Source organism: Streptomyces sp. NPDC017448, assembly GCF_044330565.1.
Classification (GTDB): Bacteria; Actinomycetota; Actinomycetes; order Streptomycetales; family Streptomycetaceae; genus Streptomyces.
Genome location: NZ_JBIRLM010000004.1, coordinates 168,311 through 225,273, shown reverse-complemented (window position 1 = coordinate 225,273; position 56,963 = coordinate 168,311). Strand labels below are relative to the sequence as shown.

Below are 56,963 nucleotides of genomic sequence, written 5' to 3'. Positions count from 1 at the left end.
TGGCCCGGGGGCGCCGTCGTGCCCGGCCGCGGTCTCGTCCGCCGTCTTCTTCGCCACCATGGCCGCGGCCCCTTCACATATGGTGATCTTGCTCGCGAATCGTGCTGGGACGATAAATCGACTCCAGCGCCGCGGCAACGGGGCACGCCGCCCGCTCCCCCTCCCCCCGCGTCCGGTCGTGGCGCACCTCCCACCGTTGTGCCCAGCTCACCGCCGGGTAATCCGGTCCGCGCCTCCCGTCGGCGGACCCGCGCGCCCCGTCCCGCCACACGGGTCACGCCCGCGCGCCCCCGATAACCGGTCGGCCCTCGCCCGTACGGGCCCGTACACTGGCCCCAGCGAGAGGCAGGGACGGGACGAGTAGCGCCGTACGCAGCCAGGAGCGACCCGGGGACGGTGGGAGCCCGGGGGCGAGCGCGTCGTGAAGATCACCCCGGAGCCGCCGGAAGAACACCCTGGACCGTGGGTTCCACGGCACGGGGCCACTAGACCCGGCATCGCACCCCAATGAGGGGGTCGCGGGCGCACGCCCGGGGCCAAGGAGGGTGGTACCGCGGGAGCCGACGCGCTCTCGTCCCTCCGACGGAAGTGGAAGACGTCCGCCGGAGGAAGCCGCACATGACATCGCCGCAGTACCGCCAGGTGCCCGCCCAGGTCGACCTGCCCGCGCTGGAGCACGCCGTGCTCGACTTCTGGCGCGAGAGCAAGGTCTTCGCCAAGAGCCTGGAGCAGTCCGAGGGCCGCCCCGAGTGGGTCTTCTACGAGGGCCCGCCCACCGCCAACGGCATGCCGGGCGCCCACCACATCGAGGCCCGCGTCTTCAAGGACGTCTTCCCCCGCTTCCGCACCATGCAGGGCTACCACGTGGGCCGCAAGGCCGGCTGGGACTGCCACGGGCTGCCGGTCGAGCTGGCGGTCGAGAAGGAGCTGGGCTTCAACGGCAAGAAGGACATCGAGGCGTACGGCATCGCCGAGTTCAACGCCAAGTGCCGCGAGTCGGTGACCCGGCACACCGACGCCTTCGCCGAGCTGACGACCCGCATGGGGTACTGGGTCGACCTGGACGACGCGTACCGCACCATGGACCCGGAGTACGTGGACTCCGTGTGGTGGTCGCTGAAGGAGATCTTCAAGAAGGACCTGCTGGTCCAGGACCACCGGGTCGCCCCCTGGTGCCCCCGCTGCGGCACCGGCCTGTCCGACCACGAGCTGGCCCAGGGGTACGAGACGGTCGTCGACCCCTCGGTCTTCGTCCGCTTCCCCCTGACGTCGGGCCCGCTGGCCGGCGAGGCGTCGCTGCTGGTCTGGACGACCACCCCCTGGACGCTGGTCTCCAACACGGCGGTCGCCGCCCACCCCGAGGTCCGCTACGTCGTCGCGACGGACGGCGAGGAGAAGCTCGTCGTCGCCGAACCGCTGCTGGAGAAGGCGCTCGGCGAGGGCTGGGAGACGACCGGCCCGTCGTTCACCGGCGCGGAGATGGAGCGCTGGAGCTACGAGCGCCCCTTCGCCCTGGTCGACTTCCCGGCCGAGGCCCACTACGTGGTGAACGCCGAGTACGTCACGACGGAGGACGGTACGGGTCTGGTCCACCAGTCCCCCGCCTTCGGCGCCGACGACCTCGTGGTCTGCCGCTCCTACGGCCTCCCCGTGGTCAACCCGGTCCGCCCCGACGGCACCTTCGAGGAGGACCTGCCGCTGGTCGGCGGCGTCTTCTTCAAGAAGGCCGACGAGACGCTCGCCGCGGACCTGGACGCGCGCGGCAAGCTCTTCCGCCACGTCCCGTACGAGCACAGCTACCCGCACTGCTGGCGCTGCCACACGGCGCTGCTCTACTACGCGCAGCCGTCCTGGTACATCCGCACGACGGCCGTCAAGGACCGGCTCCTCCAGGAGAACGAGAAGACCAACTGGTTCCCGGACTCGGTCAAGAACGGCCGTTTCGGCGACTGGCTGAACAACAACGTCGACTGGGCCCTCTCCCGCAACCGCTACTGGGGCACGCCGCTGCCGGTCTGGCGCTGCGAGGACGGCCACCTGACGTGCGTGGGCTCGCGCGCGGAGCTGACGGAGCTGACGGGGCGGGACCAGTCCTCCCTCGACCCCCACCGCCCGTTCATCGACGAGATCACCTTCACCTGCACGCACGAGAACTGCCAGCTGGAGGCGTACCGCGTCCCGGAGGTCATCGACGCCTGGTACGACTCGGGTTCGATGCCGTTCGCGCAGTGGGGCTACCCGTACAAGAACAAGGAAGTCTTCGAGAGCCGCTACCCGGCGCAGTTCATCTCGGAGGCCATCGACCAGACCCGCGGCTGGTTCTACACGCTGATGGCGGTCGGCACCCTGGTCTTCGACAAGTCGTCGTACGAGAACGTGGTCTGCCTGGGCCACATCCTCGCCGAGGACGGCCGCAAGATGTCCAAGCACCTGGGCAACATCCTCCAGCCGATCCCGCTGATGGACCAGCACGGGGCGGACGCGGTGCGGTGGTTCATGGCGGCGGGCGGCTCCCCGTGGGCGGCGCGCCGGGTGGGCCACGGCACGATCCAGGAGGTCGTCCGCAAGACGCTCCTGACGTACTGGAACACCGTCGCCTTCCAGGCCCTGTACGCGCGCACCTCCGGCTGGGCCCCCTCGGAGGCCGACCCGGCCCCGGCGGACCGCACGGTCCTGGACCGCTGGCTGCTGAGCGAACTCAACGCGCTGGTGGACCAGATGACGGTGGCGCTGGAGAGCTACGACACCCAGCGCGCCGGCAAGCTGCTCTCGGCGTTCGTCGACGACCTCTCCAACTGGTACGTACGCCGCTCGCGCCGCCGCTTCTGGCAGGGCGACAAGGCGGCCCTGCGCACGCTGCACGAGGTGGTCGAGACGGTCACGCGGCTGATGGCCCCGCTGGTCCCGTTCATCACCGAGCGGGTCTGGCAGGACCTGGTCGTCCCGGTCACCCCGGGCGCCCCGGAGTCGGTCCACCTCTCGTCGTGGCCCACGGCGGACGCCTCGGCCCTCGACCCGGCGCTCTCCTCGCAGATGGCGCTGGTACGCCGCCTGGTGGAGCTGGGCCGGGCCACCCGCGCCGAGTCGGGCGTGAAGACCCGCCAGCCGCTGTCCCGCGCCCTGGTGGCGGCGAGCGGCTTCGAAACGCTCTCCCCGGAGCTGCGCGCCCAGATCACGGAGGAGTTGAACGTCACGTCCCTGGCCTCGCTCTCCGAGGTGGGCGGTTCGCTGGTCGACACGACGGCGAAGGCCAACTTCCGCGCCCTGGGCAAGCGGTTCGGCAAGGGCGTCCAGGCGGTGGCCAGGGCCGTGGCGGACGCGGACGCGGCGGCGCTCTCGCTGGCCCTGCGCGAGGGTACGGCGTCGGTGGAGGTGGAGGGCGAGCGGATCGCCCTCGCCCCCGACGAAGTCATCATCACGGAGACCCCGCGCGAGGGCTGGTCGGTGGCGTCGGACTCGGGCGCGACGGTCGCCCTGGACCTGGAGATCACCCCGGAGCTGCGCCGCGCGGGCCTGGCCCGTGACGCGATCCGGCTGATCCAGGAGGCGCGCAAGAACAGCGGTCTGGACGTGGCGGACCGCATCGCCGTCCGCTGGACCTCGACGTCCCCGGCGACGGTCGAGGCCCTCACCGAGCACGCCCCCCTCATCTCCGAGGAGGTGCTCGCCCCGGATTACGCGGAGGGCGAGGGGGACGAGACGTACGGCGAGACCTTCGAGGACGAGGGCCTGGCGCTCGCGTTCCGCCTGCGCAAGCGGTAGGGGCGACCCGCACGGTTCTGAAGGGGCCCGCCGGAACGAATTCCGGCGGGCCCCTTCCGTGTGCTCCCTCGGGGGCTCCGCCCCCGACCCCCCGCGCCTCCGACCGGCGGGGGTGGAACATCCAGCCCCGCCGGTGCTTGAGGAGCGGGGTCCGGGGCTGCGCTCCGGTTTCGGGGAGGGGCGGGCAGGGGAACGGCCTTCCGCAGGCGCCCCGCCCCCAGGCTCCGCCCCGCCCTCGCCCGCCATCTCCACCCACGGCAAAGGGCCGGGCCCCGGGGAAACCCCGGGGCCCGGCCCTTCAGCCTGCCGACGGCTACGCGCTCAGCGAGCGCGTTCCGCTCAGTTGTCGTCCTCGTCGATCAGGAAACCGCGCATCGGCGACGGCGCCTGCTGCATCGGCTGCGGCGCCTGCGGCCGCACCGGCGCCATCGGCTGCGTCATCGCGGGCGACATCTGCTGCTGCCCGCCGTAGGACGGCGCGCCGCCCATGGACTGGCCGCCACCCATCTGCGGACCGCTGTGGCCACCGTGGCCGGAGCTGCCCATGGAGTGACCCATCGCACCCGCACCGGCCGGGGCCAGCGAGGGGGACGGCGGCAGCGAAGCCGTCGCCGGGGTCCGCGGCGGCGCGAGCGAGTCGTCCGCCTGGGTCTCCAGCTGACGCAGCTGGCTCTCCAGGTAGGACTTCAGCCGCGTGCGGTACTCGCGCTCGAAGCCGCGCAGGTCCTCGACCTTGCGCTCCAGCGTCGCGCGGGCCGACTCCAGCGAGCCCATCGCCACGCGGTGCTTCTCCTGCGCGTCCCGCTCCAGGGCGTCGGCCTTGGCACGGGCGTCCCGCTCCAGCCCCTCGGCGCGGCTGCGCGCCTCACCGACGATCTTGTTGGCCTCGGAACGGGCTTCCGCGATCGCCTGGTCGGCGGTCTGCTGCGCGAGCGAGAGGACACGGGCGGCGCTGTCGCCGCCGGGGCCCTGCCCCTGCTGCTGCATCTGCGGCGGCTGCATCTGCTGCTGCATCTGCTGCTGGGGGTGCTGACCCATGGGGCCGCCCATCGGGCCGCCCATGGGACCGCCCTGCATCGGGCCGGGGCCGTGCGGGCCCTGCGGACCGGGGCCGTGGCCGCCCTGGGGGCCGTGGCCACTGGGACCTGCGGGCAGCTGCGGCGCGCCGCCGGGCAGCTGGGGCGGACCCATCTGCGGCTGCTGCTGCTGCGGCGGTCCCGATATGGCGGCGGGCACGGGGGCCCCCGGCCGGTCCTGCGGCTCCGGAGCCTTGCGCATACCCTGCTGCTGTTGCTGCTGCTGGTTCTGCGCGGCGGCACGCGTCGCGGCGGCCAGCTTGGCGCGCAGGTCCTCGTTCTCCCGGAGCAGACGGGTCAGCTCCGATTCGACCTCGTCGAGAAAGGCATCGACCTCGTCCTCGTCATAGCCTTCTCGGAGGCGGACGGTCGTGAACTGCTTGTTCCGCACGTCCTCGGGGGTCAACGGCATCTCTTCTTCACCTCTACGTAGTCGTCGGCAGTCGGCAAGACCGTATCGCTCACAACCTGACCACAACGCTGATCAGGATGTAGACGATGATCATCAGAACGAAGAAGGACAGGTCGAGTGCCACGCCCCCGAGACGCAGCGGCGGGATGAACCGCCGCAGAAGCTTGAGCGGTGGATCGGTGACCGTGTAGGTGGCCTCAAGGACGACCACCATCGCCTTGCCGGGCTGCCATGAACGTGCGAACTGGAAGACGTAGTCCATGACCAGCCGGAAGATCAGCACGATGAGGAAACACATCAGCGCGATATAGACCACATCCAGTGCGACGCCCATGTCTCGCGCTTCCCTCTCCCCTGGCTCTCGTCAGCTCCGGCCTCGCGGCCGGCACCGGCCTCGCGGCCGGGTCGTTCCCGGTGTCGTGTTCTCAGCTCTGGTTGAAGAATCCGCCCTCTGCGATGCGGGCCTTGTCCTCCGCCGTGACATCGACGTTAGCAGGCGACAACAGGAACACCTTCTGCGTCACGCGCTCAATGCTGCCATGGAGACCGAAGACGAGTCCCGCGGCAAAGTCGACAAGTCGCTTCGCGTCCGTATCGTCCATCTCCGTGAGATTCATGATCACCGGAGTGCCCTCACGGAAGTGTTCCCCGATGGTACGGGCCTCGTTGTAGGTCCTGGGATGCAGCGTGGTGATGCGGTACGGCTCCCGCTCGGACACGACCTTGGGCATGATCACCGGTGCGTTCTTCTCCATGTTCGGACGTTCGGGTGTGATGGATGCCACGGGCGCGATCCGGGCGGGTCGCACGCTTTCCGCGGGGAGCTGAACCGGCTCGCGCTGGGCGGGGGGTTGCACTACTCGTACCGGTTCGTCCCTTTCGCGCTCCCGCTCGCGTTCGCGCTCCCTTTCCCGCTCCACCTGATGCGGGGGCTGGTGCCGACGCCGGTCGCGCTCGGGCTCCGGCTCGGGTTCGAATTCGTCGTCGGGGTCGAACCCCGGGCCGTCGTACCCATCGTCCTCCACGAGGCCGAGGTAGACCGCCATCTTGCGCATCGCGCCGGCCATGCTCCGAGTCCTCCGCTCTGTGGTGGATCGGCATTCGTCACCAAGTGCCCGCCATCCACGGTGGCCTGCCCGCCATAAGCGGGAATGACCATATTTTCTGCTGTGGTCCGACCTGCTTCGCGACGTTACCCGAGCCGGGGTCGGACTCCGAGTACCGCCGTACCGACGCGAACATGTGTCGCTCCGGCCGCCACCGCGTCCTCCAGGTCCCCGCTCATACCCGCGGAGACCATGTTCGCAGCCGGACGACCGGCGCGCAGGCGGGACGAGATTTCCATCAGCCGCTCGAAAGCGGCCCGTTGCCGCCCGGCGTACTCACCGGCCAGCGGCGCCACGGTCATCAGACCGCCGAGCCGGAGCCCGGGCGCCGCGTCGATCGCGGCCGCCAACTCCTCGACCCCGTCCGGAGCGACGCCGCCGCGCTCACCGCGCTCGCCGCTCTCCGCGTCCAGGGCGACCTGGATCAGGCAGCCGAGTTCACGCTGGCCGCGCTCCGCGGCGGCGGAGAGCGCGGTGACCAGCTTGACGCGGTCCACCGACTGCACGATATCGGCATAACTGGTCACAGAACGAACCTTGTTCGTCTGCAGCTGTCCGACAAAGTGCCATGTCAGCGAAAGATCCGCACAAGCGGTGGCTTTGGGAGCGGCGTCCTGGTCACGATTCTCCGCGACATGGCGCACACCGAGTTCGTACAGGATCCGCACATCGCTCGCCGGGTAGGTCTTGGTGACCACGACGAGGGTCACTTCCTCGCGCCCGCGGCCGGCCGCGGCGCAGGCGGAGGCGATCCTCTCCTCCACCTGTGCCAGGTTCGCGGTGAGTTGAGCCTTACGGTCCGTCATGACCTATCAGTCCAACCAGACATATCCGGCGAGCCGCCCGGTGGTGCGGTCGCGTCGGTACGAAAAGTGGTCGCCCGATTCGAGAGTGCAGTACGGCGAGGTGTGCCGGTCCGCCACCCCGAGGGCGGCGAGCTGGGCGTGGACCCCGCCGGTGACGTCGACCGCCGGGGTGCCCCAGCTCGTCTCGGACCAGGTGCCGGGGACCGCCGCGGCGACCTCGGCGCGCATCGCCTCCGGGACCTCGTAGCACCGTCCGCAGACGGCCGGCCCGGTGCGGGCGGTGATCCGGGAGGGTTGCGCGCCGAGCGCGACCATGGCCTCGACCGCCGCCGGCACGACTCCGGCGACCAGCCCCGGCCGCCCGGCGTGCGCCGCCCCGACGACGCCGGCGACCGGGTCGGCGAGGAGGACGGGGGTGCAGTCGGCGGTGAGGACCGCGAGCGGCAGCCCGCGCCGGGCGGTCACCACCGCGTCCACGGCCGGAATCTCCGCGTCCGCGCCCCAGGGCCCGTCCACCACGGCGACGTCGCGGCCGTGCACCTGGTTCATCCAGACGACGAGCGCCGGGTCGATGCCGAGGTCGCGGGCGGCGCGCTCCCGGTTCGCGCCGACGGCGGCGGGGTCGTCTCCGACCGCGCCGCCGAGGTTGAGCTCACCGTACGGAGCGGCGCTCACTCCGCCCCACCGGTCGGTGAAGGCGAAGTGAGCGCTGCCCGTGACGGCTACCGCCCGGTGCTGCCCTATCACTTCAAGAAGTCCGGTACGTCCAGCTCTTCGGCCTGGGTGTCCTGGTAGGGACGGGCCGTCGGGACGTGCGGCGGGGAGACGGGGGGCAGCGTGCTCTCGCTCGAAACCGGCGCGGGAGCGGGCTGCTCGGCCGGGGCCGGGCTCTCCTCGCGCGGAGGCACGGAGCCGAGTCCGCCCACCGCTCGCACGGGTTCGGGGGTGGAGGGCCTGACCGGAACGGCCGGCTCCTCCCGCTTGGCGCTGTTGGCGCCGAGCACGTTCTCGCGGCGGGCCGGCGGCTGGCCGCCGTCGAAGCCCGCGGCGATCACGGTGACCCGCACCTCGTCGCCCAGGGCGTCGTCGATGACGGCGCCGAAGATGATGTTGGCCTCGGGGTGGGCCGCCTCGCTCACCAGTTGGGCGGCCTCGTTGATCTCGAAGAGACCGAGGTCGCTGCCGCCGGAGATGGAGAGCAGGACCCCGCGGGCGCCGTCGATGGAGGCTTCCAGGAGCGGCGAGGAGATCGCCATCTCGGCCGCCGCCACCGCGCGGTCGTCGCCGCGCGCCGACCCGATGCCCATGAGCGCCGATCCGGCCTCGGACATGACCGACTTGACGTCGGCGAAGTCGAGGTTGATCAGGCCCGGGGTGGTGATGAGGTCGGTGATGCCCTGGACGCCCGAGAGCAGCACCTGGTCGGCCGACTTGAACGCGTCGAGCACGCTGACCTGGCGGTCCGAGATGGACAGCAGCCGGTCGTTGGGGATGACGATGAGGGTGTCGACCTCTTCGCGGAGTTCGGCGATGCCGTCCTCCGCCTGGTTCGCGCGTCGCCGGCCCTCGAAGGTGAACGGGCGGGTGACCACACCGATCGTCAGGGCGCCGAGCGAGCGTGCGATGTTGGCGACGACGGGCGCGCCGCCGGTGCCGGTGCCGCCGCCTTCTCCGGCGGTGACGAAGACCATGTCGGCCCCCTTGAGGACCTCCTCGATCTCCTCACGGTGGTCCTCTGCCGCCTTGCGACCGACGGCCGGGTTCGCCCCGGCGCCGAGGCCCCGGGTGAGTTCACGGCCGACGTCGAGCTTGACGTCGGCGTCGCTCATCAACAACGCCTGTGCGTCGGTGTTGATCGCGATGAACTCGACGCCCTTGAGACCGACCTCGATCATTCGGTTGATGGCATTGACACCACCGCCGCCGACACCGATGACCTTGATGACTGCGAGGTAGTTCTGCGGTGCTGCCACGTCGAAGGCCTCTCGCCTCGAGTTACGTGTCGTCGCTCTGCGGTGGCCCCGCGGCGACGACTGATGTCGATGGGGACGGTCCGAACGCCGACCCAAACCCTAACCTTCAAGTTTAGGGTTAACAGTGTGTCTGCTTCCTGGACTCTTCCGAACAGGACACTAAGTCGACAAGTGGCGCACGTTCAACGAACACGCCGAACCTCCCGTTTTTCTTTTCACCCTATGTGATCACCCGTAGCGCTGACCAACCAGGGTGCTGGCCAGCACAAATACCCGTCAACTCGCCGAAACCGCCGGGGCGGTGGGGGCGCTTACATCGAAGTGCCCCGCTTTGGGCGCCGCCTTCATCAGCGCGGCCAGGACGCGCCCCTTCACCGCTCCGCCCTCGCCGCTCCCCCAGGTCACCACACGGTCCCCGGTGAGCCGCAGGGAGATGTCGTCGTACGAGACGACACGCACCGCCTCGGCGTCCGCCGCCACGTCCTCGGGGAGGTCGCCGGCCACCCGGACCGCTTCACGCACCAGGCGGTCCTCGCCGAAACGGCGGAGGCTCGCGGACGGCTCGGGCTTCAACTCCAGCAGGGGCACGCCCTCGGGGGCCTTGTCCACGGTCGCGAAGCGCACGCCCTCGGCGTCCACCTCCACGAACTTCCCGCCCTTTTCGACCAGCAGGACCGGCTTCCGCTCGGCCACCTTGAGGTCGATGCCGTCCGGCCATGACCGAACGACGTCGACGGTGTCGATCCGCGGCAGCTTCCGGCGCAACCGGTGCTCCATGCCATCGGTGTCCACGGAGACCAGCGGGGCCCCGACCGGAGTGGCGGCAACCGCTTCCACCTCTTCACGGGTCAGCACCTCGACACCGCTCGTACGGACCTTCTCGACGCGGAACCACGAGGATCCGTAGAGCGCCCAGACCACGAACGCCGTGAGCAGGGCGGCCGCCACGCCGATCAGGACCAGCAGCAGGCGGCGGCTGATCCCGGACCTCTCGGGGCCGATGTGCGGCGGGCGGGCGGAGGTGTCCGTCCGCCCGGGCGCGCCGCGCTGGGCGGTCGTCGGTCCGGCCACGCTCGCTCCTTCGCCGGACCCGGGACGCGCGCCCCGGGTCCGCACCGCCTCGCGCCGCACGCCTAACGGCGCGAGGCGATCGCTTCGTACACCATGCCGACGAGCAGGTCGTCGGCGTCGCGCCGGCCGAACTCGGCGGCGGCGCGGGACATTTCGTACAGCCGGTGCGGATCCGACAGTACCGGCAGGACGTTGCCCTGCACCCATTCCGGGGTGAGCGCCGCGTCGTCCACCAGCAGGCCGCCGCCCGCGTTGACCACCGGCTGGGCGTTGAGCCGCTGTTCGCCGTTGCCGATGGGCAGCGGGACGTAGGCGGCGGGGAGCCCGACGGCGGAGAGTTCGGCGACGGTCATCGCGCCCGCGCGGCAGAGCATCATGTCGGCCGCGGCGTACGCGAGGTCCATCCGGTCCACATACGGTACCGGGATGTAGGGCGGCATTCCGGGCATGTTGTCGACCCGCGGCAATTCGTTCTTCGGGCCGACCACATGGAGGATCTGGATGCCGGAGCGCTGGAGCAGCGGCGCGACCCGCTGGACGACCTCGTTGAGGTGGCGCGCGCCCTGCGAGCCGCCGGAGACCAGCAGCGTGGGCAGGTTGGGGTCGAGGTGGAAGGAGGCGCGGGCCTCCGGACGGACCCGGGCGCGGTCCAGGGTGGCGATGGTGCGGCGCAGCGGGATGCCGATGTAGCGGGCGCCGCGCAGCTTGCTGTCCGGGGTGGAGACGGCGACCCCGTGCGCGTACCGCGAACCGATCTTGTTGGCCAGGCCCGGGCGGGCGTTGGCCTCGTGGACCACGATCGGCACTCCGGCGCGCTTGGCGGCCAGATAGCCGGGCAGGGCGACGTAGCCGCCGAAGCCCACCACGCAGTCCGCCTTGGTGCGCTCCAGGACCTGCTCGGCCGCCTTGATGGTGCCGCGCAGCCGGCCCGGGACGGTGATCAGCTCGGGCGTGGGTTTACGGGGCAGCGGGACGGCGGGGATGAGCGCCAGCTCGTACCCCCGCTCGGGCACGAGCCTGGTCTCCAGTCCGCGTTCCGTGCCGAGGGCAGTGATTCCCACGGTCGGGTCCTGCCTGCGCAGGGCGTCTGCGAGGGCAAGCGCGGGCTCGATGTGTCCGGCGGTCCCCCCGCCGGCGAGTACGACATGCACCGAAATTCACCGCTCTCCGGACGGGCGCTTCTTGCCGCGCCGTCTCATCGTCTTCCATCTCACCCCGGGCTTCCGCATGGCCAGGGCCATCTTCGCGGCGGGGTCCTCCCGTGCGAAGGCGATCATCAGCCCGACCGCGAACATCGTCGGCAGCAGGGCCGACCCCCCGTAGGAGAACAGCGGGAGCGGGACACCGGCGATCGGCAACAGGCCGAGCACCGCACCGATGTTGATCACGGCCTGGGCCATGATCCAGGTGATCACGCCTCCCGCGGCATACCTGACGAAGGGGTCCTCCGTGCGTCCGGCCACGCGGATACCCGCATAGCCTAGAGCCGCGAACAGGGCGAGCACGGACAGCGTCCCCGCCAGGCCCAGTTCCTCACCGGTGATCGCGAAGATGAAGTCGGTGTGGGGTTCCGGGAGTTGGCCCCATTTTTCCACACTCGCCCCCAGCCCGGAACCGAACCATCCGCCGGAGGCCAGCGCGTAGATTCCGTGGGCGGCCTGCCAGCAGCCCGCCTCCGGATCGGGTTCGCCGACGATGCCCATGCAGGAGAGCCGGGACATCCGGTTGGGGCTGGTCCAGATCAGCAGGAACGCCATGACGGCCGCGAATCCGAGCACCCCGGCGAAGAGCCGGGTGGGGGCGCCGGCCAGCCAGAGCAGGCCGAACAGGACCGCTGTGAGAATGATCGCGGTCCCCATGTCGCCGCCGAGCATGATCAGTCCGAGCAGCATGAAGGCGACCGGGACGAGCGGCACGAGCATGTGCTTCCACTGCGTCAGCAACCGCTTGTCCTGCTTGCGGGCCAGCAGGTCCGCCCCCCACAGGATGAGGGCGAGCTTGCCGAACTCGCTGGGCTGCAGCTGGAACGGGCCGCCGAGGTAGATCCAGTTCTGGTTGCCGTTGACCGACATCCCTATCCCGGGCACCTGGACCAGGACCATCAGGAAGACGGTGGCCATCAGTATCGGGTAGGCCAGCCCCCGGTGCAGTTTCACCGGCATGCGGGCGGCGACCGCCATCAGCACGCCCCCGATGACGGCGGCGACGAACTGCTTGCCGAAGAAGTACGTGGCGGGCTTGCTGATGTTCAACGCCTGGATCACCGAGGCGGAGTAGACCATCACCAGGCCCAGCACGGTGATCAGGAGGCTGGAGCCGAGGATCACGTAGTAGGCGGTCAGCGGCCGGTCCCAGGCCCGCCGTGCCCGCTCGTAGGCCCGGCGCGGTCCGCCGCCGCGCCCGGGGCGGGGGGCGCGGGCGCCCGCCCCGGCGCGTCCGGCGCCGCGGGGCGTCCCGGGCCGCCGGACCCCGGCGGCGAGCCGTCCGCGCAGGGCGGGACCGGGAGGCAGGGGCACGCCGGCGGGGGCGGGCGCCGCGGCGAGGAGGCGGGACGCCGGGGCCCGTGCGCTTCCCCGCCGTACGGCGGAACTCTCGTCGGCCGGCATTGTCGCTGTCCCCTCCACTGGTCGTGCCCGGGGCCCGTGACCCCGGGCGCGGAGGCCCGGTCGGTCAGGCGGTCTCGTCGGCGCGGGCGCGGACCGCGTCCGCGAACGCCTCGCCCCGCTTGTTGTAGTTGGTGAACATGTCCATCGAGGCACAGGCCGGGGCCAGCAGTACCGTATCGCCCGGCCGGGCGAGCTCGGCGGCCCGCGCGACCGCTTCGGACATCGCCCCAGTGTCGGTCCGGTCGAGGTCGACCACCGGGACGTCGGGGGCGTGTCGCGTCAGGGCTTCGTGGATCAGGGCCCGGTCGGCGCCCATCAGCACGACCCCGCGCAGCCGCTTCGCCGCGCCGGTGACCAACGCGTCGAAGGTGGCGCCCTTGGCCAGTCCGCCGGCGATCCAGACGATGGAGTCGTAGGCGGCCAGGGACGCCTCGGCGGCGTGGGTGTTGGTGGCCTTGGAGTCGTCCACGTAGGCGACTTCGCCGACGTCCGCGACGTGCTCGATGCGGTGGGCGTCGGGCCGGAAGGCGCGCAGCCCGTCGCGGACGGCGGCCGGCTCCACGCCGAAGGCGCGGGCCAGGGCGGCGGCCGCGAGGGCGTTGGCGATGTTGTGCGGGGCGGGCGGGTTCACGTCGGTGACCTCGGCCAGCTCCTGCGCCTGCTTCTGGCGGTCGGCGACGAACGCCCGGTCGACGAGGAGGCCCTCGACCACGCCGAGCTGCGAGGGGCCGGGGGTGCCGAGGGTGAAGCCGATGGCCCGGCAGCCCTCCTCCACGTCGGCCTCGCGGACGAGGTCCTCGGTGGCCGGGTCGGCCGCGTTGTAGACGCAGGCGACCGTGTTGCCCTCGTAGACGCGGCCCTTGTCGGCGGCGTACGCCTCCATCGAGCCGTGCCAGTCGAGGTGGTCCGGGGCGAGGTTGAGGACGGCGGCGGAGTGGGCGCGCAGGGAGGGCGCCCAGTGCAGCTGGTAGCTGGAGAGTTCGACGGCGAGCACGTCGTACTCCTGCTCGCCGAGGACCGCGTCCAGCAGCGATACGCCGATGTTGCCGACGGCCGCGGTGCGCAGCCCGGCCGCCTGAAGGATCGAGGCCAGCATCCGTACGGTGGTGGTCTTGCCGTTGGTGCCGGTGACCGCGAGCCAGGGGGCGGCCTTCCTGCCGTTGGTCCCCCGCAGCCGCCAGGCCAGTTCGACGTCGCCCCAGACCGGGACGCCCGCCTCGGCGGCAGCCAGGAAGAGCGGCTTGTCCGGCTGCCAGCCGGGGGCGGTGACGACGAGTTCCGTGGACGGCGGCAGGGTCGCGCCGTCGCCGAGGCGCACGGTGACGCCGAGCGCCTCCAGTTCGGCCGCCTGCGCGCGGGCGCGTTGGTCGTCGCCGTCGTTGACGACGGTGACGAGCGCGCCGCGCTCGTGCAGGGCTCGGGCGGCGGGGATTCCGCTGACGCCGAGCCCGGCGACGGTGACGTGCTTGCCCTGCCAGTCCACGGTGCTCACTTCTTGGCTGCCCATCCCGCGTAGAAGAGGCCGAGTCCGACGATGACGCACATGCCCTGGATGATCCAGAACCGGACCACGACGAGGACTTCGGACCAGCCCTTGAGTTCGAAGTGGTGCTGGAGCGGCGCCATCCGGAAGACCCGCTTGCCGGTCATCTTGAACGAACCGACCTGGATGACCACGGACATGGTGATCATCACGAAGAGGCCGCCGAGGATGGCGAGCAGCAGCTCGGTGCGGGAGAGGATCGCGAGCCCCGCGAGGGCGCCGCCGAGGGCGAGCGAGCCGGTGTCGCCCATGAAGATCTTGGCGGGCGAGGTGTTCCACCACAGGAAGCCGAAGCAGGCGCCCATCAGGGCGGCGGCGACGACGGCGAGGTCGAGCGGGTCGCGCACCTCGAAGCAGGCGTTGGGGTTGGTCAGGTTGTCCGCGTTGGCGCAGGACTCCTGGAACTGCCAGAGGCCGATGAAGGTGTAGGCGCCGAAGACCATCACCGAGGCGCCGGTGGCCAGTCCGTCGAGGCCGTCGGTCAGGTTCACGCCGTTGGACATGGCGAGGATCATGAACAGGGCCCAGACGCAGAAGAGCACCGGGCCGATCGACCAGCCGAAGTCCTCGACGAAGGAGATCCGGGTGGAGGCCGGGGTGTAGTCCATGGAGTTGGGGAACTGGAGCGAGAGCACCGCGAACGCGATGCCGACGATCAGCTGTCCGGCCATCTTCGCCTTGGCCCGCAGACCGAGCGAGCGCTGCTTGACGATCTTGATGTAGTCGTCGAGGAAGCCGACGAGTCCCATGCCCGCCATCAGGAAGAGCACGAGGAACCCGGAGTAGCGGATGTCCTCACCCGTGATGACCTTCGCGAGGAGGTACGCGATGATCGTCGCCAGGATGAAGGCGATCCCGCCCATCGTGGGCGTGCCCTTCTTGCTGCCGTGGGTGCGCGGGCCGTCGTCCCGGATGAACTGCCCGTACCCCTTGCGGGCCAGCAGCTTGATCAGCAGCGGGGTGCCGACCAGGGTCAGGAAGAGCCCGATGGCCCCCGCGAAGAGGATCTGCCTCATCGGCCGGCGACCTCGCCCTCGGTCGAGTTCTCCAGCAGTGCCTGGGCGACCTTCTCCAGGCCGACCGACCGGGACGCCTTCACCAGCACGACGTCTCCCGGGCGCAGTTCACTGCGCAACAGGTCGACGGCCGCCTGTGCGTCGGACACGTGCACCGACTCCTCACCCCACGAACCCTCGTTATATGCGCCCAGTTGCAGCCAGGAGGCTTCTCTCCCCCCGACAGCGACGAGCTTGCTGACGTTGAGCCGGACGGCGAGCCGCCCGACCGCGTCGTGCTCGGCGAGCGACGCGTCACCGAGCTCGGCCATCTGACCGAGCACCGCCCAGGTGCGTCCCCCGTCGGCCCCTCGGGCCTGGCCCATGGCAGCCAGCGCGCGCAGTGCGGCTCTCATGGATTCGGGGTTCGCGTTGTAGGCGTCGTTGACGACGGTCACACCGTCCGGACGCTCGGTGACCTCCATGCGCCAGCGGGAGAGGGAGCCCGCCTCCGAGAGCGCCTCGGCGATCTCGGTCACGGACATGCCCAACTCATGGGCGACGGCGGCCGCGGCGAGCGCGTTCGACACGTGGTGCTCACCGTACAGGCGCATGGTCACGTCGCTGCACCCGGTGGGTGTGTGGAGCTCGAAGGAGGGCCGCCCGTCGGGGGTCATCCGGACCTTCTCGCCCCGTACGTCCGCTTCGGGCGCTTCCCCGAAGAGCAGGACGCGAGCCTCGGTGCGCGAGGCCATCGCGCGGACGAGCGGGTCGTCGGCGTTGAGCACCGCGCAGCCGTCCTCGGGGAGGCCCTCGACCATCTCGCCCTTGGCCTGGGCGATGGCCTCCCGGCTGCCGAACTCGCCGAGGTGCGCGGAGCCGACGTTGAGGACCAGGCCGATGCGGGGCGGGGTCAGCTCGGTGAGGTACCGGATGTGGCCGATGCCCCGGGCGCCCATCTCCAGGACCAGGTGCTCGGTCTCGGGGGTGGCGGTCAGGGCGGTGAGCGGCAGTCCGATCTCGTTGTTGAGGGAGCCGGGCGTCCAGACGGTCGGGCCCTTGCGCTGGAGGAGCTGCGCGATCAGGTCCTTGGTGGACGTCTTGCCCGCGGAGCCGGTGAGGGCGACGACGGTGGTGCCGAGGCGTTCCACGGCGGCCCGGGCGAGGGCTCCGAGCGCGCCGACGACATCGTCCACGACGATCGCCGGAACGCCGACGGGACGGGCCGCCAGGACGGCTGCCGCGCCCGCCTCGACGGCGCGCTGGGCGTAGTCGTGGCCGTCCACCCGCTCGCCGGCGAAGGCGGCGAACAGGCTGCCGGGCGCGACCTCGCGGGAGTCGATGACGACGGGCCCGGTCACGGTGACCGCCGGGTCCGGTATGTCGTGCGTCTGCCCGCCGACGATTGCGGCGATCTCGGCGAGGGAAAGGGTGATCACTTGGTCATCCCTGACTGTTGTTCTCGTGGTGAGGGGCACGGTCGGCGCCGGGGTGCGCCAGGGACCGCTCGATGGCTGCGTGCAGGACCTCGCGGTCGTCGAAGGCCCGGATCACGCCGTGGATGTCCTGGCCCTGCTCGTGGCCCTTGCCCGCCACCAGGACGGTGTCGCCGGGCTCGGCGCGGGCGACGGCGGCGGCGATCGCGGCGGCCCGGTCGGCGTCGACCAGGACGTCGCCGCGCTCGTGGACGGGCACCTCGGCGGCGCCGGAGAGCATCGCGGAGAGGATCGCGAGGGGATCCTCGGAGCGGGGGTTGTCGGAGGTCAGTACGGCGGTGTCGGCGAGACGGGCCGCCGCGGCGCCCATCGGTCCGCGCTTGGTGGTGTCGCGGTCGCCGCCGCAGCCGAGGACGATGTGCACCTTGCCCTCGGTGACCTTGCGCAGGGAGCGCAGCACGGATTCGACGGCGTCGGTCTTGTGCGCGTAGTCGACGACGGCGAGGTAGGGCTGTCCGGCGTCCACCCGCTCCAGCCGGCCTGGGACGCCGGGGACGGCGGCGACGCCGTCCGCGGCGGTCTGCGGGTCGACGCCCGCCACGGCCAGCGTGACGATCGCGGCGAGGGTGTTGGCGACGTTGAACGGGCCGGGCAGCGGGGCCCGGGCGGCGATCCGCTCGCCCTGGGGGCCGACGGCGGTGAAGGTGCTGTCCTGGGGTCCGACCTCGACGTCCTCGGCATGCCAGTCGGCGTCCGGGTGGCCCTCGGCGGAGAAGGTGGTGACGGGGACGCCGGACTGGGTGACGAGCCTGCGGCCGTACTCGTCGTCGAAGTTGACGACACCGCGGTGGCTGCGCTCGGGGGTGAACAGCTGGGCCTTGGCCTGGAAGTAGTCCTCCATGCCGGAGTGGAACTCCATGTGCTCCGGGCTGAGGTTGTTGAAGACGGCGACGTCGAAGACGCAGCCGTCGACCCGGCCGAGCACCAGGGCGTGGCTGGAGACCTCCATGGCGACGGCCTCGACGCCGCGTTCGCGCATGACGGCGAAGAGGGCCTGGAGGTCGGTGGCTTCGGGGGTGGTGCGCTCGGACTTGATGCGCTCGTCGCCGATCCGCATCTCGACGGTGCCGATCAGCCCGGTGGGGCGTCCGGCGGCGCGCAGTCCGCCCTCGACGAGGTACGCGGTGGTGGTCTTGCCGGAGGTTCCGGTGATGCCGATCTGGAGGAGGCCGATGCCGGGCCGCCCGTAGATGTCGGCGGCCAGCTCGCCCATCACGGCGCGCGGATCCTCGGTGACCAGGACCGGCAGACCGGTGGCGGCGGCGCGTTCGGCGCCGGTGGGATCGGTGAGGACGGCGACGGCGCCGAGGCCCGCGGCCTGGGCCGCGAAGTCGGCGCCGTGGAGGCGTGCGCCGGGCAGGGCCGCGTACACGTCGCCCGGACGCACGGCCCGCGAGTCGTGCGTGATGCCGGTGACTTCGCCGTCCCCGGCCGCTTCGACGCCGAGCCGTCCGGCCAGCTCGCCGAGGGGGGTGGGCCGGAGCCGGTCCGGTCGGGGCGCTCCCGGGTAGGTCACAGGCGCGTCCTTCTGAGAGGTTTGGGACTGATCAGCGTGGGGCACGGCGGTGAGCGTACCGGGCCGGTGCGGGCTCTCGCGAAGCGAGGCTCCCCGGTTCCGGTGGTTCGCGTTCCGGTTCCCGGGGTCGGGGGTGATGGTTGTCACTGAGGGTTCCCTTGGAGGAGATGCTCGCGCATCTCCCTGTTCACTCGCCGGGTTCGAAGGACACCGGCAGCCGGGGCGGCTTGCTGCCGGACGGGGGGATCTGGAGCGACTTGAGCGCGAACTCCATGACCTGCTTGTAGATCGGGCCGCAGATCTGGCCGCCGAAGTAGCTTCCCTCGGTGGGGTTCTGGATCGCGCAGTAGACGGTGATCTGCGGGTCGTCGGCGGGGGCGAAGCCGGCGAAGGAGGCGGTGTAGCCCTTGTAGACGCCGCGGACGGGGTCGACCCGGTTGGCCGTGCCGGTCTTGCCCGCGACCCGGTAGCCGGGGATGGCGGCCTTGGTGCCGGTCCCCTCCCGGTCGTCCACGACGGACTCCAGCATGGCCGCCAGGGTCTTGGCGGTCTTCTCGCTGACCACCCGGGTCTCCTCGGGGGCTTCGGCCGGGGTGAAGCGGCCGTCGGAGCCCTTGGTGCCGCGGACGAGGGTGGGGGCGACCCGTACGCCGCCGTTGGCGACCGTGGAGTAGACCGAGGCGGCCTGGACGGCGTTGATGGAGAGGCCCTGGCCGAAGGGGATCGTGTACTGCTGCGAGGTCGACCAGTCCTTCGGATGGGCCAGCAGGCCGGGCGACTCGCCGGGGTAGCCGAGCCCGGTCTTCCGCCCGAGGCCGAACTTGCGCAGGTAGTCGTAGAGGACCTTGTTCGACTCCGCCTGGGTCTTGCCGAGCTGACCGGTCGCCAGGATGGTGCCGATGTTGCTGGACTTGGCGAGCACCCCGTTGAGCGTGAGGTACCAGGTGGGGTGATCGACGTCGTCCTTGAAGAGGCGGTCGCCCCGGTGCAGCCGGTTGGGGACGGTCACATGGGTGCCGGGAGCCGCGGCCCCCTCCTCCAGTACGGCGGCGATCGACATGACCTTGCTGGTGGAGCCGGGCTCGTACACGTCCTGGAGGGCCGCGTTGCCGAGTGAGGCGGAGGTGGCCTGCGAGAGGTCGTTGGGGTCGTAGCCGGGGGCGTTGGCCATGGCCAGCAGCTCACCGGTCCTGGTGTTCTGGACGATGACGTAACCGCGGTCGGCCTTGGACTTCTCGACCTGGTCGCTGATGGCCTTCTGCGCGGCCCACTGGATGTCGCGGTCGATGGTCAGCTCGATGTCGGAGCCGGGGACGGCCGGGACCTCGCTGCTGCCCGCGGTGGGCACCCGCCGGCCGCCGGCCTGGGCGTAGCGGATCTTGCCGTCCTCGCCCGCGAGCTCCTTGTCCAGCTGGGATTCGAGACCGCCCCCGCCCTTGCCGTCGGCGTTCACGAACCCCAGTATCCCGGCGGCCAGGCCCCCGTTGGGGTAGACGCGCCTGGTGGTCGGTTCCTGGAGGACGCCGGCCAGGACGTTGGCCCCGGGTCCGCCCTTCAGCCGGTCCTCGGACGCCTTCTCGGCGAAGGCGGCCTTGAGGTCCTTGATCTGCTTCCAGACCTGGGGGGTCTGCCGGTAGGCGAGGACGGTGTAGCGGCTCTTGGCCGAGAGCTGTTCGGTCAGCTTCCCGACGTCCTTGCCGAGGATCGGGGCGAGCAGGGCGGCGGCCTGCTGCGGGGCGTCGGGCGCCTTGCTCTCCTCGGGCGTGAAGAGCTTGGGGTCGGCCGTGATGTTGTGCGCGTCGACGCTGGTGGCGAGGGCGACGCCGTTGCGGTCGGTGATCTCGCCGCGCTCGGCGGCGACCGTGTACTCCAGGTAGCGGTTCTTCTCGGCCTTGGCCGCGTACGCGTGGGCGTCGACGGCCTGGACCTGGAGAAGCCGCGCCACGAAGGCGAGCATGACCAGCGTCAGCCCGAGGCCGACGAGCCGCAGCCGGGGGCGCGGGCTGCCCAGCCGCAGGGAGCGCGGCGCCTTCCCGCGCCGGGTGGCGCCGCCCGCCGGGGGCCGGGGGCGGCGGGTCTGCGGGCGCGCGCCGGAGCGGCCGGCCGAGCTGCGGGGGCGGGCCGGGCCGGGTACACGGCGGCGCGGCGGGTCCTTGGGCGGCACTGCGTCACCTGCCGGGGCTCGTCGGGGTCGGGCTGTTCTCCGCCGAGGGGGCGGCTGCGGGGTCGGGCGCCGGTGCGGAGCCGGGGGGCCCGGCGGACGCGCCGGCGGCCGAGGGGCCGGGGGCGGGCGCGTCGGGGTCCGCGGTGGCGTCGGCCGAGGCGCTGGGGCTCGGGGTGGGGCTCGGAGGCGGGGCGGTGGCCCTGGCGGGCTTGCCCCGGACCGTGCCGTCGGGGTTCAGGAAGGCGGGGCTGCCGCCGGGGACCATGCCCAGCTCCCGGGCGCGGCGTTCCAGGGCGTCGGGCTGGGAGCGGCTGTCGACGTCGCGCTGGAGGGCCTGCTGCTCGTCGGTCAGCTCGGTGGTCTCCCGCTTGAGTTCGCTCAGCCGGAACGAGCCCTCGTTGAGGGCGGAGTTCAGCAGGAGCAGGGTGATGAGGCCGCCGCCCAGGAGCAGGACGACCAGGAGGACGAAGGGGGTGCGGGCCGCGGTGCTGGGTCCGGTGGACGGCATCAGCCGGGCGAGCCGTGCGGCCCGCCCCTTCAGCGGTGCGGTGGGCCTGCTCACCGCACGGCCCCCGTGGCGCCGGGTGCCGAGCGACGCCCGGGCCGGGGGCTCATCGCTCCTCCTCGCGGATGCGCTGGGCGCCGCGCAGCCGGGCGGGGGCGGCGCGCCGGTTCTCGGCGATCTCTTCCTCGGTGGGCAGTTCGGCGCCCCGGGTGAGCTGCTTCAGGCGGGGCTGGTAGCGCTCGGGGACGACGGGCAGCCCGGGGGGCGCGGTGTTGGCGGAGCCGGCCGCGAAGACCTGCTTGACCAGCCGGTCCTCCAGCGAGTGGTACGAGAGCACGGCGATGCGCCCGCCGACGGCGAGGCTGTCGACGGCGGCGGGGACGGCCCGCTCCAGGACGCTCAACTCGCCGTTGACCTCGATGCGCAGGGCCTGGAAGGTCCGCTTGGCGGGGTTGCCGCCGGTGCGCTTGGCGGCCTGCGGCAGCGCGTCGCGGATCAGCTCGACGAGCCGGGCGCTGTTGCTGAAGGGCTCCTTCTCGCGCTCGCGCACGATGGCGGAGACGATCCGCTTGGCCTGCTTCTCCTCGCCGTACGCGCGCAGGATGCGGACCAGTTCGCCGGGCGGGTAGGTGTTGAGGACCTCGGCGGCGCCCATGCCGGTGGACTGGTCCATGCGCATGTCGAGCGGAGCGTCCTGGGCGTAGGCGAACCCGCGGTCGGCCTCGTCCAGCTGCATGGAGGAGACGCCGAGGTCGAACAGCACGCCCTGGACCTTGGGGACGCCGAGCCGGTCGAGGACCTCGGGGAGCTCGTCGTAGACGGCGTGGACGAGGGTGGCACGGTCGCCGTAGGGGGCGAGCCGCTCCCCGGAGAGGCGGAGCGCTTCCTTGTCGCGGTCCAGGGCGATCAGCCGGGCGGTGGGGAAGGCCGCGAGCAGGGCCTCGCTGTGGCCGCCGAGGCCGAGGGTGCAGTCGACGACCACGGGCTCCGGGTGGGCGGGGTCCTGGAGAGCCGGGGCCAGCAGGTCCAGGCACCTCTGGAGCATCACCGGGACGTGTCGGGTCTGGCTCAATGCGCCCTCTTTAGGGTCTGTCCCGCTCGGCCGGCACGTACGTCCTGGTCCCCGCCCGCTCCGAAGGGGAGGTCCGCCGGCGCCGGGGAAGTGGCGTCGGCCGACCGGGAGCGGGAGAGGGCCGGGCCGCACGTACGCCGCACATCACGGGGGGAAAACGGAAGATAACGGAATATGCAGGAGGTGCAGATGGTGCGGGTGGTGCGATGGGCGTGCGTACGGGGGTTGATGGTGACTTCGCGTTACTTTAGTCCACCCTGCCATTCGATCGATGCGCGATCAACGAACCGCGCAGCGCGTCGCGCCACCCGTACGGATGCGGCGACCCCACCCGAACGGGTGCGTCCGGATGCCCTGTGGGTTACCTCACAACAAGCCGCGTTGACGTTCTTTGTCCGCTCTCACAGCCCCTCGCGCCAGGTGGGAAGGCTACCGTCGTAGCCATGTCGACTTCCGCTCACTCCCCTGCCGAGTCCGTGACGTCCTCCGCTCCGGCGGTCCGCGAGGGAGGCCAGGTCACCGACCGCCTCGTCGCGTTGAACTCCGCGTACGCCAAGGACTTCCGCGACCCGGGCATGGACGCCCGCCCCGTCCTCCAGGTCGCCGTGGTCGCCTGCATGGACGCCCGCCTCGACCTGCACGCCGCGCTCGGCCTCGAACTCGGCGACTGCCACACCATCCGCAACGCGGGCGGGGTGGTGACCGAGGACGTGATCCGCTCGCTGACCATCAGCCAGCGGGCGCTCGGCACCCGCAGCGTGGTCCTCATCCACCACACCAACTGCGGCCTGGAGTCCCTCACCGAGGAGTTCCGCAACGACCTGGAACGCGAGGTGGGCCAGCGGCCGGCCTGGGCGGTGGAGGCGTACAAGGACGCCGACCAGGACGTGCGCCAGTCGATGCAGCGGGTGCGGACCTCGCCCTTCCTGCTGCACACCGACGACGTGCGCGGGTTCGTCTTCGACGTGACCACCGGTCTGCTCCGGGAGATCGACTCCGTTTCCTGAACGGGCCCCTCCCGCGGCCCGGTCCTCAGCCGCACCTCACCCGCGCGCCGCCGCGCCCCGCAGCGCCGGAATCATGACAGACACCGCCTTTTCCCCCCCACTTGTCCACGGGCGAGTGACACGAAGCGGTGACGCCAACAAGAATGCGGGGATGGCGTTCCCCGGGTCTTCCGGCGGAGTGTCCGTTTCTTCGGGGTGGGCCGCGCGGGTACGCGCGGCGGCCCCTGCGCAAAAGGGCCGAGGAGGGCCGGGTGACCACCTATGACGATCGAGCGAGCCTCACTGATCTGACCACCACCGCTGAGCGGGTGCGCAGGTCGGTGGAGAGTGTGATCGAGGGCAAGCCCGAGGTCGTGCGGCTGTCGCTGACGGTGCTGCTCGCCGAGGGGCACCTCCTCATCGAGGACGTCCCCGGCGTCGGCAAGACCATGCTGGCCAAGGCGCTGGCGCGGTCCATCGACTGTTCGGTGCGACGCATCCAGTTCACGCCGGACCTGCTGCCCTCCGACATCACCGGTGTGTCGATCTTCGACCAGCAGCGGCGGGACTTCGAGTTCAAGCCGGGCGCGATCTTCGCCCAGATCGTGATCGGCGACGAGATCAACCGCGCCTCGCCGAAGACGCAGTCGGCGCTCCTGGAGTCGATGGAGGAGCGCCAGGTCACCATCGACGGGCACACCTACGAACTGCCCGACCCGTTCATGGTGGTGGCCACCCAGAACCCGGTGGAGATGGAGGGCACCTACCCGCTGCCCGAGGCCCAGCGCGACCGTTTCATGGCCCGGGTCTCCATCGGCTACCCCGGCCCGGAGGCCGAGCTCCGGATGCTCGACGTGCACGGGAGCCTCTCCCCGCTGGACGACCTCCAGCCGGTGGCCCACGCCCACGACATCGTGAAGCTGATCGACGCCGTCCGCACGGTGCACGTCGCCGACCCCGTGCGGCGCTACGCGGTGGAGCTGGTGGCCGCCACCCGCAGCCACCCCGACCTCCGGCTCGGCGCCTCCCCGCGGGCGACGCTGCACCTGCTGCGCGCCGCGAAGGCGTCCGCCGCGCTCAGCGGCCGCGACTACGTCCTGCCGGACGACGTCCAGGCGCTGGCCGCCCCGGTGCTGGCGCACCGGCTGCTGCCCACCGCCCAGGCCCAGCTGAACCGCCGCACGGCGGAGCAGGTGGTGGCGGAGATCGTCCAGCGCACCCCCGTGCCGACCTCGGCGGGCGGCGCCGCGCCGCCCGGGCAGCAGGGCCGCGCGCTGTACCACCAGCAGCCCGGTCCCCGGCGGCTGTGATGGTGGCCGGCGAGCCCGGCGCCGTCGAGGACGGCGACCGCAAGGGCGGCCTGCGCACGGCGCTGGGCGGGCTGACCACCCGGGGACGCTCGTTCCTGGCCGCCGGTCTGGCCGCTTCCGCCTGCGCGTACGTCCTGGGCCAGGGCGATCTGCTGCGGGTGGGGCTGCTGCTCTCCGTGCTGCCCCTGGTCTGCGTGACCGTGCTCCACCGCACCCGCTACCGGGTCACGGGAACCAGGCGGCTCTCCCCCTCCCGGGTACCGGCGGGCGCGGAGGCCCGGGTGCACCTGCGGATGGAGAACGTCTCCCGGCTGCCCACCGGGCTGCTGATGCTCCAGGACCGGGTGCCCTACGTACTGGGTCCGCGCCCGCGCTTCGTCCTGGACCGGGTGGAGGCGGGGGGCCGCCGCGAGGTCTCCTACCGGGTCCGCTCCGACCTGCGGGGCCGCTATCCGCTCGGTCCGTTGCAGCTGCGGCTCGGCGATCCGTTCGGGATGTGCGAGCTGACCCGCTCCTTCAGCGCGTACGACACCCTCGTCGTCATCCCGCGCACGGCGCCGCTGCCCGCGTTGCGGCTGGCGGGCGAGGCGTCCGGGTACGGCGACGGGCGCCAGCGTTCGCTCGCGCTCGCCGGTGAGGACGACATCATCCCGCGCGGCTACCGGCACGGCGACGACCTGCGCCGGGTCCACTGGCGCTCCACCGCACGCCACGGGGAGCTGATGGTGCGCCGTGAGGAGCAGCCGCAGCGGGCCAGATGCACGGTCCTGCTGGACACCCGGCGGATCGGCTACCGGGGCGCCGGGCCGGACTCGGCGTTCGAGTGGGCGGTCTCGGGTGCGGCTTCCGCCCTGGTGCACATGGTGGAGCGCGGCTTCGCCGTCCGGTTGCTCACCGACGACGGGAACGCGGTCCCCGGCGAGGGGACCAGTGGTTTCGCGGGCTCGACCCAGGAGTCGGCGGACTCGGCGGGGCTGATGCTCGACACGCTCGCGGTGGTCGGCCATTCCGACGGCGGGGGCCTCTCCCGCGCCCACGGCGTGCTGCGCGGCGGCGACGAGGGGCTGCTCATCGCCTTCTTCGGCGATCTGGACGAGGAGCAGGCCGCGGTGGCGGCCCGGATGCGGCAGCGCGCCGGTGCGGGGGTGGCCTTCGTGCTGGACAGCGCCGTCTGGGCCGGTGAGGCGGGCGCGGCGGGACGGGCCGAGGAGCGGCTGCGGCGGTTGCGCGAGTCCGGTTGGACCGCGGTGCCGGTGGAGCCGGGCGACGAGCTGCCCGACGTGTGGCAGGCGGCGGGCGGGATGCGCCCGGACACGCCGACCGCCCCGAGCGGCGGCGCGACGGGATTGACGGGAGGACGGTCATGAGCGGGCGGGCCAGGCTGGCGCTGTGCGCCTACGCGGCGACACTGCTGGCGGCGGGGGCGCTGATCCCGCTGGTGGAGCAGGCCGGTTGGCTGGTGCAGGCGGCCGTGCTGCTCGGCGTCCAGAGCGGGGTGGGCGCGCTCATGCGCCGGGCGCCGCTGGCCAGGACGCCGGTCGTCGCCGTCCAGGCCCTGGTCACCCTGGTGCTGCTGACGCTGGTGTTCGCCCGGGACCGGGCCCTGTTCGGCGTGGTGCCGGGGCCCGACGCCCTCATGCGGCTCGGCGAGCTGCTGGTGGCCGGCGGGGAGGACGTCGGCACGTACGCGATTCCGGCCCCGCTGACCGACGGCATCGAGCTGATGGTGGTCGGTGGTGTCCTCCTGATCGGTCTCGCGGTGGACGCGGTGGCGGTGACCTTCCGCAGCGCGGCCCCGGCCGGGCTGCCGCTCCTGGCCCTGTACTCGGTCGCGGCCGGTCTCTCGGACGGCGGTGCGAGCCCGCTGTGGTTCGTGCTGGCGGCCTCCGGTTATCTGCTGCTCCTCCTGGCGGAGGGCCGGGACCGGCTCTCCCAGTGGGGCCGCGTCTTCGGCGGCGCCTCGCGGAGCAAGGGCGGTCTGAGCGAAGGACTGTCGGGGGCGGGCGGCAGGTCCTCCCCGGTCCGCACCGGGCGGCGGATCGGGGCGGTGGCGCTCGGCGTGGCCCTGGTCGCCCCGCTGGCCCTGCCCGCCCTGGACGAGGGGCTGCTGGGCGGCAGCGGTCCGGGGAACGGCCGGGGCAGCGGCGGCGGCACCATCTCCGCCGTCAACCCGCTGGTCTCGCTGCAGAACAACCTCAACCAGCCGGAGAACCGGGAGGTGATGACGTACCGCAGCAACATCGAGAACCCGCAGGACCTCTATCTCCGCATCCTGGCCCTGGACGAGTTCAACGGCAGCGAGTGGCGCTCCTCCACCCGCCGGCTGACGGACGTCCCGGACCGGCTCCCCCAGCCCGAGGGGCTGGGCGGGGACGTCTCCGTCACCGAGGTCCGGACGAACATCTCCGCCTCGTCCTCCTACCAGCAGACGTATCTGCCGCTCCCCTACCCGGCGAGCGAGGTCCGCATCGGCGGCCGCTGGCGGTACGAGCCCGAGGGCCGCACCCTGGTCGGGGACGACGGGCAGACCACGCGCGGCGCGCGGTACGAGGTCGGCAGCCTGGTCGTCGAGCCCACGGCCGGACAGCTCGCGGCCGCGGGCGCGCCGCCGGAGAAGTTCCTCAGCGAGTACACGCGGGTTCCCGGCTCGCTGCCGGACGTGGTGGCCGAGACCGCCGAGCGGGTCACCAGGGGCTCGGCCAACGCCTACGAGCGGGCGGTGAAGCTCCAGGACTGGTTCGCCTCGGAGGGCGGTTTCACGTACGACACGTCGGTCGCCTCGGGGACCGGAACGTCCGCCATCGCGCGGTTCCTCCGGGACAAGGAGGGCTTCTGCATCCACTTCTCGTTCTCGATGGCGGCGATGGCCCGGACGCTGGACATCCCGGCCCGGGTCGCGGTGGGCTTCACGCCGGGCACCATGCAGTCGAACGGGGCGATCTCGGTCGGACTGCGTGACGCGCACGCCTGGCCCGAACTGTATTTCGAGGGCGTCGGGTGGACCCGTTTCGAGCCCACCCCGAGCCGGGGCAGCGCCCCGTCGTGGACCCGGCCCGAAGTGCCCACGGACCGTGCGAGCGACGCGGCCGAGCCCTCGGCCGCGGCCTCCACCGAGCCGTCCGCCGCCCCCTCCACCGACAGCAGCTGCCCGCCGCAGTTGCGCCAGGAGGCCGGGTGCGGCCCCTCGCCGGAGCCGGGGGCCGCGCTGCCGACCGACCGGGGCGTCTCGGGCTGGAAGGTGCTGCTGGTGGCCCTCGCGCCGGTCGTGGTGCTGCTGGTGGTGCTGGCACCGCTGCTGTGGCGGAACCGGGCGCGGAACGGCCGGCTCGGCACCGGGGGGTGGGCGTCCGCGGACGCCGCCGCCGCGTGGACGCTGGGCGCCTGGCGAGAGGTCACCGACACGGCCTGGGACCACGGCATCGCGCCGGACGAGTCGCTGACGCCCCGGAAGGCGGCGGCCAGGATCGTGCGGCTGGGCCGGCTCGACACCGGGGCGGCCGAGGCCGTGCACCGGGTCGCGGGCTCGGTGGAGCAGGTGCTGTACGCCCCCGAGCCGCGCCCCGCGGCCGGACTGGCCGCCGATGTCCGCGCGGTACGGGCGGGGCTGGAGGCGTCGGCGGGCCGGGGCGGCCGGCTGCGCGCGATGTTCCTCCCCCGATCGTCCGTCCGGGTGGTGTGGGCCCTCACGGAACGCCGGGCGGCGCTCTCGGAGCGGTGGGCGGGCCGTCCGGGGGCCGAGCGCTGGTCGGCCCGGCTGCTCCGCCTCTCACGCCGGCACGGCTGAGGCGGGCGGGGCGGGGCGGGGCGGGGCCTTCGCCGCACGCCGCTGCGGCCGAGGCCCCGCCCTACGACGGGTGAGGGGCGGCCACGTTTCCGTGGCCGCCCCTCACCCGTCGTCCCGTACCTGACTCCACCGCCCGGCCCTGTCGGGAAGGGCGGGGCCGTGGCGTCCTACTGGCCCTGCTCGTCGCGGCGGCGCTGCCACCGCTGCTCGATGCGGTTCATCATCGACCGGCGTTGTCTCGGTCGGCGGCTCGCACCGCTGTCCCCGCCGCCCGCGGCGGCCGGCTGCTGTTCACCGGGCTTGGGCGCCTTGCGCCATCCGGTGACCGCGAGCACGGCACAGCCGAGCATGACGAGGAACCCCACCACGCTGATCCAGATCTGCTGGGCGACCATTCCGGCCATGAGGAGCGCGATACCCACCAGGAAGCCTGCGACCGCCTGGTAGACCCTTCGTCGGGTGTACGTACGCAGTCCGCTTCCCTCGAGCGCTGTCGCGAACTTGGGATCTTCGGCGTACAGCGCTCGCTCCATCTGCTCGAGCATGCGCTGCTCGTGCTCCGAGAGCGGCACGGGATCCTCCTCGTCGTCGGCCGCGGGGGCGACCGGTATGCGGCCCTTCCAGGATAGGCAGGGATTCGCCCCCGTGAAACCCGCCCTCTAGCCTTCAGCCAGTCCGGACCGCTATGTCGGCTCGGCTGCTGAGGCGTAGATTCCCCGACGACCGTTCCGCCATGCCGGATGGTGTCACCCGATCATACGGGGCGCGCGCCCCGTACGGGGGTCCTGAGTCCGACTCCGTCCGATGCTGCGTTGCTGATCAGCGGCGCTTCTCGCCCAGGACGTGGAGCTGGGCCGCGACGGAGTGGAAGGCGGGCTGCTCGGCCACGGCCGCTTCGAGCGTGAGAAGGGCCTCCAGGGCGCCGGGCTCGGTGTCCACCAAGGCGCCCGGCACGAGGTCGGCGAAGACCCGCACGCCGTGCACGGCCGCGATCTCCAGACCGGCGTCGGAGACCAGGCCGGAGAGCTGTCCGGCGGTGAACCGGCGGGGCACCGGGTCGCCCTCGCCCCAGCGGCCGGCCGGGTCGGTGAGCGCCTGGCGGGCCTCGGTGAAGTGTCCGGCGAGCGCGCGGGAGAGGACGGCCCCGCCCAGTCCGGCGGCGAGCAGGCTGAGGGCGCCGGAGGGGCGCAGCGCCGCGACCGCGTTGCGCACGCCCTCGGCCGGGTCGTCGACGTACTCCAGGACGCCGTGGCAGAGCACCGCGTCGAAGCCGTCGCGGTCGACGACGTCGAACAGGCCGAGGATGTCGCCCTGGACGCCCCGGACCCGGTCGGCCACCCCTGCCTCGGCGGCGCGGCGCTCCAGCGCGAAGAGCGCGTTGGGGCTGGGGTCGACGACGGTGACCCGGTGGCCGAGCCGGGCCGCGGGCACGGCGAAGTTGCCCGTGCCGCCCCCGGTGTCCAGGACGTCCAGGGCATCCCTGCCGACCGCCTGGGCCTGACGGTCCAGAGCGTCCTTGAGGACCTCCCAGACCACGGCGGTACGAAGGGAGGCGCGGGGGCGCGGCTGGTCCGACACGGCAGATGACTCCTCGACACGGTGCCGCCGGGGACGGCGGAGCGTGGACAGTGCGGTGGTGATGTGAGCGGTCACCACCCTATGGCCTCGCACCGCCGTCGAGGGCGCGGCGTTCGCCCGCCGCCGCCGACCGGGGGGCGGCGGGCGGCGGCGGGCCCCGGTCACCCGCCCTCGGGCCGCTCCGCACGCGGTTGCGGTAGGGCCGGCTGGAGCACCAGGAGCCGTTCCACCAGGCGCAGGAACATGGCGGCGTCGCGCAGCACGTCGTCGGCGTCGCGCCCGCTGGCGGCTCCCGGCATGCCGGCCTCCGCGCGGGCCCTGCGGTCGGCCCCCGCGGCGAAGAGGGCGCTCCACTCGGTCAGCTCCGGCGCTATCTCCGGAAGGACCTCCCAAGCGCTGCGGATGCGCTCGCGGCGGCGCTTGGTCGTCTCGGGGCGGCCCCGGGCGGCCAGCACGGCCGCGGCGGTGCGCAGGGCGGCGAGGTGGGCGGTGGCGTACCGCTCGTTGGGTTCGTGGAGCACGGCGGCCTCGTCGAGGCCGGAGCGGGCCTTGGCGAGCAGGTCGAGGGCGGCGGGCGGCGCCGTGGCGCGGCGCAGGACGGGGTGGACATCGCTTGCCGGACCGGTCAGTGAGGGGGCAGGGCTGCCTGCGCGGCGCCGCGGGACGGCGGCTGCGGACGAGCTGGCCATGACGAACCTCCTGTCGTCGTGTGACGGCTTCGTGGCCGTCTGTGTCCATGGTGGCAACCACCACTGACAATCGGTTCTCCTACCCTGCTGACCTGCCACTTTGCCTCGGGCGCACGTTCGGGCTAGTTTTTGCACTGACTAGTCAGTTCATAAAGGGGAGGGTCTGTGGAGAGCCCGCACGGTGCGGCGGTCGCCGCCGAGAGCTTGGGAGTGAAGGGGCCGCGGGGCTGGGCCTTCCGGGACGTGACGTTCAGCGCCGCACCGGGGACGCTGGTGGCCATCGAAGGACCGTCCGGTTCGGGCCGCACCTGCCTGCTGCTCGCACTGACCGGCCGTATGCGCCCCACCGAGGGCCGCGCCGAGACCGGTGGCCTGCGGCTGCCCAAGCAGGCCGCCGCCGTCCGCGCGATCGCCGCGCTGGGACCGGTGCCGATGGTCAGCGAGCTGGACCCGGCCTTCACGGTCGCCGAGCACCTCCGCGAACGCGCCCTGCTGCAGAACCGCTACGGCGCCTCCCTGCGCGGCCTGCTGCGCCCGCGCGCCGAGCGCCGGGCCGCGGCGCGGGCGCGGATCGACGAGGCGCTGGAGGCCGCCGGTCTCGACGTCACGGCGCTCCCCAAGGCGGAGCGCACCTCCGTACGGGATCTGGAGCGGTTGGAGGCGCTGCGGCTGTCCGTGGCGCTGGCGCTGATCTCCACGCCGCGCCTGCTCGCCGTGGACGACGCCGACCTCAAGCTGTCGGACGCCGAACGCGAGCGGGCGTGGGCGCTGCTGCGCTCGGTGGCGGACTCCGGGACGACCGTGCTCGCCGTGTGCAGCGAGGCCCCCGAAGACGCCCTCACCGTCCGCACCGCCCACGCGACCGGCGCCCCGGCCCCGGCCGGGGGGAAGACGGCCGCACCCACCGACGACCCGACCACCGACGAGGAGACGGCCGATGCGTTCGCCGAAGCTGGCCGCGCTTGAGCTGAAGCGGTTCGGCAGGGGGAAGCTGCCGGCCGCCGCGCTGGTGGCCCTGCTGCTCCTGCCGCTGCTCTACGGCGCCCTGTACCTGTGCTCGTTCTGGGATCCCTACGGGAAGCTCGACAAGCTGCCCGTCGCCCTGGTCAACGACGACAAGGGGGCCACCAGCGACGGCGAGCGCCTGGCGGCCGGGGACGAGATCAGCGAGAAGCTGCTCGACTCCAAGGTGTTCGACTGGCACGAGGTCGGCTCCGCCGAGGCCGAGAAGGGCGTCGAGGAGGGCACGTACTACCTCTCGTTGACGATGCCGGCGGACTTCAGCGAGAAGATCGCCTCCAGCGGCGGGGACTCCCCCGAGACCGGCGCGCTCCAGGTGCGGACGAACGACGCCAACAACTACATCGTCGGCCAGATCTCCCGGACCGTCTTCGGCGAGGTCCGCAACGCCGCCTCCACGAACGCCTCCCGCTCCTTCCTGGACCGCATCTTCATCAACTTCTCCGACCTGCACGACAAGACCGCCGAGGCGGCCAAGGGCGCCGACGACCTCAAGGGCGGCATATCGAAGGCCAAGAAGGGCTCCAAGGACCTCGCGGACGGCCTCAAGGACTCCAAGGCGGGCAGCAAGAAGCTCTCGGACGGCATCGTCAAGCTGAACCAGGGCTCGCGCGAACTCGCCACGGGCTCCGGCCAGGTCGCCGGGGGCACCCAGCTCCTGGCCGACAAGGTCAACGGCATCGCCGGTGACATACGCCCGTTCTTCAAGGACAACGGGAAGTCCATCCGCTCCACGGCCGTGCTGGTCGCCGACGCCTCCGCGGCCGTGCGGCACAACCTCGACCTGCTGGTGAAGAGCGCGCCCACCGCCGCCTCCGGTGCGCAGAAGGCGGCCGACGAGCTGACCGGGATCCACCGCACGCAGTGCGAGGAGGCCGAGGAGCCCGACGCCACGGCCTGCCCGGCGCTGGAGCGCGCCAAGGCCGCCGCCGTCGACGCGGCGAAGGTCGCCGCCGACGTGAACACCCTGGTCACCCACCAGAACGGCGACCTGAAGAAGCTGAGCACCCAGCTCGCCGCCTTCCAGAAGCAGGCCGAGGACCTCGCGAAGCGCGCGCCGACGCTGGACGACGACCTGGCGGCGGCCGTGAGCAAGGTCAACGAGCTCAACACCGGCGCCCACAAGGTCGCCAAGGGCGCCCGGGCGCTGCACACCGGACTCGGTGGGGCCCAGACCGGTTCCAGCGAACTGGACACCGGAGTCGGCAAGTTGAAGACCGGTGCGGAGAACCTGGACGGCGGGCTGTTCCGGCTCGGCGACGGTTCGGCCGAGCTGGCCCAGGGGCTCAACGACGGCGTGGGCAAGATCCCCGACTACGACAAGAAGGACCGCGACGCCCGGACCGACGTCATGGCCGACCCGGTCAAGCTGGCCTCCCAGTCGCTGCACGCGGCCCCGAACTACGGCACCGGCTTCGCCCCGTACTTCATCCCGCTGTCCCTGTGGGTCGGCGCGATGGTGGCGTACATGCTGATCCAGCCGCTCAACCGGCGGGCGCTCGCCTCCGGGGCGTCCTCCTGGCGGATCGCGCTCGCCGGGTGGCTCCCGGTCGCCGCGATCGGCACCCTCCAGGTCGGCGCCCTGATGGCCGTCCTGCACTGGGGCCTCGGCCTCCAGATGACCCACGCCGCCGGGACGATCGGCTTCCTGGCCCTGGTGACCTGCTGCTTCGCCGCGATCGTGCAGTGGCTGAACGCCTGCTTCGGGGCGGCCGGACGCATCCTGGTGCTGGTGGTGCTGATGCTCCAGCTGACCTCGGCCGGGGGTACGTACCCCGTCCAGACCAGCCCCGGCTTCTTCGGCGCGATCCACCCCTACCTGCCCATGACGTACGTCGTCGAGGGGCTGCGCAGGCTGATCACGGGCGGACCGCTCACCCCGGTCTGGCTGGGCTGCGCGGTACTGGCGGCCTTCACCGTCGGCGCGCTCGCCCTGACCGCCTTCACCGCCCGCCGCAAGCAGGTGTGGAGCCTGAGCCGGCTGCACCCGGAGCTGAGCCTGTGAGCGCGCCCGCGGTCGAGCCGCCGGGCGCCCCGGCGCCTGGGAGAATCCCCTCCATGGAAAGCAGTGGCACCACCCGCCGCCAGGCCACCCGGCAGAAGCTCTACGAGGCGGCGGTGACGCTCATCGCCGAGAAGGGCTTCTCGACCACCACCGTCGACGAGATCGCCGAGCGGGCCGGGGTCGCCAAGGGCACGGTCTATTACAACTTCAAGAGCAAGACCGAGCTGTTCGAGGAGTTGCTCCGGCACGGCGTGGGGCTGCTCACCGCCTCGCTGCGGGCCGCCGCCGAGGAGTCCGAGGAGCGCGGCGGCACCCGGGTCGAGGCGCTGGACGCGATGATCCGCGCCGGGCTCGCCTTCATCGACCGCTACCCGGCCTTCACCCAGCTGTACGTGGCCGAGCTGTGGCGCACCAACCGCGCCTGGCAGTCCACGCTGCTGGTGGTGCGCCAGGAAGCCGTCGCGGTGGTCGAGGGCGTGCTGCGGGACGGCGTGGGCAACGGCGAGCTGAGCGAGGAGATCGACATCCCGCTGACGGCCGCCGCGCTGGTGGGGATGGTGCTGGTGGCGGCGCTGGACTGGCAGGCGTTCCAGCCGGAGCGCTCGATCGACGAGGTGCACTCGGCGCTGTCCCTGCTGCTGCACGGGCGGGTCAGCGGCCGCTGAGGTCCCCGCCTCCGGCGCGCGGCCCCGCCCGGGAACCCGCCGGACGCCCTGCCGGGGCCCGGAGCACGTACGGCGACGTCGAAGACGCCGGCCGCCGGAGTCCGCGTCCCCCGTGGACTCCACCGCGCCGGCGTCTTCCGTACCTCCGGAAACCCGTTCCCCGTGACCCCGTATGCGTCCCCCGTGGTCCCCGGGCCCCCGTCGTGCACCCCCGTTGCGTCAGGGGGGCCGCCCCGTCCCGCCGCCCCGTGCCGGCGGTGTCGGCGCGGCGCCCCTTCCGTGGTCACCACTCTGCCGTCCGCGCCGGTCGGGCCCATCCGCGCGGGTACTCATCCGTGGTGCTAGGTACGGGTACTCAGAGCACCGCGCCGCACCCCGGCCGGGGCCCGGGGGCCGTTACGATCGACCGCGTGTCGGTCATACCCCTGGTGTTCACAAGCGGCTGGGCGAGCGGGATCAACGCGTACGCGGTGGTCCTGCTGCTCGGCCTGTTCGGCGCGACCGGCGTCTCCGACGAGGTGCCCGCGGCCCTCCAGCGCACCGACGTGCTGATCGTGGCCGGCGTGCTGTTCCTCTGCGAGGCGATCGCGGACAAGGTCCCCTACCTGGACTCCGTGTGGGACACGGCGCACACCGTGATCCGGCCGGTGGCCGGGGCGGTGGTGGCCGCGCTGCTGGCCGGGGAGAGCGGTTCCCTGCCCGAGGTGGCGGCCGGTGCGATCGGCGGGTCCACGGCGCTGGTGAGCCATCTGGTGAAGGCCGGGACGCGGATGGCCGTCAACACCTCCCCGGAACCGTTCAGCAACATCGGGATGAGCGTCGTCGAGGACCTCGGGGTCGCCGGGGTGATCACCTTCGCGGTCTTCAACCCCGTGGCGGCCGCCGTGATCGCGGCCGTGCTGCTGGTGCTCGGCATCGTCACCGTGCTCTTCCTCGCCTCCCGGATCCGCCGCTTCCTGCGCCGCCGGGCCGAGCGCCGGGAGGAGAGGCGCCCGGCCGGGTCGGGCGGGCCCCGGCCTCCCGGCTGAGCCGTCGCCGCCGGTCGGTAAAGTCACCGGCATGGCACGCATTGCGGTGATCGGCGCCGGTACGGGCGCCATGGCGGCGGCAGCCCGGCTCGCCGTCGCGGGCGAGAAGGTGACGGTCTACGAGCGGTCCGCGAGCTACGGCGGTTCGGTCGGCCGCCATGAGCACGAGGGCTTCGTCTTCGACACCGGGCCCGGACTCCTGCACCTCCCCGCCGTCCAGCGCGACCTCTTCGTGAAGACCGGCAAGGAGTCCCTGGAGCAGTGCGTGACGCTGGTCCAGGTCGATCCGGCGAGCCGCCACCTCTTCGCGGACGGCACGGACCTCTCCCTGCCCAACGCCTCCCGGGCCGGGGTGGCCGCCGCCCTGGACGGGGCGCTGGGCGCGGGCTCCGGGGCGCGGTGGAGCGACTTCATGGACCGGGCCCGGGACGCCTGGGACCGCTCGCGACGGCCGCTCCTGGAGGAGCCCCTGCGCCCCGACCACCGGGTGCTGGGGCGCGATCCGTACCCGGCCGTCCGGCAGCGCCGGCTGCTGCGCCCGGCCCGGCAGGCGGCCACGGTCGCGGAGATCGGCGCGTGGGAGCTGGCGGACGCCCGGCTGGCCGCCCTGCTCGACGGGTACGCCCTCGCCCACGGCCTGGACCCGCGCACCGCCCCCGCGAGCGCGGCGCTGCTGCCGTACATGGAGCAGACCTTCGGCAGCTGGTACGTCCTGGGCGGGATGCGTGAGCTGGCCCGCGCGGTGTACGAGCGGTGCGTGGCCCGCCGGGTGCGGTTCGTCTTCGGGGCCGAGGTGGTCCGGATCGTCGAGAAGGACGGCCGGGCGGCGGGCGTGGAGCTGGCGGACGGCGAGGTGGCCGAGGCCGAGCGGGTGGTGCTCGGGGTCCGGCCGCGCCCGGGGCTGGTGCCGGAGCGGCAGGTGTGGGGCGCGGACGACGTGACGGTCCGCCCGGGTGCGAGCGCGGGCGCGGCGGGCCGGTTCACGGTGCTGCTGTCGCTGCGCGGCGGCCGGGAGCCGGACGCGGTGCACCGGACCGTGGTGCACAGCGCCGAGGGGGCGGCGGAGCAGGAGGCCGTGTTCGGGGGCCGGGTCGCCGCGCACCCCACGGTGACGGTGCTGCGGCCCGACGATCCGGCGACCCGGCCCGACGCGGAGCACGAGGCGGTGACGCTCACCGCGACGGTGGCCCCGCAGGGCCCGGTGGACTGGCGGGACGCGGAGGTCCGGCGGGGGTTCGCGGACGTCCTGGTGGAGAGGGCGGCGGCGGTCGTTCCCGGGCTGCGGGAGCGGATCCTGCACACGGAGGTCCGCACCCCCGTGCACACCGAGGCGGAGACGGGGGCGGAGGGCGGTGCGGTGCCGCCGCCCGCGCTGGCCGGGGCGGCGGGGGCGTATCTGCACCCGGGCAACCCGACCCGGCTGCCGGGGCTGTACCTCGCGGGCGGCTGGGCGCACCCGGGCGGCGGGCTCGCGCACGCCGGGATGTCGGGGACGCTGGTGGCCGGGCTCGTGGTGGAGGGCGACGGCTTCCGGGGCTCCCGCTGAGCTCCCCGGGCCGCCGGGGGCCCGGGCGCTCTCGCCGCGCCGGACGCACACACCGCGCCGTCGGCCGGGGTCGTCCCCGGCCGGCGGCGCGTTTCGTTCAGTAGCGGTACTGCTCGTTCTGGCCGGTGTCGTAGCCGTTGCCGTACGGGGTGGGCCCGGCGGGCTGTTCCGGCGGCATCGGGGGGTACTGCTCGGCGTCGCGCTGCTGCGGAACCCAGACACCGCCGGGCGGGGTGTCCGCGGCGTACTGCTCCGATCCGTACTCCTGGCCGTAGGGGTCGGCGTGGTCCTGCCGGGCGCCCTGGCCGTCGTCGCCGTAACCGTCGTAACCGCCGTAGGAGGGGGTTCCGTTGGTGGGGCCGATGTACGGGTCGGAGTAGGCGGCGTAGCTCTGGCGGTCGGCGCCGTAGCCGTACGTTCCGGCGTAGGGGTCCTGGGCCGGCTGCTGTGCGTAGCCGCCGTAGGGGTCGTACGCGGCGTGCTGCGGCGGGGCCGGGAAGGCGGAGTCCTGGTCGTCGGCGCCGCCGGCGCCGTAGTCGGCGGTCCCGTGGACGCCGTACCGGCCGGTGTCGTCGGGCAGCGCCTGCGTCTCGTGGAGGGGCGGGGCGGTCGGAAACGCGTCGTGCCCGGCGGGCTCCCCGTCCGAGACCTCCAGGCCGGAGACCTCCAGGGTGGGCTCCTTCGTCGCGGCGCCCTTGCCGCCCGCCCTGCGCCGGCGGCTCTCCCCCGGATTGCCGCCCAGGGCCCACCCGGTGGAGAAGCCGCGCCGGAAGGACAGCGTCACGAAGGTCTGGCCGGCGGCGAAGGCGAGCGTCCCGATGACGATGACCGGGACCGAGGAGAGCAGCACCCCGGCCACCACACCGAGGAACCCGGCGAAGGCGAGGAGCCGCCAGCGCAGTCGCGCCTTGTACTGCAGAAGCACCTCGCCCAGCAGCCACAGGGCCACCAGACCGAATGCGATGTAGAGGACCGTCCAGCCCACGCCCGCCCCCTCCTGCGGCCGTAGCCGCGTCGGCGGCGGGTACGACCGGTCACGACTGCTTGTGCAGTCCGAGTTTCTCGTAGATTTCGAGCGTAGCCGTCGAGTTGTTGAGCGTGATGAAGTGCAGTCCGGGCACACCCTCGGACAGCAGCTCCGCGCAGAACTCCGTTGCGAACTCGATGCCAATGGAGCGTACAGCGGCCGGATCGTCCTTGGCGGCGAGGATGCGCTCTTTCAGCGGCTCGGGCACGGTCGCGTTGCTGAGCTGGGAGAACTTTTCCAATTGCTTGACGCTGGTGAGGGGCATGACCTCGGGGATCACCGGCGTTTCGCAACCCGCCGCGACCACGCGGTCACGCATGCGGAGGTAGTCCTGCGGGCGGAAGAACATCTGGGTGATCGCGTAGTCCGCGCCCGCCCGGCACTTGTCGACGAAATGTCCGATGTCCGTCTCCCAGTCGGTGGACCGGGGATGCATTTCGGGAAAGGCCGCGACGCCGACGCAGAAGTCGCCCGCCTCCTTGATGAGCCGCACCAGGTCGGCCGCGTACTTCACGCCCTGCGGGTGCTCGACCCACTCGCCCATCGGGTCGCCCGGCGGGTCGCCGCGGACCGCGAGGATGTTCCTGATGCCCGCGTCCGCGTACTGGCCGACCATGTTGCGCAGTTCGGCGATCGAGTGGTCGACCGCGGTGAGGTGGGCGACGGGGGTGAGCGTGGAGTCCGCCGCGATCTCCTGGGTGGCCTTGACCGTCCCGGCGCGGGTGGAGCCCCCGGCGCCGTAGGTCACGGAGACGAAGCTCGGCCGGACCGCCTCGACCCGGCGCAGCGCGTTCCAGAGGTTCCGCTCGCCCTTCTCCGTCTTGGGCGCCCAGAACTCGAAGGAGTACGACGTCTTGCCGGTCGCTAGCAGGTCACGCACGGTGCGCGCGTGGTCCGTCCTGGTGGAAGGTGTGCCGAGGGCCATGAGGGGAGGTTAACCAGCGCGTGGACGCTCCCCCAACCAGAGCGGGAAACTTTGTCTCGTTTTGCCGGACTGTTGTCCATCCCTCGGACAGCACTCCGGGACGCCCGCCGCCGGGGCGGGCCTCAGAGCGACCGCGCCCGGATGCGGCGGGCCAGCTCGGCGGTGGCGGCGGCCGGGTCGGCGGCCTCGGTGACGGCCCGGACGACGACGACGCGGCGGGCTCCGGCGTCCAGCACCTGGTCCAGGTTGCCCGCGTCGATCCCGCCGATCGCGAACCAGGGGCGCGGCTGGTCGAGCGAGGCCGCGTAGCGCACGAGGCCGAGGCCGGGGGCGTGGCGGCCGGGCTTGGTGGGGGTGGGCCAGCAGGGACCGGTGCAGAAGTAGTCCACGCCGTCCTGGGCGACGGCCGCGTCGACCTCGGCCTCGGCGTGCGTGGAGCGGCCGATCAGCCGCTCGGCGCCGATGACGGCGCGGGCGGCGGGGACGGGCAGGTCGCCCTGGCCGAGGTGGAGGACGTCGGCGCCGATGGCGTGGGCGACGTCGGCGCGGTCGTTCACCGCGAGGAGCTTGCCGTGCCGGCGGCAGGCGTCGGCGAAGACCGCGAGGTGCTCCAGCTCCTCGGCGGCCTCCATGCCCTTGTCCCGGAGCTGGACGATGTCGACGCCGGAGGCGAGCACCGCGTCCAGGAAGGCGGGCAGGTCGCCCCGGTCCTTGCGGGCGTCCGTGCAGAGGTAGAGCCGGGCGTCGGACAGCTGCTCGCGGGTCGTGGACATCGGTGGCGCTCCCCCGTGGTCGTGACGGTGCGCGGGCCGCTTCGGACGGCCCGCGCACCGCTTCCTGTCGGATCGGTCAGACGGCGAGCGCCTGGGCGCGGCGCTTCACCTCCGTCCCGCGATTCTCGCTCAGCGCCTGCGCGGGGGTGCCGGGCAGGGTCGGGTCGGGGGTGAAGAGCCACTCCAGCATCTCTTCGTCGGAGAAGCCGTCGTCCCTCAGGAGGGTCAGGGTGCCGGAGAGGCCCTTGACCACCTTGTCGCCGTCGATGAAGGCGGCGGGCACCTGGAGCGTCCGGTTCTCCCCACGGCGCACGGCGATGAGCTGGCCCTCCTTGACCAGCTGGCGCACGCGCGTCACCTCGATGTCGAGCATCTCGGCGATGTCGGGGAGGTGGAGCCAGGCAGGTACGAGAGCATCGGTCTTTGCGTCAATCTCGGTCACGAGGACAAGCGTGCCATCCAGGACCGACAGCCGGTAGCCGGGCCGACCGTACGGGGGCGGGGCCGCGGCGGGCCGGGGCCGCCCGGCGGGGCGGACTCCCTCAGAGGGCGGCGGACTTCAGGGGTACGGCCGGGTCGGCGGCCCTCTCCGGATCGAGGGCGGCCCCCGACTCGATGAGCCTGCGCCCCTGGGCGAGATCGCGCGGGCGGCCCACGGCCAGCACGGCGACCAGCGCGCCCCCGCGCAGCCAGCACACCGACCAGGCCGCGTCCGCGCCGTCGCCGCGCCACAGCAGGGTGTCGGCGTCCGCGTGGTGGCCGGCGTACTGGACGAAGCGCCCGAACTGCTCGGACCAGAAGTACGGGACGGGGTCGTGGACGGGCAGCGGCGCGCCGGTCCCGGCGGCCATGATCGAGGCGGCGGCGGTCCGCGGCCCCTGGAGGGCGTTGTCCCAGTGGTGGACCAGCAGGCGGGTTCCGTAGCGGGCGGAGGGGAAGGAGGCGCAGTCCCCGACCGCGTAGACGTCGGGCAGCGAGGTGCGCAGCGCGCTGTCGGCGGTGACCGAGCCGTCCGGGCCGAGCGCGACGCCGGAGCCGGCCAGCCAGCCGGTGGCGGGGCGCGCGCCGATGCCGACGACCACGGCCCCGGCGGGCAGCACCCGGCCGTCCGCGAGGACCACGGCCCCCTCCTCGACGCGGTCGACCCGGGCCCCGGTGAGGAGTTCGGCGCCGCTCTCGGCGTACCAGGCGGCCATCGGGGCGGTCACCTCGGCGGGCAGGGTTCCGGCGAGCGGGCGGGCGGCGGCCTCGACGACGGTGACCGCGCAGCCCGCGGCGCGGGCGGCGGTGGCGAACTCCGCGCCGATCCAGCCCGCCCCGACGACGACCACGTCGTGCTGCCGCGCCAGGACGGGCCGCAGCCGTGCGGCGTCGTCGAGCGTGCGCAGCAGATGGACGCCGGGCACGCCCTCGGCTCCGGGCAGGGCGACGGGCTCCGCGCCGGTCGCGATGATCAGGGCGTCGTAGGGGACGGGTCCGTCGACGGTGTCGAGCACGTGGTCGGCGGCGCGCAGGGCGGTGACGTCCAGGCCGAGGCGCAGGGTGACGCCCAGCGCCTCGAAGTCGACGTCGAACGCGGAGTCCTCGGCCTTGCCCAGCAGCACGGCCTTGGACAGCGGCGGCCGGTCGTAGGGCTGGTGGGGCTCGGCGCCGATCAGGGTGACGGGCCCGGTGAAGCCCGCCTCCCGCAGGGCGACCGCGCTCTGCACGCCGGCCATGCCCGCTCCGACGATCACGGCGTTCCGGGCGGGGCTCTTCTCCGTCTGCTGCTCGCTCACCTGTCCACCCTAACCACCTGACGAAGCGTCAGGGGGAGGGCCGCCGGAAGCGGCGGCGCCGGGACGCGGGCGGGCCGCAGCCGGGACGCCGCCCGTCAGGAAGGCAGCTCCTCCACCACGCTGGTCCCGTCGCCCTCCTGGGACTCCCACGCCCACCGCTCCTCCAGCCGCACCCGGCCGTCGGGAAGGCCGACGACGGTGGAGAGGCAGTGTCCGCAGGAGGTGGTTCCGTCCTGCCTGAGCTGGACGTAGCGGAAGTCGAGCGCGTCCCCGTCCCGGGTGCCGACGAGATGGCCGCGGACGACGTCGCCGCCCGCGTACTCGGCCCAGATCCGGCCGTCCTCCTCGTGGTACGCGAACCGGGTGCGGGTTCCGACCTGGCCGGGGGCCTGGTCGGCGACGGGCGCGAGGACGAGTCCGTCGAGCGAACGGGCCATGGCGGCTGCTCCCCTACTGGGCGGCGGGCGGCGGGGTTTAGGGTGGCCACGGTAGAACACTCGCGGGAGCCCGGACGCACCGGGCTGAGAGGGAGGCTGGCCGGCCTCCGACCGTACGAACCTGATCCGGATCATGCCGGCGAAGGGAGGGGCTGGACACCCATGCGCGTCTCGGGAAACACCCCCGGGGCCCCGGAAGGGGCCCTCGGGCCGAAAGGATCCGACGTCCTCGTCGTCGGGGGCGGCGTCATCGGCCTGGTCACCGCCTGGCGGGCCGCCCAGCGCGGGCTGACCGTGACCGTGGCCGATCCGGCTCCGGGCGGCGGGGCCGCCCGGGTCGCGGCGGGCATGCTGGCCGCCGTCACCGAACTGCACTACGGCGAGCAGATGCTGCTCGGCCTCAACCTCCTCTCCGCCGCCCGCTATCCGGCGTTCGTCGAGGAGCTGGAGGCGGCGAGCGGCCGGGACACCGGCTTCCGGACCTGCGGCACGCTCGCCGTGGCGCTGGACTCCGACGACCGGGCGCACCTGCGCGAACTGCACGCCCTCCAGGAGCGGTCGGGCCTGGAGTCGGTCTGGCTGAGCGGCCGTGAGTGCCGACGCCTGGAGCCGATGCTGGCCCCGGGCGTGCGGGGCGGCCTCCGGGTCGACGGCGACCACCAGGTGGACCCGCGCCGCCTCGCCGCGGCGCTGCTGACCGCGTGCGAGCGGGCCGGGGTCGCCTTCCGCCGGACGACCGCCGAGCGGCTCACCGTCGCCGGGGGCCGGGCGGGCGGGGCGCTGCTCGGTGACGGGACCGAGTTCGCGGCCGACCAGGTCGTCCTCGCGGCGGGCAGCCTCAGCGGCCGGCTCGCGGGGCTCCCGCCGGAGCTCGTACCGCCGGTGCGCCCGGTCAAGGGCCAGGTCCTGAGGCTCACCGTGCCCCCGGCGTACGCCCCCTTCCTCAGCCGCACCGTGCGCGCCGTGGTCCGGGGCGGCCACCTCTACCTGGTACCGCGGGAGAACGGCGAGCTGGTCGTCGGGGCCACCAGCGAGGAGATGGGCTGGGACACCACGGTCACCGCCGGAGGGGTCTACGAGCTGCTGCGCGACGCCCACGAGCTGGTGCCGGGGATCACGGAGCTGCCGCTGACCGAGACCCGGGCCGGTCTGCGGCCCGCCTCCCCGGACAACGCCCCGCTGCTCGGCCCGACCGCCCTGCCCGGTCTGCTGCTCGCCACCGGCCACCACCGCAACGGCGTGCTGCTGACGGCCGTGACCGGGGACGCGATGGCCGACGCGCTCACCACCGGCGAGCTGCCCGAGGCGGCCCGCCCCTTCTCCCCCGCCCGCTTCGAGGCCGCCGCCGCCCCCGTACCCCAGGAGCAGTCCGTATGACCCAGCAGTCCGCAGGACCGGAAGCCGCCACTGCCCGGACCGGCCCCGCGGCCGTCCCCGAAGCCGCCGCCGTGCCGGGAGCTGGCGTGCCCGAAGCTGGCGTGCCGGGAGCCGTCTCCGTCTCCGTGAACGGGGAGGTCCGGGCCGTTCCCGCCGGAACGGATCTGGGCGCCCTCGTCGCCACCCTGACGCGGGCCCCCGCCGGGGTCGCCGCCGCCGTCAACGAGAGCGTCGTCCCGCGCGGCCGGTGGGCCGCGACACCGCTCGGCGAGGGCGACCGCGTCGAGGTCCTGACCGCCGTCCAGGGAGGCTGACCGTGTCGGACGACGTCTTCACGCTGGGGCCCGCGACCTTCGGCTCCCGGCTGATCATGGGCACCGGCGGGGCGCCGAGCCTGGAGGTGCTGGAGCGTTCGCTGATCGCGTCGGGCACCGAGCTGACCACGGTCGCGATGCGCCGGCTGGACCCGACCGTCCGGGGTTCGGTGCTCTCGGTGCTGGAGCGGCTCTCCATCCAGGTCCTGCCGAACACCGCCGGCTGCTTCACGGCGGGCGAGGCGGTGCTGACCGCCCGGCTGGCCCGGGAGGCGCTCGGCACGGACTGGGTGAAGCTGGAGGTGATCGCCGACGAGCGGACCCTGCTGCCCGATCCGATCGAGCTGCTGGACGCGGCGGAGGCCCTGGTGGACGACGGGTTCGTGGTGCTTCCCTACACCAACGACGATCCGGTGCTGGCCCGGAAGCTGGAGGACGTGGGATGTGCGGCGATCATGCCGCTGGGCTCCCCCATCGGCTCCGGGCTCGGCATCCGCAACCCGCACAACTTCGAGCTGATCGTCGAGCGGGCCGGGGTGCCCGTGATTCTCGACGCGGGGGCCGGGACGGCCTCGGACGCGGCGCAGGCGATGGAGCTGGGGTGCGCGGCCGTGATGCTCGCCTCGGCGGTGACCCGGGCCCAGGAGCCCGAGCTGATGGCGGGTGCGATGCGTCACGCGGTGGAGGCCGGGCGGCTCGCGTACCGGGCCGGCCGGATTCCGCGCCGCCACTTCGCCGAGGCGTCCTCCCCGGCGGCCGGGCGGGCGGCGCTCGACCCGGAACGCCCGGCGTTCTGAGGCCCCCCCCCGCCTGCCGGGGCCTCCGGCGTTCCGGGGCGCCGGGCCCCGTCCGGTCAGCCTCCCCGCCCCGCGCCCCGCCCCACCTGGGGCGGGGCCCTGTCACGGATCGGCTGCAGAACGGCCCCGGGAACGCCCCGGCCCGTCCGGCGTGTCGGCGGCGGCTCGTAGACTCTCGGGGTGGACACGACCCTCCAGGACCCTCTCGTCGGGCAGCTGCTCGACGGCCGGTATCGCATTGAGGCGCGCATCGCCGTCGGCGGGATGGCCACGGTCTACCGGGCCGTGGACACCCGCCTGGACCGGGTGCTCGCCCTCAAGGTGATGCACCCGGCGCTCGCCACCGACGTCTCCTTCGTCGAGCGGTTCATCCGGGAGGCCAAGTCGGTGGCGCGCCTCGCGCACCCCAACGTGGTCGCGGTCTTCGACCAGGGCGCCCAGGGCGCGTACGTCTATCTGGCGATGGAGTACGTGGCGGGCTGCACCCTGCGGGACGTGCTGCGCGAGCGCGGGGCGCTGCAGCCCCGGGCGGCGCTGGACATCCTGGAGCCGGTCCTCGCCGCGCTCGGGGCGGCGCACCGGGCGGGGTTCGTGCACCGCGACATGAAGCCGGAGAACGTCCTCATAGGGGACGACGGCCGGGTGAAGGTCGCCGACTTCGGCCTGGTCAGGGCGGTCGGCACGGCCACCGACACCACCGGGTCGCTGCTGGGCACCGTGTCGTACCTGGCCCCCGAGCAGATCGAGCACGGTTCGGCCGACACCCGCAGCGACGTCTACGCCTGCGGGGTCGTGCTGTACGAGATGCTGACCGGCGCCAAGCCGCACACCGGCGAGAACGCCGCCCAGGTCATCTACCGGCACCTCAACTCCGACGTACCGCCCCCGTCCGCCGTGGTGCCGGGGCTCCCGGTGGCGCTGGACAGCCTGGTGGCGAGCGCGACCGCCCGCAACCCCGAGGTGCGCCCGCACGACGCGGTGCTGCTGCTGGCCGAGGCCCGCGAGGCCCGCGCCGGACTGTCCGAGGCCGAGCTGGACGCCGTACCGCCGCAGGCCCTGTCGGAGACCCACGACGGCGCGGAGGACCGTACCAGCGTGCTCCCGCGCGCCCTCCCGGCGGACGGCGCCGGGGCCGTGCACCGCACCAGCCGCCTGGAGACGCCGCCCGCGCGGCCCGCCCCCCGGCGGCCGCTGCTGCGGCGCGGGCCGTTCGGCGGACCGCACCGCACCCTGATCCTGGCGCTCGCCGCCGTCCTGCTGACGCTCGGCGTCGGCACCGGCGTCTGGTACATCAACTCCGGGCAGTTCACCCGGGTCCCCTCGCTGCTCGGCCAGACCCAGCAGGAGGCCGAGCGGCGGATCGCCGGGGCCGGACTCGGCCTCAAGGGCGTGGACCGGGTCTTCAGCGACAGCGTCGAGCGGGGCACGGTCGTGCGCAGCGACCCCGCGCCGGGCGACCGGATCCGGGGCAACGGCTCGGTGCGGCTCGTGATCTCCCGGGGCCCGGAGATCGTGCGGGTGCCCGACGTGGCGGGCAGCTCCCTCGCGGACGCCCGGCGCTCCCTGAAGAAGGTGGGCCTGGCCCCGGGCATGGTGACCAGGGAGTTCAGCGAGGACGTGGCGCGCGGCGAGGTGGTCCGTACGGAGCCCCGCGCGGGCGCCGACCGCCACCCGGACACGGCCGTGGCGCTCGTCGTCAGCAAGGGCGCCCCGATCGACGTGCCGGACGTCACCGGGCTCTCCGTGAAGGACGCCACCGCCGAGCTGGAGGCCGAGGGGCTCAAGGCCGAGGCGCTGCCCGGCCGGGTCCACTCCTCCGAGGCGGCGGGCGACGTCGCCGAGCAGTCCCCCGGCGAGGGGACCGAGGCCGCCGAGGGCGACACGGTCGAGCTGACCGTCTCCAAGGGCCCCCGCCTGCTGGACGTCCCGGACGTCACCGGACGGAACGTCGACGAGGCGCGGAGCACCCTGGAGGAGGCGGGCTTCGAGGTGGAGGTCGACCGGCCGTTCCTCTCCTTCAGCGACAAGGTCGCGAGCCAGTCCGTGGACGGCGGCGAGCGGGCCCCCGAGGGGTCCACGATCACCATCAAGACCAAGGGGTTCTAGAACCGCATGCACGCTCTGCGCAATCCGGTGGGCGGCCACGTCCCGGTGGCCGGCGGTCTCGCCAAGGTCGGTCTGGAGTACGCCCGGGAGCTGGCGGCGGAGGCCGTGCAGGTCTTCGTGGCCAACCCGCGCGGCTGGGCGACGCCCGCCGGGAACCCGGCGCAGGACGAGCTGTTCCGCGCCGGGTGCGCGGCGGCCTCGATCCCGGCGTACGTGCACGCCCCGTACCTGATCAACTTCGGCTCCCACACCGAGGCGACGGTGGAGAAGTCCGTGGACTCGCTGCGCCACTCGCTGCGGCGGGCCCGGGAGATCGGCGCGCGGGGCGTGGTGGTGCACACCGGTTCCGCGACCGGCGGGCGGCCGCGCGCGGAGGCGCTGGCGCAGGTGCGCGAGCACATGCTCCCGCTGCTGGACGAGCTGACCCGCGACGACGACCCGGACCTGCTGCTGGAGTCGACGGCCGGGCAGGGCTCCTCGCTCTGCTCACGGACCTGGGACTTCGGTCCGTACTTCGAGGCGCTGGACTCCCACCCGAAGCTGGGGATCTGTCTGGACACCTGCCACATCTACGCGGCGGGCCACGATCTGACCGGTCCGTCCGGGATGCGGCAGACGCTGGACCTGTTGGTGGGGACGGTCGGCGCGGGGCGGCTCAAGCTGATCCACGCCAACGACTCCAAGGACGTGGTGGGGGCGCACAAGGACCGGCACGAGAACATCGGGTCCGGTCGCATCGGGGCGGAGCCGTTCGGTGAGCTGTTCGCCCACCCGGCGACCGAGGGCGTGCCGCTGGTCATCGAGACGCCCGGCGGCAAGGAGGGGAACGCGGCGGACGTGGCCCGGCTGAAGGAGCTGCGCGGCGCACCCCGGCGGTGACGGCTACAGCTCGGGGCCGTCCCCGGGCTCTTCCTGGTAGGAGTAGCGCTGCTCGGACCAGGGGTCGCCGATGTTGTGGTAGCCCCGCTCCTCCCAGAAGCCCCGCCGGTCGGCCGTCATGTACTCGATGCCCCGGACCCATTTCGGGCCCTTCCACGCGTACAGGTGCGGGACGACGAGGCGGAGCGGGAAGCCGTGTTCGGCGGTGAGGAGTTCGCCGTCCTTATGGGTGGCGAAGAGGGCGTCTTCGGAGGCGAAGTCGGCCATGCGCAGGTTCGAGGAGAAGCCGTACTCGGCCCAGACCATCACATGGGTGGCCTCGGGGGCGGGCGGGGCCAGCTCCAGGACCGTACGGGCGGGGACGCCGCCCCATTCCGCGCCGAGCATGCTGAACTTCGTCACGCAGTGGAGGTCCGCGACGACCGAGGAGAACGGCAGCGCGGAGAATTCCTGGTGGTTCCAGCAGTGTTTGTCGCCGTCGGCGGTGGCCCCGAAGACCCGGAATTCCCACCGGTCGGGCTTGAACTTGGGAACGGGCCCGTAATGGGTGACCGGCCATCCGCGCTGCAGTCGCTGTCCCGGCGGAAGCTCCGACTGTTCTGCTGCTGCGCGATTCTCCCGGCTTTCCGGCTGACCCATGCCTCCATGGTGACAGACAGGCAGGGGTGGTCATGACCAGGACGGGCCCCATCGGGGCAACTCGCACTAAGCGTGCACTTACTGGACGGCCGCTGGGCGCGGTGCGAGGATCTGGCCGACTCGCCAGTTCGATCACCGGTTGGAAGGAGCCTTTGCCATGCAGGGCGACCCCGAGGTCCTTGAGTTTCTCAATGAGCAGCTGACTGCCGAATTGACCGCCATCAACCAGTACTTCCTGCACGCCAAGATGCAGGAGAACTTCGGATGGACCAAGCTCGCCAAGTACACCCGGGCCGAGTCCTTCGACGAGATGAAGCACGCCGAGGTCCTCACCGACCGGATCCTGTTCCTGGACGGGCTGCCCAACTACCAGCGCCTGTTCCACGTCCGGGTGGGGCAGACGGTCACCGAGATGTTCCAGGCGGACCGCCAGGTCGAGGTGGAGGCGATCGACCGCCTCAAGCGGGGTATCGAGGTGATGCGCGCCAAGGGCGACATCACCTCCGCGAACATCTTCGAGTCGATCCTGGCGGACGAGGAGCACCACATCGACTACCTCGACACGCAGCTGGAGCTGGTCGAGAAGCTCGGCGAGCCGCTCTACATCGCCCAGCTGATCGAGCAGCCGGAGAGCTGAGGGGTCAGGCGGCCTCGGGGAGGCGCACGTCCCCGACCGCGCCGACGGCGGCGGGCTCCTGCCGCTGGTCGAGCAGCTCGCGGCGGGCGCAGTCGCCCCGGCCGAGCAGGGCCTGGATGCGGCGCACACATCCGCCGCAGTCGGTCCCGGCCTTGCAGGCGGAGGCGATCTGCCGGGGGGTGCAGGCTCCGGCGTCCGCGTGCTTCTTGACCTGTGCTTCCGTGACACCGAAGCAGGAACAGACGTACATACGGGCCACCTCCCTGCGGATCGGTCACGGGCGCCGCCCCGTTTTCCACGGTGAGGCTAACCTAACCTTACCCGCCGCTCAACCGGCGTAAAAGGCCGGGTACGACGGTGGGGCACGGATCACATGGATCCGTGCCCCACAGCTGCGTCCGCCGGGGACCGCCTACTGGTCGCGGTACATCTCGGCGACGAGGAAGGCCAGGTCGAGGGATTGGCTGCGGTTGAGACGGGGGTCGCAGGCCGTCTCGTAGCGCTGGTGCAGGTCGTCCACGAAGATCTCGTGGCCGCCGCCCACACACTCGGTGACGTCGTCGCCGGTCAGCTCCACGTGGATGCCGCCCGGGTGGGTGCCCAGCCCCTTGTGGACCTCGAAGAAGCCCTTGACCTCGTCCAGGACGTCGTCGAAGCGGCGCGTCTTGTGGCCGGAGGCGGCCTCGAAGGTGTTGCCGTGCATCGGGTCGGTGACCCAGGCGACGGTCGCGCCGGAGGCGGTGACCTTCTCGACCAGCTCGGGGAGCTTGTCGCGGACCTTGTCGGCGCCCATGCGGACGATGAAGGTCAGCCGGCCGGGCTCGCGCTCGGGGTCCAGGCGGTCGACGTAGCCGAGCGCCTCGTCGACGGTGGTCGTCGGGCCGAGCTTGATGCCGATCGGGTTGCGGACCTTCGAGGCGAACTCGATGTGCGCGCCGTCCATCTGGCGGGTGCGCTCCCCGATCCAGACCATGTGGCCGGAGGTGTCGTACAGCTCGCCGGTACGCGAGTCCGTGCGGGTCAGCGCCGTCTCGTAGTCGAGCAGCAGGGCCTCGTGCGAGGCGTAGAACTCGACCGCCTTGAACTCGGCCGGGTCGGTGCCGCACGCCTTCATGAAGTTGAGCGCGTTGTCGATCTCGCGGGCCAGGGCCTCGTAGCGCTGGCCGGCCGGGGACGACTTCACGAAGTCCTGGTTCCAGGCGTGGACCTGGCGCAGGTCCGCGTAGCCGCCGGTGGTGAAGGCGCGCACCAGGTTCAGCGTGGAGGAGGACGCGTGGTACATCTGCTTCAACCGCGCCGGGTCCGGGATCCGGGCCTCCTCGGTGAAGGCGAAGCCGTTCACCGAGTCGCCGCGGTAGGTCGGCAGGGTCACGCCGTCGCGGGTCTCGGTGGGCTTGGAGCGCGGCTTGGAGTACTGGCCCGCGATCCGGCCGACCTTGACGACCGGCACGGAGGCGGCGTAGGTCAGGACGGCGCTCATCTGGAGGAGCGTCTTCAGCTTGGCCCGGATGTGCTCGGCGGACACGGCGTCGAAGGCCTCGGCGCAGTCGCCGCCCTGGAGCAGGAACGCCTCGCCCTTGGCGACGGCTCCCAGACGGGCGCGCAGCTGGTCGCACTCGCCCGCGAAGACGAGCGGCGGATACGACGCGAGGTCCGCGAGTACATCGCGCAGGGCCTCGGAGTCGGGGTACTCGGGCTGCTGGGCCGCGGGAAGGTCTCGCCAGGTGTTGCCACCGGCGACGGAGGTATTGGCGTTCACGGTCACGCGCACAACATTACGGGGTCGGGGGAGGCGTCCATCCGGACGCTCAATGGGTGAGACACCCCTTCCGCCGCCCGGATCGTCCGCTAGGGTCGGGGCATGTCGACGCGACAGACCCGGCTCTCGATCCGGAACTGGTGGTGGACCGCTCATCCGGCGGCCCGCTGATTCATCGCGCTGACACATCGCGAAGGCCGCCCGAGGGGCGGCCTTTTCCGCGTTCGGAAAGCCGTTCCTCTCCCTGTGAACCCCGTGCCGGTCCCCTGTGGATCCCCGTACGGGCCGTCCGGAAGGAACCGCACCCATGTCCTCGTCCGCACCGCCCTCCTCCTCCGCCCTCGTCCGCCGGCTGCTGGCCGAGGACGCCCCGCCGTTCGCTCTGCTGCGGCGGCGGGCCCCCGGGCGTGACCACGATCACGTCGAGCTGCTCATCGGCGGGGTGCGGGAGGTGGACCGGCTGGCCGACCTGCCGGTGGGCACGTCCCCGGCGCTCGCCCTGGTGCCGTTCCGGCAGATCGCCGAGCGCGGCTTCGACGTGCGCGACGACGGCGCCCCGCTGAGCGTGCTGACCGCCGAGGAGACGCACGAGCTGGAGCTCGCGGAGCTGCTGGCGGCGCTGCCCGCCCACGACGTGGCGGTGGAGGACCGGGGCTTCGACGTGCCGGACGCGGAGTACGCGGACATCGTGCGGCGGGTGATCCGTGACGAGATCGGGCGGGGCGAGGGCGCGAACTTCGTGATCCGGCGGACGTTCCGGGGCGAGATCCCCGGGTTCGGGCGGGCGGACGCGCTGGCGCTGTTCCGGCGGCTGCTGGCGGGCGAGCGGGGCGCGTACTGGACGTTCGTCGTCCACACCGGGGACAGGACGCTGGTGGGGGCCAGCCCGGAGGTGCACGTACGGATGTCCGGCGGGACGGTCGTGATGAACCCGATCAGCGGGACCTACCGCTACCCGGACGGAGGGCCCACCGCGACGAGCCTGCTGGCGTTCCTCGGGGACCGCAAGGAGAGCGAGGAGCTGTCCATGGTGGTCGACGAGGAGCTGAAGATGATGTGCACGGTGGGCGACATGGGCGGGGTGGTGGTCGGCCCCCGGCTCAAGGAGATGGCGCACCTCGCCCACACCGAGTACGAGCTGCGCGGGAAGTCCTCGCTGGACGTGCGGGACGTGCTGCGCGAGACGATGTTCGCGGCGACCGTCACCGGCTCCCCGGTGCAGAACGCGTGCCGGGTGATCGAGCGGTACGAGTCCGGGGGCCGCGGCTACTACGCGGGGGCGCTGGCGCTGCTGGGCCTGGACGCGAGCGGGGCGCAGACGCTGGACTCGCCGATCCTGATCCGTACCGCCGACATCGCGCCCGACGGCTCGCTGCGGGTTCCGGTCGGGGCCACGCTCGTACGCCACTCGGACCCGGAGGGCGAGGTCGCCGAGACGCACGCCAAGGCGGCCGGGGTCCTCGCCGCCCTGGGGGTGCGGCCGGGCCGGCCGGCCGCGGAGGCGGACCGTCCGCGGCTGGCCGCCGACCCCCGGGTGCAGGCGGCGCTGGACGACCGGCGCGGCTCTCTCGCCCCGTTCTGGCTGCGGATGCAGGAGCGCGTCCAGGACCTTTCCGGCCACGCTCTGGTGGTGGACGGCGAGGACACGTTCACCGCGATGCTGGCCCATCTGCTGCGGGCGTCCGGGCTGGACGTCTCGGTGCGCCGCTACGACGAGCCGGGGCTGCGCGAGGCGGTCCGGGCGCACGAGGGGCCCGTGGTGCTGGGCCCCGGCCCGGGCGACCCGGGCGATCTGGGCGACCCGAAGATGCGGCTGCTGCGGGAGATCGCCGCCGAGCTGGTGCGGGACCACCGGCACGGGCTGCTGGGCGTCTGCCTGGGGCATGAGCTGATCGCGGCGGAGCTGGGGCTGGAGATCGTCCGCAAGGCCGTGCCGTACCAGGGGGCGCAGACCAGGATCGAGCTGTTCGGGCGGCCGGAGACGGTGGGCTTCTACAACAGCTTCACCGGGCGGTGCGACGCCTCGGCCGCCGCCGAGCTGGCCGCGCACGGGATCGAGGTGAGCCGCGACGAGCGGAGCGGCGAGCTGCACGCGCTGCGGGGGCCGGGCTTCGCCTCGGTGCAGTTCCACCCGGAGTCGGTGCTGACCGTGCGGGGTTCGGCGATCGTGGCGGAGCTGCTGGCGGGGCTGCCTGTGGCGGGCTGAGCGGAAGGCGGGGCCGCCCGTGGCGGGCCGGGCGGAAGGCGGGGCCGCCCGCGGCGGGCCGGGCTTCACGCCCTCGGCACGAGGACGTTCTCGCTGTGGCGGCGGGCCAGGTGGTCGACGACGTTGGCTACGGTCGCGTCGATGATCTGGCCCACCGCGTCCTCGGTGTAGTACGCCTGGTGGGAGGTGACGACGACGTTGGGGAAGGTCACCAGCCGGGCGAGGGTGTCGTCGTCGATGCCCTCCAGGGACTTGTCGAGGAAGAACAGTCCCGCCTCCGCCTCGTACACGTCGAGCCCGACGCCGAGGAAGCGGCCCGCGCGGAGCTCGGCGACCAGGGCGGTGGTGTCGACGAGGCCGCCGCGGCTGGTGTTGACGAGGATCGCGTCGTCCTTCATCGCCTGCAGGGCGGCCTCGTCGATGACGTGCCGGGTGGCGGGGAGCAGCGGTACGTGCAGGCTGACCAGGTCGGCCTCGGCGAAGAGCCGCTCCTTCTCCACGTACTCCATGCCCAGCTCGACGCAGGCCGGGTTCCGGGCGACGTCCCAGCCGAGCAGCCTCATGCCGTAGCCGTGGGCGATCCGGGTGAACGCCTCACCGATCTTGCCGGTGCCGAGCACCCCGACGGTCCGGCCGTGCATGTCCCGGCCGAGCAGCCCGTCGAGCCGGAAGTCGAAGTCCCGGGTGCGGCTCGCGGCGCGGATGACGCGCCGGTTGACGGCCATGGCGAGGGTCCAGGCGAACTCGGCGACCGAGTGCGGCGAGTAGGACGAGACGCGGGCGACGCGCAGGGACAGCCGCTCGGCGACGTCCAGGTCGATGTTGTTGAAGCCGGTGGAGCGCTGGGCGATCATCTGCGTGCCGCCCGCGGCGAGCGTCCGGAGCACCGGGGCGCTCAGGTCGGCGTTGACGCTGGTGGAGATGGTCTCGTAGCCGGCCGCGATGGGGGCGGTGTCCCGGTTGAGGAAGACGTCCAGGCAGCGGACCTCGTGGAGCCCCGCGAAGGCTTTCTCGATCAGGGGCTTCTCGTCGGACTGCACACCGAAGGCCAGGATTTCCACGGGGTCTCCCGATCCGGAACTGTGGGCGGGGCAGGGCCGTACACGCGCGAATATACGGCCCCGCCCCGGAACCCGCCGGTCAGACGTCGTCGAGACCGCTCTCGATGGCGTAACGCACCAGCTCCACCCGGTTGTGCAGCTGGAGCTTGCCGAGGGTGTTCTGCACGTGGTTCTGGACGGTGCGGTGGGAGATGACCAGGCGCTCGGCGATCTGCTTGTACGAGAGCCCCTTGGCGACCAGCCGCAGCACCTCGGTCTCCCGGTCGGTGAGCTGGGGGGCCTTGGGCTCGTTCGGCGCCGCGGGGGCGGGGTCGGAGGCGAGGCGGCGGTACTCGCCGAGGACGAGGCCCGCCAGGCCCGGGGTGAAGACGGGATCCCCGGCGGCGGTGGAGCGGACGGCCTCGATCAGCTCCTGGGTGGAGGCGGACTTCAGCAGGTAGCCGGTGGCCCCGGACTTCACCGCCTCCAGGACGTCGGCGTGCTCGCCGCTGGCGGAGAGGACCAGGACCCGCAGGCCCGGGGCGGCGCCGACCAGCTTCTTGCAGACCTGGACGCCGGGCAGGCCGGGCAGGTTCAGGTCGAGGACGAGGACGTCCGGGTTCACGGCCCCGGCCCGCCGGACGGCGCCCGGGCCGTCGCCGGCGGTGGCGACGACGTCGAAGCCCGCCTCGGCCAGATCGCGGGCGACGGCGTCGCGCCACATCGGGTGGTCGTCGACGACCATGACCCTGATGGGCCGTCCGCCGTCCGCCTGCTCGTCCTGTGCTCCGTCGTGCGTACTCATCGGTCCGATCCTGCCTTCCCCCGGGAAACCTTCGGTGCTCTGGGAACCTTCAACTCGACCTCGCAGCCCTGCCCGGGCACCGAGATCAGCTCTGCCGTGCCGCCCAGGTCGCGCAGCCGGCCCCGGATGGAGAGCGCCACCCCGAGCCGCCCCTCGCCCTCCGCCTGGGCGAGCCTGCCCTCCGGGATGCCGGGACCGTCGTCCCGGACGGTGACGATCACCTCGTCCGGCTCGTCCTCGACCAGGATCCACGCCTGGGCGTCCGGGCCCGCGTGCACCCGTACGTTGTCCAGGGCGGCGCCGACGGCGGCGGCCAGCTCCCGGGCCCGGGCGGCGGGGAGCAGGACCGGGGCCCCCGGCTCGGCGAAGCTCGTCCGGGCTCCGGCGTGCGGGGCGAGGAGGGCGCGCAGGTCGCACTCCGCCTCCTCCCCGGGCGGCTCGTCGTCCACCTCGACCGTGCGGACCACCGCCCCCTCGGCGGCGTCCTCGGAGACCCGGACGGGGGGCACCAGGCCGCTGGAGACCAGGGTGCGCAGGGCGACCTCCTGCTCCCCGGCGAGCCGGCCCAGCTCGGCCGCCTCGCCCCCGATCGCGGTCCCCCGGCGCTGCACCATGGCGAGGACCTGGAGCACGCTGTCGTGGATGTCGCGGGCGAGCCGTTCGCGTTCGCGGGTGGCGGCCTCGATCTCCAGGGCGCGGGCCAGGGTGCGCTCACTGGCGCGGGCGACCTCGACGACGTATCCGATGGCGATGGAGGCGACCCAGACCAGCAGGACGTTGTGGAAGGTGTCCCGGCTGGGGTCGCCGCGCTGGATGATGTTGGCGACGGCGACGAACGTGGAGGCGAGGGCCGCCCACCGCCAGCCGCCCTTGAGGGCGAAGGCGAGGACCGAACCGGCCGTCCAGATCGAGGGCAGCGTCGGCCCGTCGAACGTCTGGGAGTCGAGGTCGGCGAGGGGGGTGAGCAGGATGCCGGCCAGCGCGACGACGAGGTCCGCGCCGAGGAAGCGCTTGGTGCAGCCGGCCGCCGAGCGGACCTTGGGCAGGGTGGCGAGCGTCCAGACGACGAGGAAGCCCAGGTACGCCGCGGCCACCCAGGGCCGCTCGAACTTCTCCCGCCCGAAGGCGGCGAGCAGCACCGCGTAGACCACGGTCCCCACGCGGTAGCCCGTCAGCGCACGCCACAGCGGCAGCTCGACCGACATCCGTACGACCCGCTCACGCTTGGCCATGCCACACCCCCCGGACGGTGGACGACGCGGTTACGCGCCGGACCGTTCCGTTCCGTTTCCGTCCGCGGCAGCCTGCTTCCGCTCCCGCTTGGCCTCCTCCGCCCTGGCCTTCGCCTCCTCGGCGATCTGGCGCTTGGCGGCGGTGGCGTAGACGTCGACGTACTCCTGGCCGGAGAGCTTCATGATCTCGTACATGACCTCGTCGGTCACCGAGCGCAGGATGAAGCGGTCGCCGTCCATGCCCTGGTAACGGCTGAAGTCGAGCGGCTTGCCGATCCTGATGCCGGGGCGCATCAGCTTGGGCACCACCTGGCCGGGCGGCTGGATCTTCTCGGTGTCGATCATGGCGACCGGGATGACGGGCGCTCCGGTGGCCAGCGCGACCCGGGCCAGCCCGCCGGGCTTGCCCCGGTAGAGGCGGCCGTCGGGCGAGCGGGTGCCCTCGGGGTAGATGCCGAAGAGGCCGCCGCTCTCGACGACCTGGATGCCGGCCTTGATCGCCGCCTCGCCCGCCCCGCGCGCTCCGGAGCGGTCGACGGGGAGCTGGCCGACGCCCTTGAAGAAGGCGGCGGTGAGCCTGCCCTTGACCCCGGGGGCGGTGAAGTACTCGGCCTTGGCGATGAACGTGACCTTGCGGTCCAGCACGGCCGGCAGGAAGAACGAGTCGGAGAACGACAGGTGGTTGCTCGCGAGGATCGCCGGACCGCGCGCGGGAATGTTCTCCAGGCCCTCCACCCAGGGCCGGAAGGCGAGCTTCAGGGAGCCGCCGATGGAGAACTTCATTGCGCCGTAGATCAACTCTGGTGCCTCCTGTGTGCTGTCCGTAGACCTTAGCCTGTGGGGCCGCCCCCTCCCCCGTCCGGCCCGGGGCCCGCCGGGCCCGCGGGGCGCCGGGCGGAGCCGTGACGGCCCTGGTCGGTGTCGGTCCGGTCGCGTACGGTGAAGCCATCCGTCAAGCACTCCCCCAGGTGCGCCCTCCCCCGCCCCGCCCCACGAACAGGAGACCCTGGTGCCGGTCCTCCCCGGAGCCGAGCCGTTCCGCCACGAGGGCGGAGAGGTCGGCGTCCTCCTCTGCCATGGCTTCACCGGATCCCCGCAGTCGCTGCGCCCCTGGGCGGACCATCTCGCCGAGCGCGGGCTGACGGTCTCGCTGCCGCTGCTGCCGGGCCACGGCACCCGCTGGGAGGACATGGCGGTCACCGGCTGGCAGGACTGGTACGCGGAGGTGGACCGGGAGCTGCGGATCCTCGCGGAGAAGTGCGAGCGGGTCTTCGTCTTCGGGCTCTCCATGGGCGGGGCGCTGTCCCTGCGGCTCGCGGCCAAGCACGGCGACGCGATCAGCGGGCTGGTGCTGGTCAACCCGGCCAACAAGGTGCACGGGCTCTCGGCGTACGCGCTGCCGGTCGCCCGCCATCTGGTGCGGACGACGAAGGGCGTGGCCGACGACATCGCGCTGCCCGGCTCGCACGAGGTGGGCTACACCAAGGTGCCGCTGCACGCCGCCCACTCGCTGCGGAG

Annotated in this window: 52 protein-coding genes and 1 riboswitch (2 of these 53 running past the window's edge); of the genes, 19 read left to right on the top strand and 33 right to left on the bottom strand. The window is 72.9% G+C overall.

Annotated elements, in window-relative coordinates; genetic code table 11:
- Positions 1-60: the 5' portion of a TraR/DksA family transcriptional regulator gene (locus tag ACH4K1_RS10015; protein WP_398088208.1), read on the bottom strand. Its footprint begins 738 nt before the window's first position; the window shows 60 of its 798 coding nt (coding positions 1-60); it begins with the start codon at positions 58-60; its stop codon lies beyond the left edge, outside the window.
- Between the two features lie 558 nt (positions 61-618).
- On the opposite strand from ACH4K1_RS10015, the gene ileS reads away from it, so the two are divergent.
- Positions 619-3,762 carry an isoleucine--tRNA ligase gene (ileS, locus tag ACH4K1_RS10010; RefSeq protein WP_398088206.1) on the top strand — a complete coding sequence of 1,048 codons (3,144 nt, stop codon included), beginning with the start codon at positions 619-621 and terminating at the stop codon, positions 3,760-3,762.
- Positions 3,763-4,101: 339 nt separating this feature from the next.
- Here the strand turns inward: ileS and ACH4K1_RS10005 are convergent, their stop codons facing one another.
- From ACH4K1_RS10005 to rsmH, 16 genes are all read right to left on the bottom strand, one after another.
- Entirely contained in the window at positions 4,102-5,250 is a 1,149-nt protein-coding gene (locus ACH4K1_RS10005; protein ID WP_398088204.1) for a DivIVA domain-containing protein, read from the bottom strand.
- Between the two features lie 49 nt (positions 5,251-5,299).
- On the bottom strand, positions 5,300-5,584 hold the full coding sequence (locus ACH4K1_RS10000) for a YggT family protein (protein ID WP_006123846.1): 285 nt from the start codon (positions 5,582-5,584) through the stop codon (positions 5,300-5,302).
- Between the two features lie 91 nt (positions 5,585-5,675).
- Positions 5,676-6,317, bottom strand: coding sequence for a cell division protein SepF (locus tag ACH4K1_RS09995; RefSeq protein ID WP_228994170.1), 642 nt, complete (start codon positions 6,315-6,317; stop codon positions 5,676-5,678).
- A 125-nt stretch (positions 6,318-6,442) separates the two neighbouring features.
- Positions 6,443-7,162 (bottom strand): YggS family pyridoxal phosphate-dependent enzyme, encoded by a 720-nt coding sequence (locus ACH4K1_RS09990; RefSeq protein WP_398088202.1) that lies wholly within the window; start codon positions 7,160-7,162, stop codon positions 6,443-6,445.
- Positions 7,163-7,168: 6 nt separating this feature from the next.
- The gene (gene pgeF / locus ACH4K1_RS09985) at positions 7,169-7,909 is read right to left on the bottom strand and encodes a peptidoglycan editing factor PgeF (protein WP_398088201.1); all 741 of its coding nucleotides are present in this window, start codon (positions 7,907-7,909) and stop codon (positions 7,169-7,171) included.
- Positions 7,906-9,135 (bottom strand): cell division protein FtsZ, encoded by a 1,230-nt coding sequence (ftsZ, locus tag ACH4K1_RS09980; RefSeq protein WP_398088199.1) that lies wholly within the window; start codon positions 9,133-9,135, stop codon positions 7,906-7,908. The genes pgeF and ftsZ overlap by 4 nt, the downstream gene beginning before the upstream one ends.
- Positions 9,136-9,411: 276 nt before the next feature.
- Positions 9,412-10,206, bottom strand: a complete 795-nt coding sequence (locus ACH4K1_RS09975; RefSeq protein ID WP_398088197.1) for a cell division protein FtsQ/DivIB — start codon at positions 10,204-10,206, stop codon at positions 9,412-9,414.
- Between the two features lie 62 nt (positions 10,207-10,268).
- Positions 10,269-11,357, bottom strand: coding sequence for an undecaprenyldiphospho-muramoylpentapeptide beta-N-acetylglucosaminyltransferase (murG, locus tag ACH4K1_RS09970; protein ID WP_228994164.1), 1,089 nt, complete (start codon positions 11,355-11,357; stop codon positions 10,269-10,271).
- Between the two features lie 6 nt (positions 11,358-11,363).
- Positions 11,364-12,812, bottom strand: coding sequence for a putative lipid II flippase FtsW (ftsW, locus tag ACH4K1_RS09965; RefSeq protein WP_398088195.1), 1,449 nt, complete (start codon positions 12,810-12,812; stop codon positions 11,364-11,366).
- Positions 12,813-12,876: 64 nt separating this feature from the next.
- Positions 12,877-14,319 (bottom strand): UDP-N-acetylmuramoyl-L-alanine--D-glutamate ligase, encoded by a 1,443-nt coding sequence (murD, locus tag ACH4K1_RS09960; RefSeq protein ID WP_398088193.1) that lies wholly within the window; start codon positions 14,317-14,319, stop codon positions 12,877-12,879.
- Positions 14,301-15,371: a phospho-N-acetylmuramoyl-pentapeptide-transferase gene (gene mraY, locus ACH4K1_RS09955; RefSeq protein WP_073769342.1), complete on the bottom strand. Its 1,071-nt coding sequence runs from the start codon at positions 15,369-15,371 to the stop codon at positions 14,301-14,303. The genes murD and mraY overlap by 19 nt, the downstream gene beginning before the upstream one ends.
- The gene (murF, locus tag ACH4K1_RS09950; protein ID WP_398088191.1) at positions 15,368-16,789 is read right to left on the bottom strand and encodes a UDP-N-acetylmuramoyl-tripeptide--D-alanyl-D-alanine ligase; all 1,422 of its coding nucleotides are present in this window, start codon (positions 16,787-16,789) and stop codon (positions 15,368-15,370) included. The genes mraY and murF overlap by 4 nt, the downstream gene beginning before the upstream one ends.
- A gap of 4 nt (positions 16,790-16,793) precedes the next feature.
- Positions 16,794-18,509: a UDP-N-acetylmuramoyl-L-alanyl-D-glutamate--2,6-diaminopimelate ligase gene (locus tag ACH4K1_RS09945; protein WP_374229097.1), complete on the bottom strand. Its 1,716-nt coding sequence runs from the start codon at positions 18,507-18,509 to the stop codon at positions 16,794-16,796.
- Between the two features lie 40 nt (positions 18,510-18,549).
- Positions 18,550-20,526, bottom strand: coding sequence for a peptidoglycan D,D-transpeptidase FtsI family protein (locus tag ACH4K1_RS09940; RefSeq protein WP_398088189.1), 1,977 nt, complete (start codon positions 20,524-20,526; stop codon positions 18,550-18,552).
- A gap of 4 nt (positions 20,527-20,530) precedes the next feature.
- Entirely contained in the window at positions 20,531-21,088 is a 558-nt protein-coding gene (locus ACH4K1_RS09935; protein ID WP_398088187.1) for a septum formation initiator family protein, read from the bottom strand.
- 49 nt (positions 21,089-21,137) lie between these two features.
- Positions 21,138-22,103 (bottom strand): 16S rRNA (cytosine(1402)-N(4))-methyltransferase RsmH, encoded by a 966-nt coding sequence (gene rsmH / locus ACH4K1_RS09930; RefSeq protein WP_398088186.1) that lies wholly within the window; start codon positions 22,101-22,103, stop codon positions 21,138-21,140.
- A 443-nt stretch (positions 22,104-22,546) separates the two neighbouring features.
- Between rsmH and ACH4K1_RS09925 the strand changes: the two genes are divergently transcribed.
- The 4 genes from ACH4K1_RS09925 to ACH4K1_RS09910 all read left to right on the top strand — a co-directional run bounded on the left by ACH4K1_RS09925 (position 22,547) and on the right by ACH4K1_RS09910 (position 28,183).
- Positions 22,547-23,110, top strand: a complete 564-nt coding sequence (locus ACH4K1_RS09925; RefSeq protein WP_398088185.1) for a beta-class carbonic anhydrase — start codon at positions 22,547-22,549, stop codon at positions 23,108-23,110.
- A 251-nt stretch (positions 23,111-23,361) separates the two neighbouring features.
- A complete protein-coding gene (locus ACH4K1_RS09920) occupies positions 23,362-24,399 on the top strand; it encodes an AAA family ATPase (protein ID WP_398088183.1) in 1,038 nt (345 codons plus the stop codon).
- Entirely contained in the window at positions 24,399-25,766 is a 1,368-nt protein-coding gene (locus ACH4K1_RS09915) for a DUF58 domain-containing protein (RefSeq protein ID WP_398088182.1), read from the top strand. Before ACH4K1_RS09920 ends, ACH4K1_RS09915 begins: the two co-directional genes overlap by 1 nt.
- Positions 25,763-28,183, top strand: coding sequence for a DUF3488 and DUF4129 domain-containing transglutaminase family protein (locus ACH4K1_RS09910; protein ID WP_398088180.1), 2,421 nt, complete (start codon positions 25,763-25,765; stop codon positions 28,181-28,183). Before ACH4K1_RS09915 ends, ACH4K1_RS09910 begins: the two co-directional genes overlap by 4 nt.
- Before the next feature lie 167 nt (positions 28,184-28,350).
- Here ACH4K1_RS09910 and ACH4K1_RS09905 read toward each other — a convergent pair whose 3' ends face one another.
- From ACH4K1_RS09905 to ACH4K1_RS09895, 3 genes are all read right to left on the bottom strand, one after another.
- Positions 28,351-28,755, bottom strand: a complete 405-nt coding sequence (locus ACH4K1_RS09905) for a DUF3040 domain-containing protein (protein ID WP_030117797.1) — start codon at positions 28,753-28,755, stop codon at positions 28,351-28,353.
- A 247-nt stretch (positions 28,756-29,002) separates the two neighbouring features.
- A complete protein-coding gene (locus ACH4K1_RS09900) occupies positions 29,003-29,761 on the bottom strand; it encodes a methyltransferase (protein WP_398088177.1) in 759 nt (252 codons plus the stop codon).
- A 161-nt stretch (positions 29,762-29,922) separates the two neighbouring features.
- Entirely contained in the window at positions 29,923-30,450 is a 528-nt protein-coding gene (locus tag ACH4K1_RS09895) for an SAV_6107 family HEPN domain-containing protein (protein ID WP_398088175.1), read from the bottom strand.
- 165 nt (positions 30,451-30,615) lie between these two features.
- On the opposite strand from ACH4K1_RS09895, the gene ACH4K1_RS09890 reads away from it, so the two are divergent.
- The 5 genes from ACH4K1_RS09890 (at position 30,616) to ACH4K1_RS09870 (ending at position 36,714) form a co-directional block, all read left to right on the top strand.
- A complete protein-coding gene (locus ACH4K1_RS09890) occupies positions 30,616-31,416 on the top strand; it encodes an ATP-binding cassette domain-containing protein (RefSeq protein WP_398088174.1) in 801 nt (266 codons plus the stop codon).
- A complete protein-coding gene (locus tag ACH4K1_RS09885; protein ID WP_398088172.1) occupies positions 31,388-33,475 on the top strand; it encodes a YhgE/Pip family protein in 2,088 nt (695 codons plus the stop codon). Before ACH4K1_RS09890 ends, ACH4K1_RS09885 begins: the two co-directional genes overlap by 29 nt.
- Before the next feature lie 53 nt (positions 33,476-33,528).
- Positions 33,529-34,140, top strand: coding sequence for a TetR/AcrR family transcriptional regulator (locus ACH4K1_RS09880; protein ID WP_228994123.1), 612 nt, complete (start codon positions 33,529-33,531; stop codon positions 34,138-34,140).
- Positions 34,141-34,550: 410 nt separating this feature from the next.
- The gene (locus ACH4K1_RS09875; RefSeq protein ID WP_398088170.1) at positions 34,551-35,168 is read left to right on the top strand and encodes a DUF4126 domain-containing protein; all 618 of its coding nucleotides are present in this window, start codon (positions 34,551-34,553) and stop codon (positions 35,166-35,168) included.
- A 31-nt stretch (positions 35,169-35,199) separates the two neighbouring features.
- Entirely contained in the window at positions 35,200-36,714 is a 1,515-nt protein-coding gene (locus tag ACH4K1_RS09870) for a phytoene desaturase family protein (RefSeq protein WP_398088168.1), read from the top strand.
- Between the two features lie 97 nt (positions 36,715-36,811).
- On the opposite strand, the gene ACH4K1_RS09865 is transcribed toward ACH4K1_RS09870, so the two are convergent.
- The 6 genes from ACH4K1_RS09865 to ACH4K1_RS09840 form a co-directional block, all read right to left on the bottom strand.
- Positions 36,812-37,699, bottom strand: coding sequence for a hypothetical protein (locus ACH4K1_RS09865; protein ID WP_398088167.1), 888 nt, complete (start codon positions 37,697-37,699; stop codon positions 36,812-36,814).
- A 49-nt stretch (positions 37,700-37,748) separates the two neighbouring features.
- Positions 37,749-38,666, bottom strand: coding sequence for a methylenetetrahydrofolate reductase [NAD(P)H] (gene metF, locus ACH4K1_RS09860; RefSeq protein ID WP_398088165.1), 918 nt, complete (start codon positions 38,664-38,666; stop codon positions 37,749-37,751).
- Positions 38,667-38,788: 122 nt separating this feature from the next.
- A complete protein-coding gene (gene thiE / locus ACH4K1_RS09855) occupies positions 38,789-39,439 on the bottom strand; it encodes a thiamine phosphate synthase (protein WP_398088164.1) in 651 nt (216 codons plus the stop codon).
- A 76-nt stretch (positions 39,440-39,515) separates the two neighbouring features.
- Positions 39,516-39,881 (bottom strand): Rv2175c family DNA-binding protein, encoded by a 366-nt coding sequence (locus ACH4K1_RS09850; protein WP_228994114.1) that lies wholly within the window; start codon positions 39,879-39,881, stop codon positions 39,516-39,518.
- A 100-nt stretch (positions 39,882-39,981) separates the two neighbouring features.
- Complete coding sequence (locus tag ACH4K1_RS09845; RefSeq protein WP_398088162.1) at positions 39,982-41,217, bottom strand: NAD(P)/FAD-dependent oxidoreductase; 1,236 nt, start codon at positions 41,215-41,217, stop codon at positions 39,982-39,984.
- Positions 41,218-41,312: 95 nt separating this feature from the next.
- Complete coding sequence (locus ACH4K1_RS09840; protein WP_398088160.1) at positions 41,313-41,654, bottom strand: hypothetical protein; 342 nt, start codon at positions 41,652-41,654, stop codon at positions 41,313-41,315.
- A 52-nt stretch (positions 41,655-41,706) separates the two neighbouring features.
- Positions 41,707-41,819: riboswitch (TPP riboswitch) on the top strand.
- Here ACH4K1_RS09840 and thiO point away from each other — a divergent pair.
- From thiO to ACH4K1_RS09815, 5 genes are all read left to right on the top strand, one after another.
- Positions 41,817-43,031, top strand: coding sequence for a glycine oxidase ThiO (gene thiO, locus ACH4K1_RS09835; protein ID WP_398088159.1), 1,215 nt, complete (start codon positions 41,817-41,819; stop codon positions 43,029-43,031). (Overlaps the previous riboswitch by 3 nt.)
- Before the next feature lie 101 nt (positions 43,032-43,132).
- The gene (gene thiS, locus ACH4K1_RS09830) at positions 43,133-43,345 is read left to right on the top strand and encodes a sulfur carrier protein ThiS (protein ID WP_398088412.1); all 213 of its coding nucleotides are present in this window, start codon (positions 43,133-43,135) and stop codon (positions 43,343-43,345) included.
- A 2-nt stretch (positions 43,346-43,347) separates the two neighbouring features.
- A complete protein-coding gene (locus ACH4K1_RS09825) occupies positions 43,348-44,142 on the top strand; it encodes a thiazole synthase (protein WP_398088157.1) in 795 nt (264 codons plus the stop codon).
- A 180-nt stretch (positions 44,143-44,322) separates the two neighbouring features.
- Complete coding sequence (gene pknB / locus ACH4K1_RS09820) at positions 44,323-46,248, top strand: Stk1 family PASTA domain-containing Ser/Thr kinase (RefSeq protein WP_398088156.1); 1,926 nt, start codon at positions 44,323-44,325, stop codon at positions 46,246-46,248.
- A 6-nt stretch (positions 46,249-46,254) separates the two neighbouring features.
- Positions 46,255-47,127, top strand: a complete 873-nt coding sequence (locus ACH4K1_RS09815; protein WP_398088154.1) for a deoxyribonuclease IV — start codon at positions 46,255-46,257, stop codon at positions 47,125-47,127.
- 3 nt (positions 47,128-47,130) lie between these two features.
- Here ACH4K1_RS09815 and ACH4K1_RS09810 read toward each other — a convergent pair whose 3' ends face one another.
- Complete coding sequence (locus tag ACH4K1_RS09810; RefSeq protein WP_398088153.1) at positions 47,131-47,766, bottom strand: sulfite oxidase-like oxidoreductase; 636 nt, start codon at positions 47,764-47,766, stop codon at positions 47,131-47,133.
- A 157-nt stretch (positions 47,767-47,923) separates the two neighbouring features.
- Between ACH4K1_RS09810 and bfr the strand changes: the two genes are divergently transcribed.
- Entirely contained in the window at positions 47,924-48,403 is a 480-nt protein-coding gene (gene bfr / locus ACH4K1_RS09805) for a bacterioferritin (protein ID WP_073769369.1), read from the top strand.
- 4 nt (positions 48,404-48,407) lie between these two features.
- Here the strand turns inward: bfr and ACH4K1_RS09800 are convergent, their stop codons facing one another.
- Positions 48,408-48,653, bottom strand: coding sequence for a bacterioferritin-associated ferredoxin (locus ACH4K1_RS09800; RefSeq protein ID WP_398088151.1), 246 nt, complete (start codon positions 48,651-48,653; stop codon positions 48,408-48,410).
- Between the two features lie 162 nt (positions 48,654-48,815).
- Positions 48,816-50,162: a class II 3-deoxy-7-phosphoheptulonate synthase gene (locus tag ACH4K1_RS09795; RefSeq protein WP_398088411.1), complete on the bottom strand. Its 1,347-nt coding sequence runs from the start codon at positions 50,160-50,162 to the stop codon at positions 48,816-48,818.
- A 102-nt stretch (positions 50,163-50,264) separates the two neighbouring features.
- On the opposite strand from ACH4K1_RS09795, the gene ACH4K1_RS09790 reads away from it, so the two are divergent.
- Together ACH4K1_RS09790 and ACH4K1_RS09785 are read left to right on the top strand one after the other, a co-directional pair.
- Entirely contained in the window at positions 50,265-50,333 is a 69-nt protein-coding gene (locus tag ACH4K1_RS09790; protein ID WP_374229098.1) for a trp operon leader peptide, read from the top strand.
- Positions 50,334-50,469: 136 nt separating this feature from the next.
- Positions 50,470-52,368, top strand: coding sequence for an anthranilate synthase family protein (locus ACH4K1_RS09785; RefSeq protein ID WP_398088149.1), 1,899 nt, complete (start codon positions 50,470-50,472; stop codon positions 52,366-52,368).
- Between the two features lie 65 nt (positions 52,369-52,433).
- Here the strand turns inward: ACH4K1_RS09785 and ACH4K1_RS09780 are convergent, their stop codons facing one another.
- From ACH4K1_RS09780 to ACH4K1_RS09765, 4 genes are all read right to left on the bottom strand, one after another.
- Positions 52,434-53,429, bottom strand: coding sequence for a 2-hydroxyacid dehydrogenase (locus ACH4K1_RS09780; RefSeq protein ID WP_398088147.1), 996 nt, complete (start codon positions 53,427-53,429; stop codon positions 52,434-52,436).
- Between the two features lie 79 nt (positions 53,430-53,508).
- Complete coding sequence (locus tag ACH4K1_RS09775; RefSeq protein WP_398088145.1) at positions 53,509-54,213, bottom strand: response regulator; 705 nt, start codon at positions 54,211-54,213, stop codon at positions 53,509-53,511.
- Positions 54,210-55,445, bottom strand: coding sequence for a MacS family sensor histidine kinase (macS, locus tag ACH4K1_RS09770; RefSeq protein WP_398088143.1), 1,236 nt, complete (start codon positions 55,443-55,445; stop codon positions 54,210-54,212). Before macS ends, ACH4K1_RS09775 begins: the two co-directional genes overlap by 4 nt.
- 30 nt (positions 55,446-55,475) lie before the next feature.
- Positions 55,476-56,243 (bottom strand): lysophospholipid acyltransferase family protein, encoded by a 768-nt coding sequence (locus tag ACH4K1_RS09765; protein WP_398088141.1) that lies wholly within the window; start codon positions 56,241-56,243, stop codon positions 55,476-55,478.
- 211 nt (positions 56,244-56,454) lie between these two features.
- Here ACH4K1_RS09765 and ACH4K1_RS09760 point away from each other — a divergent pair, with 211 nt between their 5' ends.
- Positions 56,455-56,963, top strand: partial view of an alpha/beta hydrolase gene (locus ACH4K1_RS09760; protein WP_398088140.1) — the 5' portion only. It continues 271 nt past the right edge of the window; the window shows 509 of its 780 coding nt (coding positions 1-509); it begins with the start codon at positions 56,455-56,457; its stop codon lies off the right edge, out of view.

Coding starts and splice junctions, on each gene's coding strand:
- ileS (WP_398088206.1), top strand. CDS start 619: ATGACATCGCCGCAGTACCGCCAGGTGCCCGCCCAGGTCGACCTGCCC.
- ACH4K1_RS10005 (WP_398088204.1), bottom strand. CDS start 5,250: ATGCCGTTGACCCCCGAGGACGTGCGGAACAAGCAGTTCACGACCGTC.
- ACH4K1_RS10000 (WP_006123846.1), bottom strand. CDS start 5,584: ATGGGCGTCGCACTGGATGTGGTCTATATCGCGCTGATGTGTTTCCTC.
- ACH4K1_RS09995 (WP_228994170.1), bottom strand. CDS start 6,317: ATGGCCGGCGCGATGCGCAAGATGGCGGTCTACCTCGGCCTCGTGGAG.
- ACH4K1_RS09990 (WP_398088202.1), bottom strand. CDS start 7,162: ATGACGGACCGTAAGGCTCAACTCACCGCGAACCTGGCACAGGTGGAG.
- ftsW (WP_398088195.1), bottom strand. CDS start 12,812: ATGCCGGCCGACGAGAGTTCCGCCGTACGGCGGGGAAGCGCACGGGCC.
- murD (WP_398088193.1), bottom strand. CDS start 14,319: ATGGGCAGCCAAGAAGTGAGCACCGTGGACTGGCAGGGCAAGCACGTC.
- mraY (WP_073769342.1), bottom strand. CDS start 15,371: ATGAGGCAGATCCTCTTCGCGGGGGCCATCGGGCTCTTCCTGACCCTG.
- ACH4K1_RS09925 (WP_398088185.1), top strand. CDS start 22,547: ATGTCGACTTCCGCTCACTCCCCTGCCGAGTCCGTGACGTCCTCCGCT.
- ACH4K1_RS09915 (WP_398088182.1), top strand. CDS start 24,399: ATGGTGGCCGGCGAGCCCGGCGCCGTCGAGGACGGCGACCGCAAGGGC.
- ACH4K1_RS09910 (WP_398088180.1), top strand. CDS start 25,763: ATGAGCGGGCGGGCCAGGCTGGCGCTGTGCGCCTACGCGGCGACACTG.
- ACH4K1_RS09895 (WP_398088175.1), bottom strand. CDS start 30,450: ATGGCCAGCTCGTCCGCAGCCGCCGTCCCGCGGCGCCGCGCAGGCAGC.
- ACH4K1_RS09885 (WP_398088172.1), top strand. CDS start 31,388: ATGCGTTCGCCGAAGCTGGCCGCGCTTGAGCTGAAGCGGTTCGGCAGG.
- ACH4K1_RS09880 (WP_228994123.1), top strand. CDS start 33,529: ATGGAAAGCAGTGGCACCACCCGCCGCCAGGCCACCCGGCAGAAGCTC.
- ACH4K1_RS09870 (WP_398088168.1), top strand. CDS start 35,200: ATGGCACGCATTGCGGTGATCGGCGCCGGTACGGGCGCCATGGCGGCG.
- metF (WP_398088165.1), bottom strand. CDS start 38,666: ATGGCCCTCGGCACACCTTCCACCAGGACGGACCACGCGCGCACCGTG.
- thiE (WP_398088164.1), bottom strand. CDS start 39,439: ATGTCCACGACCCGCGAGCAGCTGTCCGACGCCCGGCTCTACCTCTGC.
- ACH4K1_RS09840 (WP_398088160.1), bottom strand. CDS start 41,654: ATGGCCCGTTCGCTCGACGGACTCGTCCTCGCGCCCGTCGCCGACCAG.
- thiO (WP_398088159.1), top strand. CDS start 41,817: ATGCGCGTCTCGGGAAACACCCCCGGGGCCCCGGAAGGGGCCCTCGGG.
- ACH4K1_RS09815 (WP_398088154.1), top strand. CDS start 46,255: ATGCACGCTCTGCGCAATCCGGTGGGCGGCCACGTCCCGGTGGCCGGC.
- ACH4K1_RS09810 (WP_398088153.1), bottom strand. CDS start 47,766: ATGGGTCAGCCGGAAAGCCGGGAGAATCGCGCAGCAGCAGAACAGTCG.
- bfr (WP_073769369.1), top strand. CDS start 47,924: ATGCAGGGCGACCCCGAGGTCCTTGAGTTTCTCAATGAGCAGCTGACT.
- ACH4K1_RS09800 (WP_398088151.1), bottom strand. CDS start 48,653: ATGTACGTCTGTTCCTGCTTCGGTGTCACGGAAGCACAGGTCAAGAAG.
- ACH4K1_RS09785 (WP_398088149.1), top strand. CDS start 50,470: ATGTCCTCGTCCGCACCGCCCTCCTCCTCCGCCCTCGTCCGCCGGCTG.
- ACH4K1_RS09775 (WP_398088145.1), bottom strand. CDS start 54,213: ATGAGTACGCACGACGGAGCACAGGACGAGCAGGCGGACGGCGGACGG.
- macS (WP_398088143.1), bottom strand. CDS start 55,445: ATGGCCAAGCGTGAGCGGGTCGTACGGATGTCGGTCGAGCTGCCGCTG.